Source organism: Ruegeria sp. YTSA135, from assembly GCF_059610165.1.
The window spans coordinates 57,102-114,772 of sequence record NZ_JBXWNC010000014.1 but is presented as its reverse complement, the minus strand read 5'-3'; the positions used below and the strand labels follow the sequence as shown (position 1 = coordinate 114,772).

General features: G+C 56.6%; 48 protein-coding genes, 1 pseudogene and 1 riboswitch (1 of these 50 only partly in view). Of the genes and pseudogenes, 27 read left to right on the top strand and 22 right to left on the bottom strand.

What is annotated here, in order from left to right:
* Positions 1 to 153: 153 nt before the first annotated feature.
* The 7 genes from AC2FIT_RS17205 to AC2FIT_RS17175 form a co-directional block, all read right to left on the bottom strand.
* Complete coding sequence (locus AC2FIT_RS17205) at positions 154 to 2,367, bottom strand: NADP-dependent isocitrate dehydrogenase (RefSeq protein WP_496831257.1); 2,214 nt, start codon at positions 2,365 to 2,367, stop codon at positions 154 to 156.
* A 221-nt stretch (positions 2,368 to 2,588) separates the two neighbouring features.
* Complete coding sequence (locus AC2FIT_RS17200; RefSeq protein WP_496831256.1) at positions 2,589 to 3,620, bottom strand: trans-3-hydroxy-L-proline dehydratase; 1,032 nt, start codon at positions 3,618 to 3,620, stop codon at positions 2,589 to 2,591.
* Between the two features lie 8 nt (positions 3,621 to 3,628).
* A complete protein-coding gene (locus AC2FIT_RS17195; protein WP_496831255.1) occupies positions 3,629 to 4,867 on the bottom strand; it encodes an NAD(P)/FAD-dependent oxidoreductase in 1,239 nt (412 codons plus the stop codon).
* Positions 4,864 to 5,796 carry a 4-hydroxyproline epimerase gene (locus tag AC2FIT_RS17190; RefSeq protein WP_496831254.1) on the bottom strand — a complete coding sequence of 311 codons (933 nt, stop codon included), beginning with the start codon at positions 5,794 to 5,796 and terminating at the stop codon, positions 4,864 to 4,866. The genes AC2FIT_RS17195 and AC2FIT_RS17190 overlap by 4 nt, the downstream gene beginning before the upstream one ends.
* Positions 5,787 to 6,746: a dihydrodipicolinate synthase family protein gene (locus tag AC2FIT_RS17185; protein WP_496831253.1), complete on the bottom strand. Its 960-nt coding sequence runs from the start codon at positions 6,744 to 6,746 to the stop codon at positions 5,787 to 5,789. The genes AC2FIT_RS17190 and AC2FIT_RS17185 overlap by 10 nt, the downstream gene beginning before the upstream one ends.
* Positions 6,747 to 6,903: 157 nt before the next feature.
* The gene (locus AC2FIT_RS17180; protein ID WP_496831252.1) at positions 6,904 to 7,962 is read right to left on the bottom strand and encodes an ABC transporter ATP-binding protein; all 1,059 of its coding nucleotides are present in this window, start codon (positions 7,960 to 7,962) and stop codon (positions 6,904 to 6,906) included.
* Positions 7,959 to 8,765, bottom strand: coding sequence for an IclR family transcriptional regulator (locus tag AC2FIT_RS17175; protein ID WP_496831251.1), 807 nt, complete (start codon positions 8,763 to 8,765; stop codon positions 7,959 to 7,961). The genes AC2FIT_RS17180 and AC2FIT_RS17175 overlap by 4 nt, the downstream gene beginning before the upstream one ends.
* A 139-nt stretch (positions 8,766 to 8,904) precedes the next feature.
* Between AC2FIT_RS17175 and AC2FIT_RS17170 the strand changes: the two genes are divergently transcribed.
* The 10 genes from AC2FIT_RS17170 to AC2FIT_RS17125 all read left to right on the top strand — a co-directional run bounded on the left by AC2FIT_RS17170 (position 8,905) and on the right by AC2FIT_RS17125 (position 20,172).
* A complete protein-coding gene (locus AC2FIT_RS17170) occupies positions 8,905 to 10,164 on the top strand; it encodes an ABC transporter substrate-binding protein (RefSeq protein ID WP_496831250.1) in 1,260 nt (419 codons plus the stop codon).
* A gap of 96 nt (positions 10,165 to 10,260) precedes the next feature.
* Complete coding sequence (locus AC2FIT_RS17165) at positions 10,261 to 11,184, top strand: carbohydrate ABC transporter permease (protein WP_496831249.1); 924 nt, start codon at positions 10,261 to 10,263, stop codon at positions 11,182 to 11,184.
* Between the two features lies 1 nt (position 11,185).
* Positions 11,186 to 12,034, top strand: a complete 849-nt coding sequence (locus tag AC2FIT_RS17160; protein WP_496831248.1) for a carbohydrate ABC transporter permease — start codon at positions 11,186 to 11,188, stop codon at positions 12,032 to 12,034.
* A 22-nt stretch (positions 12,035 to 12,056) separates the two neighbouring features.
* On the top strand, positions 12,057 to 13,397 hold the full coding sequence (locus AC2FIT_RS17155) for an alpha-glucosidase/alpha-galactosidase (protein WP_496831247.1): 1,341 nt from the start codon (positions 12,057 to 12,059) through the stop codon (positions 13,395 to 13,397).
* 25 nt (positions 13,398 to 13,422) lie between these two features.
* A complete protein-coding gene (locus AC2FIT_RS17150) occupies positions 13,423 to 15,132 on the top strand; it encodes an IlvD/Edd family dehydratase (RefSeq protein ID WP_496831246.1) in 1,710 nt (569 codons plus the stop codon).
* Positions 15,132 to 15,899 carry an SDR family NAD(P)-dependent oxidoreductase gene (locus AC2FIT_RS17145; RefSeq protein ID WP_496831245.1) on the top strand — a complete coding sequence of 256 codons (768 nt, stop codon included), beginning with the start codon at positions 15,132 to 15,134 and terminating at the stop codon, positions 15,897 to 15,899. The genes AC2FIT_RS17150 and AC2FIT_RS17145 overlap by 1 nt, the downstream gene beginning before the upstream one ends.
* Positions 15,900 to 15,903: 4 nt before the next feature.
* Positions 15,904 to 16,797 (top strand): 2-dehydro-3-deoxygalactonokinase, encoded by an 894-nt coding sequence (locus AC2FIT_RS17140; RefSeq protein WP_496831244.1) that lies wholly within the window; start codon positions 15,904 to 15,906, stop codon positions 16,795 to 16,797.
* Positions 16,794 to 17,399 (top strand): 2-dehydro-3-deoxy-6-phosphogalactonate aldolase, encoded by a 606-nt coding sequence (locus AC2FIT_RS17135; RefSeq protein ID WP_496831243.1) that lies wholly within the window; start codon positions 16,794 to 16,796, stop codon positions 17,397 to 17,399. The genes AC2FIT_RS17140 and AC2FIT_RS17135 overlap by 4 nt, the downstream gene beginning before the upstream one ends.
* Positions 17,396 to 18,256 carry an SMP-30/gluconolactonase/LRE family protein gene (locus tag AC2FIT_RS17130; protein ID WP_496831242.1) on the top strand — a complete coding sequence of 287 codons (861 nt, stop codon included), beginning with the start codon at positions 17,396 to 17,398 and terminating at the stop codon, positions 18,254 to 18,256. The genes AC2FIT_RS17135 and AC2FIT_RS17130 overlap by 4 nt, the downstream gene beginning before the upstream one ends.
* Positions 18,253 to 20,172 (top strand): beta-galactosidase, encoded by a 1,920-nt coding sequence (locus AC2FIT_RS17125; protein ID WP_496831241.1) that lies wholly within the window; start codon positions 18,253 to 18,255, stop codon positions 20,170 to 20,172. Before AC2FIT_RS17130 ends, AC2FIT_RS17125 begins: the two co-directional genes overlap by 4 nt.
* Before the next feature lie 39 nt (positions 20,173 to 20,211).
* On the opposite strand, the gene AC2FIT_RS17120 is transcribed toward AC2FIT_RS17125, so the two are convergent.
* The 4 genes from AC2FIT_RS17120 to AC2FIT_RS17105 all read right to left on the bottom strand — a co-directional run bounded on the left by AC2FIT_RS17120 (position 20,212) and on the right by AC2FIT_RS17105 (position 24,757).
* Positions 20,212 to 21,471, bottom strand: coding sequence for an ABC transporter permease (locus AC2FIT_RS17120; protein ID WP_496831240.1), 1,260 nt, complete (start codon positions 21,469 to 21,471; stop codon positions 20,212 to 20,214).
* Positions 21,468 to 22,388, bottom strand: a complete 921-nt coding sequence (locus tag AC2FIT_RS17115; RefSeq protein ID WP_496831239.1) for an ABC transporter permease — start codon at positions 22,386 to 22,388, stop codon at positions 21,468 to 21,470. The genes AC2FIT_RS17120 and AC2FIT_RS17115 overlap by 4 nt, the downstream gene beginning before the upstream one ends.
* Before the next feature lie 13 nt (positions 22,389 to 22,401).
* On the bottom strand, positions 22,402 to 23,514 hold the full coding sequence (locus AC2FIT_RS17110; RefSeq protein WP_496831238.1) for an ABC transporter ATP-binding protein: 1,113 nt from the start codon (positions 23,512 to 23,514) through the stop codon (positions 22,402 to 22,404).
* A 118-nt stretch (positions 23,515 to 23,632) separates the two neighbouring features.
* Entirely contained in the window at positions 23,633 to 24,757 is a 1,125-nt protein-coding gene (locus tag AC2FIT_RS17105) for an extracellular solute-binding protein (protein WP_496831237.1), read from the bottom strand.
* 398 nt (positions 24,758 to 25,155) lie between these two features.
* On the opposite strand from AC2FIT_RS17105, the gene AC2FIT_RS17100 reads away from it, so the two are divergent.
* The 5 genes from AC2FIT_RS17100 to AC2FIT_RS17080 all read left to right on the top strand — a co-directional run bounded on the left by AC2FIT_RS17100 (position 25,156) and on the right by AC2FIT_RS17080 (position 29,652).
* The gene (locus AC2FIT_RS17100) at positions 25,156 to 27,144 is read left to right on the top strand and encodes a family 1 glycosylhydrolase (protein ID WP_496831236.1); all 1,989 of its coding nucleotides are present in this window, start codon (positions 25,156 to 25,158) and stop codon (positions 27,142 to 27,144) included.
* Positions 27,145 to 27,183: 39 nt separating this feature from the next.
* Positions 27,184 to 28,110: a carbohydrate kinase family protein gene (locus tag AC2FIT_RS17095; RefSeq protein WP_496831276.1), complete on the top strand. Its 927-nt coding sequence runs from the start codon at positions 27,184 to 27,186 to the stop codon at positions 28,108 to 28,110.
* Between the two features lie 16 nt (positions 28,111 to 28,126).
* Complete coding sequence (locus tag AC2FIT_RS17090) at positions 28,127 to 28,798, top strand: D-lyxose/D-mannose family sugar isomerase (protein ID WP_496831235.1); 672 nt, start codon at positions 28,127 to 28,129, stop codon at positions 28,796 to 28,798.
* A 113-nt stretch (positions 28,799 to 28,911) separates the two neighbouring features.
* Entirely contained in the window at positions 28,912 to 29,175 is a 264-nt protein-coding gene (locus AC2FIT_RS17085) for a hypothetical protein (RefSeq protein WP_496831234.1), read from the top strand.
* A 3-nt stretch (positions 29,176 to 29,178) separates the two neighbouring features.
* The gene (locus AC2FIT_RS17080) at positions 29,179 to 29,652 is read left to right on the top strand and encodes a phage holin family protein (protein ID WP_496831275.1); all 474 of its coding nucleotides are present in this window, start codon (positions 29,179 to 29,181) and stop codon (positions 29,650 to 29,652) included.
* Between the two features lie 3 nt (positions 29,653 to 29,655).
* On the opposite strand, the gene AC2FIT_RS17075 is transcribed toward AC2FIT_RS17080, so the two are convergent.
* The 5 genes from AC2FIT_RS17075 to AC2FIT_RS17055 all read right to left on the bottom strand — a co-directional run bounded on the left by AC2FIT_RS17075 (position 29,656) and on the right by AC2FIT_RS17055 (position 36,555).
* Positions 29,656 to 30,828: an acetate/propionate family kinase gene (locus tag AC2FIT_RS17075; protein WP_496831233.1), complete on the bottom strand. Its 1,173-nt coding sequence runs from the start codon at positions 30,826 to 30,828 to the stop codon at positions 29,656 to 29,658.
* The gene (locus tag AC2FIT_RS17070; protein ID WP_496831232.1) at positions 30,821 to 32,215 is read right to left on the bottom strand and encodes a bifunctional enoyl-CoA hydratase/phosphate acetyltransferase; all 1,395 of its coding nucleotides are present in this window, start codon (positions 32,213 to 32,215) and stop codon (positions 30,821 to 30,823) included. The genes AC2FIT_RS17075 and AC2FIT_RS17070 overlap by 8 nt, the downstream gene beginning before the upstream one ends.
* Positions 32,212 to 34,635 (bottom strand): DUF3141 domain-containing protein, encoded by a 2,424-nt coding sequence (locus tag AC2FIT_RS17065; protein ID WP_496831231.1) that lies wholly within the window; start codon positions 34,633 to 34,635, stop codon positions 32,212 to 32,214. The genes AC2FIT_RS17070 and AC2FIT_RS17065 overlap by 4 nt, the downstream gene beginning before the upstream one ends.
* A gap of 11 nt (positions 34,636 to 34,646) precedes the next feature.
* The gene (gene fabI, locus AC2FIT_RS17060) at positions 34,647 to 35,411 is read right to left on the bottom strand and encodes an enoyl-ACP reductase FabI (protein ID WP_496831230.1); all 765 of its coding nucleotides are present in this window, start codon (positions 35,409 to 35,411) and stop codon (positions 34,647 to 34,649) included.
* Between the two features lie 214 nt (positions 35,412 to 35,625).
* Entirely contained in the window at positions 35,626 to 36,555 is a 930-nt protein-coding gene (locus AC2FIT_RS17055; RefSeq protein ID WP_496831229.1) for a GlxA family transcriptional regulator, read from the bottom strand.
* Positions 36,556 to 36,651: 96 nt separating this feature from the next.
* Here AC2FIT_RS17055 and AC2FIT_RS17050 point away from each other — a divergent pair, with 96 nt between their 5' ends.
* The 3 genes from AC2FIT_RS17050 to AC2FIT_RS17040 are packed head-to-tail and all read left to right on the top strand — an operon-like array spanning position 36,652 to position 40,613.
* Positions 36,652 to 37,812 carry an acyl-CoA dehydrogenase family protein gene (locus tag AC2FIT_RS17050; RefSeq protein ID WP_496831228.1) on the top strand — a complete coding sequence of 387 codons (1,161 nt, stop codon included), beginning with the start codon at positions 36,652 to 36,654 and terminating at the stop codon, positions 37,810 to 37,812.
* A 2-nt stretch (positions 37,813 to 37,814) separates the two neighbouring features.
* Positions 37,815 to 39,830 (top strand): acetate--CoA ligase family protein, encoded by a 2,016-nt coding sequence (locus AC2FIT_RS17045; RefSeq protein WP_496831227.1) that lies wholly within the window; start codon positions 37,815 to 37,817, stop codon positions 39,828 to 39,830.
* A 3-nt stretch (positions 39,831 to 39,833) separates the two neighbouring features.
* Positions 39,834 to 40,613 carry a carnitinyl-CoA dehydratase gene (locus tag AC2FIT_RS17040; protein ID WP_496831226.1) on the top strand — a complete coding sequence of 260 codons (780 nt, stop codon included), beginning with the start codon at positions 39,834 to 39,836 and terminating at the stop codon, positions 40,611 to 40,613.
* Positions 40,614 to 40,617: 4 nt separating this feature from the next.
* On the opposite strand, the gene AC2FIT_RS17035 is transcribed toward AC2FIT_RS17040, so the two are convergent.
* From AC2FIT_RS17035 to AC2FIT_RS17020, 4 genes are all read right to left on the bottom strand, one after another.
* Positions 40,618 to 41,859 carry an acyl-CoA dehydrogenase family protein gene (locus AC2FIT_RS17035; RefSeq protein ID WP_496831225.1) on the bottom strand — a complete coding sequence of 414 codons (1,242 nt, stop codon included), beginning with the start codon at positions 41,857 to 41,859 and terminating at the stop codon, positions 40,618 to 40,620.
* Positions 41,860 to 42,062: 203 nt separating this feature from the next.
* A complete protein-coding gene (trhA, locus tag AC2FIT_RS17030; protein ID WP_496831224.1) occupies positions 42,063 to 42,731 on the bottom strand; it encodes a PAQR family membrane homeostasis protein TrhA in 669 nt (222 codons plus the stop codon).
* A 245-nt stretch (positions 42,732 to 42,976) separates the two neighbouring features.
* Positions 42,977 to 43,942 (bottom strand): pyridoxamine 5'-phosphate oxidase family protein, encoded by a 966-nt coding sequence (locus AC2FIT_RS17025; protein WP_496831223.1) that lies wholly within the window; start codon positions 43,940 to 43,942, stop codon positions 42,977 to 42,979.
* 67 nt (positions 43,943 to 44,009) lie between these two features.
* Positions 44,010 to 44,633, bottom strand: coding sequence for a glutathione S-transferase family protein (locus AC2FIT_RS17020; protein ID WP_496831222.1), 624 nt, complete (start codon positions 44,631 to 44,633; stop codon positions 44,010 to 44,012).
* 125 nt (positions 44,634 to 44,758) lie between these two features.
* Here AC2FIT_RS17020 and AC2FIT_RS17015 point away from each other — a divergent pair, with 125 nt between their 5' ends.
* The 3 genes from AC2FIT_RS17015 (at position 44,759) to AC2FIT_RS17005 (ending at position 48,409) form a co-directional block, all read left to right on the top strand.
* The gene (locus AC2FIT_RS17015; RefSeq protein WP_496831221.1) at positions 44,759 to 45,646 is read left to right on the top strand and encodes a LysR family transcriptional regulator; all 888 of its coding nucleotides are present in this window, start codon (positions 44,759 to 44,761) and stop codon (positions 45,644 to 45,646) included.
* A 138-nt stretch (positions 45,647 to 45,784) separates the two neighbouring features.
* Positions 45,785 to 45,988, top strand: a riboswitch (cobalamin riboswitch).
* Between the two features lie 82 nt (positions 45,989 to 46,070).
* Positions 46,071 to 47,324, top strand: coding sequence for an aromatic ring-hydroxylating oxygenase subunit alpha (locus AC2FIT_RS17010; RefSeq protein WP_496831220.1), 1,254 nt, complete (start codon positions 46,071 to 46,073; stop codon positions 47,322 to 47,324).
* A gap of 5 nt (positions 47,325 to 47,329) precedes the next feature.
* Entirely contained in the window at positions 47,330 to 48,409 is a 1,080-nt protein-coding gene (locus tag AC2FIT_RS17005; protein ID WP_496831219.1) for an FAD-binding oxidoreductase, read from the top strand.
* A 219-nt stretch (positions 48,410 to 48,628) separates the two neighbouring features.
* Here the strand turns inward: AC2FIT_RS17005 and dld are convergent, their stop codons facing one another.
* The gene (gene dld, locus AC2FIT_RS17000) at positions 48,629 to 50,326 is read right to left on the bottom strand and encodes a D-lactate dehydrogenase (RefSeq protein WP_496831218.1); all 1,698 of its coding nucleotides are present in this window, start codon (positions 50,324 to 50,326) and stop codon (positions 48,629 to 48,631) included.
* Positions 50,327 to 50,344: 18 nt separating this feature from the next.
* A complete protein-coding gene (locus tag AC2FIT_RS16995) occupies positions 50,345 to 51,496 on the bottom strand; it encodes an alpha-hydroxy acid oxidase (RefSeq protein WP_496831217.1) in 1,152 nt (383 codons plus the stop codon).
* 371 nt (positions 51,497 to 51,867) lie between these two features.
* On the opposite strand from AC2FIT_RS16995, the gene AC2FIT_RS16990 reads away from it, so the two are divergent.
* The 6 genes and pseudogenes from AC2FIT_RS16990 to AC2FIT_RS16965 all read left to right on the top strand — a co-directional run.
* Positions 51,868 to 53,280, top strand: coding sequence for a GMC oxidoreductase (locus AC2FIT_RS16990; RefSeq protein WP_496831216.1), 1,413 nt, complete (start codon positions 51,868 to 51,870; stop codon positions 53,278 to 53,280).
* Complete coding sequence (locus tag AC2FIT_RS16985) at positions 53,277 to 53,732, top strand: hypothetical protein (RefSeq protein WP_496831215.1); 456 nt, start codon at positions 53,277 to 53,279, stop codon at positions 53,730 to 53,732. Before AC2FIT_RS16990 ends, AC2FIT_RS16985 begins: the two co-directional genes overlap by 4 nt.
* Before the next feature lie 880 nt (positions 53,733 to 54,612).
* Complete coding sequence (locus tag AC2FIT_RS16980) at positions 54,613 to 54,969, top strand: DUF4158 domain-containing protein (RefSeq protein ID WP_496831214.1); 357 nt, start codon at positions 54,613 to 54,615, stop codon at positions 54,967 to 54,969.
* Positions 54,890 to 56,257, top strand: a complete 1,368-nt coding sequence (locus tag AC2FIT_RS16975; protein WP_496831213.1) for a Tn3 family transposase — start codon at positions 54,890 to 54,892, stop codon at positions 56,255 to 56,257. The genes AC2FIT_RS16980 and AC2FIT_RS16975 overlap by 80 nt, the downstream gene beginning before the upstream one ends.
* Before the next feature lie 3 nt (positions 56,258 to 56,260).
* Positions 56,261 to 57,492 (top strand): annotated as a pseudogene (locus AC2FIT_RS16970) (Tn3 family transposase).
* A 130-nt stretch (positions 57,493 to 57,622) separates the two neighbouring features.
* A protein-coding gene (locus tag AC2FIT_RS16965; RefSeq protein ID WP_496831212.1) for a recombinase family protein crosses the window boundary here: on the top strand, positions 57,623 to 57,671 show its 5' end (the start). 518 nt of this gene lie beyond the right edge of the window; 49 of the gene's 567 nt are visible here — the first part of the coding sequence; it begins with the start codon at positions 57,623 to 57,625; the stop codon falls past the right edge of the window.

Genomic DNA, 57,671 nt, shown 5'->3' with positions numbered 1-57,671 from the left:
TACTCGGAACATATCCATTCAGAGGTCTGAAATCCGCTTTACCGGTGAGATTCTACCTCTCGCCTTAAATGGGGGCCGACTTTGCAGGTCGGCCTCCATTTATTCAACGCACTAATTTACAGCAAAAAAGCCACCTCACGTGGCTGTAGACTTTTAGCCGATGATGGCGTTCAGGGTCGCGCTGGGACGCATCACCGCAGCGGTCTTGGCTGGGTCGGTGTGATAGTACCCACCAAGATCAGCGGGTACGCCTTGTGCGGCAGCCAATTCGCCCAGGATCTGCTGTTCTTTTTCAGCTAACACTCTAGCAATCGGCGCAAACTCAGCTGCCAATTCAGCATCCTCGGACTGCGCCGCCAACGCTTCGGCCCAGTAACGCGCGAACCAGTAGTGGCTGTCGCGGTTGTCAGGCTGACCTACCTTCCGGCTGGGCGATTTATTGTTGTCCAGAATGCCCTGCGTTGCCGCTTCGGCCGCGGCCCCCAGAACACCTGCTTTGGCGTTTCCGGCGCTGTCGGCCAGGAAGTTCAGCGATTCACCCAAAGCGCAGAACTCACCCATCGAGTCCCAGCGCAGGTGGTTTTCTTCAACCAATTGCTGCACGTGTTTCGGCGCCGAGCCGCCCGCACCGGTTTCGAACAGACCGCCACCCTGCATCAGCTTTACGATCGACAGCATCTTGGCCGAAGTGCCCAGTTCCAGGATCGGGAACAGATCGGTCAGATAGTCCCGCAGCACGTTGCCGGTGATGGCAATCGAATCCTTGCCAGCGGTGATGGTCTCCAGCGACTGACGCGTGGCCTCGCGAGGGGCCATAATCAGGAACTTGTCAACCACGCCAGCGGCCTCAAGCGCCGGTTTGACGTATTTGATCAGTTCAGCATCGTGGGCGCGGTTCGCGTCCAGCCAGAAGATCGCTTCGGAACCGGTCAGGCGCTGACGGTCCATCGCCAACTGAATCCAGTTCTCAATCGGTGCCTTTTTGACGGTGCAGGCACGCCAGATATCGCCTTTTTCAACAGCATGTTCGTGCAACGTCTCACCGTTCGCAAGAACGATGCGGATGGCACCATCAGCTGGTGCTTCGAACGTGGTGGGGTGGCTGCCGTATTCCTCGGCCTTCTGGGCCATAAGGCCAACATTGGCCACTGCTCCGGCGGTGGCCGGATTCAGCGCGCCATTGGCTTTGAAGAAATTGATGGCCTCATCGTAAACCGGGGCGTAGCAGCGGTCAGGGATCACGCAGTTCGTGTCACCCTTTGCACCGGTCTCGTCCCAGCCCTTGCCGCCCGCGCGGATTACGGCGGGCATCGAGGCGTCGATGATCACATCGGACGGTACGTGCAGGTTGGTGATCCCTTTGTCGCTGTCGACCATGTACATGGATGGGCGGTCACCTTTCAGCGCATCAATGGCCGCTACGATCTCAGCGTTGTCTTTGACGCGCTCCAGCAGGTCACCCAGACCCGAGTTCGGATTCACACCCAGCGCGCTCAATTCACTGCCAAATTTCCCGAACACAGGGGCAAGCCACGCTTTTACAGCATAGCCAAAGATGATCGGGTCCGACACTTTCATCATGGTCGCCTTCATATGAAGCGAGAACATGGTGCCGTCTTTCTTGGTGTCTTCAATCGCATCCGCAAGGAACGAGGACAGCGCCTTGACCGACATGAAGGTCGCGTCAGCCACGGTACCTTCGTCCAGTGGCCAGCCATCTTTCAGAACTGTGACGCTGCCGTCTTTGCCAACAAATTCGATCTTGGCGTCACCTGCCTGGGCAGCGGTGATTGTAGCGGATTTCTCGTTAGCGTAGAAATCGTTGTCGGACATGGATGACACTTTGGTCTTGCTGTCAGCGGCCCACTCACCCATCGAATGCGGGTTCTTCTGTGCGTAGTTCTTGACCGCCTTTGCCGCGCGGCGGTCACTGTTGCCTTCGCGCAGAACCGGGTTCACAGCCGAACCCTTGATGGTGTCATACCGTGCGCGGATCGCTTTTTCTTCGTCGGTCGAGGGCTCTTCGGGGTAGTTCGGGATATCGTAGCCCTGCGCTTGCAGTTCTTCGATCGCTGCCACCAACTGCGGGACCGAGGCCGAGATATTCGGCAGTTTAATCACGTTTGCCTCTGGCGTCTTTACCAGTTCACCCAATGCGGCCAGATCGTCGGTGATGCGCTGTTGGTCAGTCAGGTTCTCGGGGAAGGTTGCGATGATGCGGCCTGCCAGCGAGATATCTTTGGTTCCAACGCTGACACCAGCCGCCGAGGCGAACTTGCGAATGATGGGCAGGAACGAGGCGCTCGCCAGCTCAGGCGCTTCGTCTACAATGGTATACAATATATCGAAGTTCGATTTTTCTGCCATATTCTTTTACCTTTTTTAAGCCTTTCGGGGCGTGCGATCCAAGAGTGTGCCACGTCTGTGTGGCCTGAAACGGGGCGCGTGTATCTTACCGCCCCAATGGTGACTCTGATTTGACAGGGCCCCCCATAGAACAGGTTGGCCTTCGGATCAATCGTCTAGTGGGGGCGCAAATTGACACGGGAAGGGGTAAACCGCCAATTCACCCTATGATTTTGCGTTATTCAGCGACCGGCACCCCAGGTGTCACTTAACCTGTACCCCTCAGGCCAGGGATCGTCCGGGTCCATCATGTGTTGGTGTATGCCGGTAATCCAACCACGGCCGCTGATCTCGGGGATGATAGCCGGGCGGCCCGCAACACTGGTTTTATCGATGATCTGGCCGGTGAAGCGCGAACCGATAATCGAGACCGCCTCGAAGGTTTGACCAACTTTCATCTGACCCTTCGCCGCCATCAGGGCCATACGTGCCGAAACCGCAGTACCGGTCGGCGACCGATCAACCTTGCCCGGCTGGATGGCGACAGCGGATGTCCCGGTGAACCCGGTTTCGGTGGCCTTTACCGGGCCACAAAAAGCGCAAAAAGAGATATGCGTCCAATCCGGGTTTTCGGGATGGAAAAACCCAAGCTGTTCATTCGCGGCATCTGTGATCGCCACACCCATGCGCGCAATATCCCGCGCCTCGTCCTCGACAATCTGAGCGCCAAGCGCGGCTACATCGACCACCACGAAACTATCACCGCCATAAGCTGTATCGACAGTCAGAGTACCCAGGCCCTGAACCTCCAAGGGAACCGATATCTTGTCGGCGAAACTGGGCAGGTTTTGTACATATATCCGCTCGGCCTTGCCGCTCCGGCAGTCGGCGCGGACCCTTACCAAACCGCCCGGCGCTTCGAGCGTCAAACAGGTTTTCGGCTCTTGCATCGGGATGATCCCGCCATCCAGCAAGACTGTAGCCACACAGATCGCGTTCGATCCGGACATGGGCGGCGTGTCCTCAGGCTCCATAATGATAAAACCCGCGTCTGCATCGGGGTGTTTAGGTGGCACCAGCAGGTTCACATGCCGAAACACGCCACCGCGGGGTTCATTCAGAACAAAATTGCGCAGGGTCTGATCTTGCGCAATGAAGGCGCGCTGCTGCCAAAGCGTGTCTCCGGGCGGTGGAAGCACGCCACCCACGATGACATCCCCGACCTCGCCTTCTGCATGCGCTGATATCACGTGGATGGTTTTGCTGCTGCGCATATCGTGTCCTAAAACCGGGTGGCCGAAAACGAGGTAAGAGAAATCTGTGGCGGCTGCCCATCAATGATAGCTCCGACAAGCTCGGCCGTGCCTGCGGATTGGGTCAGACCAAGGTGGCCATGCCCAAAGGCATAGATGACGTCCGGCGTTTGCTTCGCAGGGCCAATCACCGGCAAGCAATCCGGCAATGAGGGGCGAAATCCCATCCATTGCGTGCCACCACCTGTCTTCAAACCGGGCAGGAATTGTTCAGCCTTCCTAAGCAAGGCATCAGCCCGGCGATAGTTTGGGGGCAGTGAAAGCCCGCCCAATTCAACCGCGCCGCCGATCCGCACACCGCCATTGATCCGAGTGACAACAAACCCATGGTTCGGAAATGTCAGGTGCAGGCGCAGGTCAAACGCACCTTGAGGAAGCGTAGTGTTATAGCCACGCTCAGTCTCAAGCGGGATGTGATCACCAAGTGTATTGGCAAGGTGATGCGACCACGCGCCAGCGCATACAACGACCTTTTTCGCGGCAGCCTCTTTGGTCGCCATCCCGATCCGCACACCCTCCTCGACAGGGGACAGCATACGAACCTCACCGCGTTCGATTCGCCCACCCCGGCTCTGGAAAACTTTCGCCAAATGCTCGACCCATTTTTTGGGATCAACGACATTCATCCAGTTCGGCGTGAACCCTGCATGCGTAAAACGCGGGTTGAGGCCGGGCTGTATTTCGGCAATCGCCTCGCGGCTTACCAGCAAGTCAAAGTAAATTCCGTGCCGGCGCCGCAACTCCCATGTGGGCAGGCTGGCGCGGTATTCTGCTTCGCCTTCATACAGTTGCATCTGACCGTCACGCTGAAGCATCCCTTCTGCGTCGATATCGGTGATCAAGCGGGCCAATGCCAAGGCAGAATGCGTCATCATGCTGGCTTGTGCACCCAGAAGGGTCTGATACTTCGCCGGACGGCTGGCTTGCCAGAAACGAAACAACCACGGCGCGATCTTCAACGCATAGGCAGGCGGGATGGAAAGTGGCCCCAGCGGATCAAACAACCATTTCGGAGCCTTTCGCATAATGCCGGGGGTCGCCAATGGCTCAATCTCGGAAAACGCAAAGGCACCGGCATTTCCCGCCGACGCCTGAGCTGCAACGCCATCCCAATCCAAAACCAGAACAGAGTGACCCCGACGTTGCAATTCCAGCGCGGTTGTGATGCCAATCACGCCAGCACCAATCACAACGACCTGTTGTGTCATAGCTCGATGCCCGCCCTGAAAGGATCGTTATCATCAAAAACCAGTGTCGCTTCGGACATGATATGGGCTTGTCCGGTGATTGAGGGGATGACACCTTGGTTCGGGCCGGGTTGGTATGACAGGCGATAGGTACTGCCGATGACACTTTGCTGAGTGATTTCCTCGCCGGGTTCCAACGCTCTGTCAGCGGCCAGACATGCCAGGCGTGCCGAACTGCCGGTGCCACAGGGTGAACGGTCGTAATTGTCATCCGGGCAAAGCACGAAGTTTCGGCTGTGGACTTCAGGATTTGGCGAGGCGTCCTGAAAGATCACGTGGTCGATTGGTTCACCTTGCTCTCCCCTTACGCCGCAGGTGATCGAGGCTTCACGGATCGCAATCGTCATCTCGGTCAGTTGCCGAATATTGGCGGTTTCGACCGGTATCGGGCTTGGGTCGATGATGAAGAACCAGTTTCCACCATAGGCCACATCGCCAGTCACCGCGCCATAGCCCGGTACGTCCAATGTCACGTCACGATGAACCCGGCGGCTTTCGATATTCGTGACCGTGACGGTATGCGCATCGTGCAACTCAACCGTCACAACGCCCGCAGGCGTTTCGATTTTATGACGACCAGGGGAAATTCTGCCTTGATACGCCAGCGTAACAGTCAGACCAATGGTGCCGTGTCCGCACATGCCCAGCACAGCATCCACATCGAAAAAGATCACTCCTGTCACACAGGTAAGATCGACCGGCTCAACCAGCAGCGCACCAACCATTGCCGGCTGCCCACGAGGCTCCAGCATGACCGACCGATAAAACCCCTTGTGTTCAGTGGCCAGTTTCCTTGCACGATCCGCCAACGGACCTTTGCCCAGATCAGGTGCGCCACTCAGGATGACCCGCGTCGGCTCACCCCCGGTATGACTGTCGATCACATGCATTCCGCAATCACTCCGCCTTGTTTGGACCAGTTGGCGAACCACGTGCGGAACAGGTCGTATTGCTGTTCGCAATAGTTTCGTTGCGCATAGGTTAATTCATCCGTTTCATTGAAGTGCAGCCGATATTCCTGCTCTCCGTTCAGCACCAGAAGATGTTTGTAGTACAGCACCAGATCCGGGCCTTCATCAAAGCTTGACAGCACATGGATCGCCTCGGTCAGCTCTTGTGCGCGCTGGCGGGCTTCGGGATCACCTTGCGCCGCCTTTCTGGACAGCGCGGCCAGCAGCAAAGCCTCACGCGGAAGGGCCGTACCGATGCCGGTGATTGACCCGGTCGCGCCGCAATTGACGATGCCGTGGTAAACCTCGGTATCCACACCGACCATCAGGGTTACATCAGCGTCTTGGCTGGTGATGGTCTCAGCCGCATAACGCAGATCGTCCCTGCCCCCGAATTCTTTGAAACCGATCAGGTTGGAGTGTTCGGCCCGCAAAGCAAAGAACAGATCAGCGCGCGTGGCAAAACCGTAATACGGGCTGTTATAGATAATCGCAGGAACATCTGGGGCGGCAGAGAGGATCGCCTTGAAATGGTTCTTTTGCGCGACTTCAGAGCTGCCCCGCGACAAAACCCTTGGAATAACCATCAGCCCAACAGCACCTACCGCCTGCGCATGCGCCGCATGGGCCACCGCGGATTTTGTGTTGATGGCCCCTGTCCCGACCACGACGGGCAGCCCGGCTTCGACCAGACGCGCGACCCCTTCCATTCGCTGATCGTCGGTCAACAAAGGCCAATCACCCATCGAACCGCAATAGACCACTGCCGACATGCCCGCGTCGATCATCTGTTTTCCCTTGCTGACCAACGCATCGAAATCTGGTGTCCGGTCATCCTTGCAAGGGGTCATCAACGCAGGCATGGTGCCGGTGAATATATTGGTCGACATCAGAACTTTCCCTCCAAAAAGCAGCGCGGGTATGGGCAGAAAGATTCCGTCTGACCCACTATGCCGGATGTTGGATAGAAAATTCCCAAAGGTCTATGCCCAAAAAACGCACCGACCCGTTAGATCGGCGCGCAAGTTCTGGTTCATTGTCTTTGAGTTACCGGAACCGCAGACCGCTTTCAGGATCAAACAGCATCACGCGCTCAGGGCGAAGCTGAACCCCAATCCGGTCCCCTTGACGGCTGCGTTGATCGTCGCGCTCTTCAATGACCAGCTTGTCGCCGTTCGGAGCTAAAAGATAGGAATAGCTTACGCCACCAAGCGCCTCGGTCAGATCGACCGTGCAGGCCTCACCCGTGCGATCAATTTCGATATGTTCTGGACGGATGCCCAAGGTCACTTTCGTCATGCCTGCAGGCACATTGGCCGTTACCACCAGCGGCTCCCCAAGCGCCGGGTGCGAGACCTTACCGTCGGCATAATCACACTCCAGAAAGTTCATCGCCGGAGAGCCGATGAACCCGGCCACGAACCGGTTGTCAGGGTCGCGATACAAGTCCATCGGCGCGCCGACCTGTTCGATCCGGCCATCGCGCAGGACTACGATCTTATCGGCCATGGTCATCGCCTCGACCTGATCATGGGTCACATAGATCATCGTCGCACCGATCTCATTGTGCAGACGGGCGATTTCCACCCGCATTTCAACCCGCAGCTCGGCATCGAGATTTGAAAGGGGTTCGTCGAACAGAAACACCTCGGGTCCGCGGACAATCGCGCGCCCGATGGCAACGCGCTGCCGTTGACCACCGGACAGGGCTTTGGGTTTGCGCTTGAGATACGGGTCCAGCTTCAGGATATTCGAGGCTTGCTGAACCTTCTCATTGATCTCGGATTTAGCAACGCCGTTCATACGCAGACCAAAGCCCATATTCTCGGCCACTGTCATGTGCGGGTACAAAGCGTAGGTCTGAAAGACCATCGCAACCCCGCGTTTTGCGGGGTCCAAATGGGTCACTTCGCGCGCGCCAATATGAATCTGCCCTTCGGTGGTCTCTTCCAGTCCGGCGATCATACGCAGCAAGGTGGATTTGCCGCACCCGGATGGCCCAACGAAAACACAGAATTCGCCATCCTTGATTTCCAGATCAATGCCGTGGATGACCTGCGTCTCTCCATACCGCTTGATCGCCTGGTTCAAAGTCACACCCGTCATGTCGCTTGCATCCTGTTTGTATTGACGTTCGGCCGGGTTTCGGGGAACCGCCAAGCCTGTGCTTCGGCTCCGATCTGTTCGGCCACATGGCGAACACGAGGAACCCAGGTTTCCAGTTGTTTGAAATCCATCCGCTCGGTCGAGCCTGTTACCGAAATTGCGCCCAGCATCCGCCCGCCTGACGTCAAAATAGGGCACGCGATGCAGATGATGCCGGGCTCATGCTCCTCATCGTCGATAGCATAGCCGCGGCTGCGGATCAGATCGAGATCGGCACGCAGCGCCGCCTCGGAGGTCAGCGTTTTTTGCGTAAACCGATGATAGCTTTGTTGCGACACCGCGCGGGCCAGTGCCACCTCTTCCAGATATGCCAGCATCGCTTTGCCCACACCGGTACAGTAGGCCGGGCCAACCTTGCCTGCCTGCGAATACATCTCGACCGGTTGTGCGGCATTGCGCTTGTCGACATATAAAACCTGGCTGGAATCAAGCTGCGCCAGATGCACCGTTTCCCCGGTCTCTCGGCTAAGAGCATCCAGAAACGGCCGCGCAATAGGCGCCAGCGAGTTTTGTGTCCAAGCCGCATGCGCCAGCCGGACCAATCGCAATCCCGGCGTATAGGTCTGGCGATCCGGGTCGTATGCCAGCATTCCCTGATTAGTCAGAGATTGCAGAAATCTGTACAAAGTTGCCTTGGGAAAATCACTGCTTTCCAACAGCTCAGCGAACCGCACGGGGCGCGCAAAGGCCGCCACTTGCTCCAGCACATCACATGCTTTTCCAATTGTTCCGTCACCAGCCACGGGTGCCTGTTCTCCTCCCCTCAACACATCGCGTTCGTCACGAAGGTCTTGACAAGACTAACCGAGTTGATGTGTAGTTTTCAATATATAAAACATGGTTTCAATAAATGGAACCAAAGGGAATCTAAGGGAGGACACCATGCATTCCTTGTTCAAGCGCACAGCGGCCGCGCTGGCGGCCAGTGTGGCACTGGCTGCACCTGTTGCAGCCGAACTGACCGGCGAGCTGCGAATCTTCCTCGACACATCGAACCCGGCGCCGCGCGCGACGATGGAAGCGATGATCGAGCGGTTCGCGGAACAACATCCGGGGCTGGAGATCGAAACCACGGTCATCGACCGCGAAGCTTACAAGACGCAGATTCGAAACTTCCTGACAGCAGACACACCGGATGTCGCCACATGGTATGCGGCCAATCGCATGAAACCCTATGTCGAGGCTGGTCTGTTCGAGGACGTGTCTGACCTGTGGGCCGAGCCTGAAATCGCCGCCAACCTGGCCTCTACCAAGGGCGCACTGACGATCGACGGCAAGCAGTGGGGTGTGCCCTATACCTATTACCAGTGGGGTGTCTATTACCGCAAAGACATCTTTGACGAACTGGGCTTGACCGAACCCACAACCTGGGAAGAGGAACTGGCAAACTGCCAGAAAATCGTGGAGTCAGGCCGCGCTTGCTACACCATCGGCACCAAGTTCCTGTGGACCGCCGGTGGCTGGTTCGACTACCTCAACATGCGCACCAACGGGTTCGAGTTCCACAACCAACTCGCAAACGGTGAGGTCAGCTGGGAAGATGATCGGGTCAAACAGACCTTCGCCAACTGGAAACAGTTGATCGAAATGGGCGCATTCATCGACAACCACCAGACCTATAGCTGGCAAGAAGCCCTGCCCTTTATGGTCAACGGCGATGCCACCGCGTATCTTATGGGTAACTTCGCCGTGGCGCCCCTGCGCGAGGCTGGTTTGACCAACGATCAACTGGATTTCTACCAGTTTGTTTCGATCAATCCTGATGTTGAGCTGGCCGAAGACGCGCCGACCGACACGTTCCACATCCCAGCCAACGCATCGAACAAAGACGCCGCGCGCGAATTCTTGCGTTTCGTTGTCTCGGCAGACGAACAGACCGAGATCAACAATGGCGCAAACCTTGGCCAATTGCCCGTGAACGCGCAGTCTGCGGTTGATGATGACAAGTTCCTGCAACAGGGATTTGCGATGTTGTCGTCCAACAGCCCCGGCGGGGTCGCCCAGTTCTGGGATCGCGACGCACCGGCCGAAATGGCCAAAGTGTCGATGGAAGGCTTCCAGGAGTTCATGGTCAAGCCTGACAACCTGGACCGTATTCTGGCAAAACTGGAACGCGCCCGCGAACGTATCTACGAAAACTGATCTGGTCAGGCCGGGAAAAAGCCCGGCCTGCACCTTGTCAAGCGTAAGGCGGGTGCAGCCCGCCTTACTCCTTATACCAAATCCCCGAGTATCCGCATGTCTGTCGTCGAAGTCTCAGATCAGGAAAGCTGGTTTCACAAGAATCAACAGCGCATCGCACCGTGGCTGTTTCTGGCCCCCGGTCTGCTGTTCTTCATGGTCTATGTGATCATTCCGGTGTTTCAGTCATTTAACCTGTCTCTCTACGAATGGGATGGGCTTGGCGCGGCCGAATATGTCGGGTTTCGAAACTACGAAGACCTCTACTGGGAATGGGTTGACCGGGATGCCTTTTACACGTCCCTAAAGAACAACCTGATTTGGTTGCTTTTGTATCTGGCGGCTATTCCGGCGGGTCTTTTCATTGCCCTCTTCCTCAACCAGACAGTCTGGGGTATTCGGCTTTACAAATCACTGTTTTTCTTTCCATTCGTTATTTCCCAAGTCGTCGTGGGCCTTGTCTTTACCTGGTTTTATGATCCGACCTTTGGCCTGCTGAATGAATTTCTTGGCCTTTTCGGCCTCGGTCCGCTGAACGTGCTGGGCGATGAACGGTTCGTGACCTACGGCATCATCTTTGCCGGTCTGTGGCCGCAGACAGCCTACTGCATGATCCTCTACCTCACCGGCCTGAACGCCGTGGACCCCGAACAGATTGAGGCCGGGCGTCTGGACGGCGCAAAGGGGTTTCGTATGCTGTGGCATATCATCTTGCCCCAACTTCGCCCCGCCACCTTCATCGCCTTTGTCGTCACCATCATCGGTGCGCTGCGTTCTTTTGACCTGATTTCTATCATGACACAGGGCGGTCCTTTCGGTTCGTCCCGCGTGCTGGCCTACTATATGTTCGAGGTCGCCCTGTCTGAATACGGTTTCCGCATGGGCTATGGCGCGGCCATCGCCGTGGTGCTTTTCCTCATCATGCTGTGCTTCATCGCCTATTTCCTGTGGTCAATGTACCGCGAAGAAAGGGGGCACTGAGATGTTTCCCAAACCCATCGAAAAACAACCCCGCGCGGCACAGATCACGTATCAGGCGATGCTGCCTCTGGCGCTGCTTCTGTGGCTTGGACCGCTGCTTGCGGTGGCTCTTTTCTCGGTCAAGCCTGCCGCAGACTTCACCAATGCGAACTATTGGGGGATGCCGTCCAGCTTCGAGGGCGCGTTCAATTATGGGCAGGTCTTTTTCAATTCGGATATGCCGCGCTACCTCCTGAATTCGTTCATGATCACCATCCCAACGGTGATCGGCGCTGTTGCACTCAGTTGCATGACCGGCTTCGCTCTGGGGATCTACAGGTTCAAATCGAACATTTGGATTTTCTTCATGTTCGTGGCGGGCAATTTCGTACCCTTCCAGATTCTGATGGTCCCGGTGCGCGACCTGACCTTGCAACTGGGGCTTTACAACACCAAAACCGGGTTGGTTCTGTTCCACATCGCCTTCCAGACCGGATTCTGTACGCTGTTCATGCGCAATTTTATCCGCGCCCTTCCGTTTGAACTGATTGAGGCGGCGCGCGTTGAAGGCATCAGCGAATGGCGCATCTTCTGGTACGTGGTTCTGCCGCTGATGAAACCCGCCATTGCGGCGCTGAGCGTGCTGATCTTCACCTTCATCTGGAACGACTATTTCTGGGCTGTCGTGTTGACCCAAGGGGCCGAAAGCCAACCTGTCACTGCGGGGATCACCAGTTTCAACGCGCAGTTCAGAGCCGCCTATCAGTTGATGAGCGCGGGCTCTATCGTCGCGGCCCTTCCGCCGGTGGCAATGTTCTTTCTGATGCAGAAACACTTTATCGCGGGCCTGACACTTGGAGCTGTGAAATGACGTCAAACCATAGGCTTGCAACATGACAAAAATCACCTTTATTGGTGCCGGTTCCACAATTTTCATGCAGAACATCGTGGGCGATGCTCTGCTGACACCAGCGCTGTGCGACAGCCATTTTGCGCTGATGGACATTGACCCCGAGCGTCTGGCCGAAAGCGAAGCGGTTGCCCGCGCCATGATCCGCTCGGTCGGTTCGGGTGCGTCTGTTTCGACCCATACAGATCGACGCGCCGCTTTGGATGGGTCAGATTTCGTTATCACCGCGTTCCAGATCGGCGGATATGAGCCGTGTACTGTGACCGACTTTGAGATTCCAAAACAATACGGCCTGCGTCAGACCATCGCCGACACGCTTGGCGTCGGCGGCATCATGCGCGGGCTGCGCACGGTTCCGGTGTTGTGGGACGTGGCACGGGACATGATGCAGCTTTGCCCGAACGCGACCCTGCTGCAATACGTGAACCCGATGGCCATAAACACATGGGCGCTGGCCGAGCAATTCCCGGCGCTGAAACAGGTCGGTCTATGCCACTCGGTACAGAATACGGTCGAAGAACTGGCGCATGACCTTGACCTGCCGAAAGACGAAATCCGCTACAAGGTCGCGGGCGTCAATCATGTCGCCTTTTTCCTGCGGCTGGAACATAAGGGCCGCAACCTTTATCCCGCATTGCAACAGGGATACGGCAGCGGTCAACTTCCCAAGCCTCCGCTACTGATGCCACGTTGCCCGAACAATGTTCGGTACGAGGTGATGGATCACCTGGGCTATTTCTGCACCGAAAGTTCCGAGCATTTGGCCGAATATGTGCCGTGGTTCATCAAAGATGGGCGAGAAGACCTGATCAAGCAGTTTTCCATCCCGCTGGATGAATACCCCACTCGATGCGTGGAACAGGTTGCAAATTGGAAAGAACAGGCCAAGACCCTGACGGATGGCCGCAACATCGAGGTAATCCGCAGTCACGAATTCGCTGCCGATCTGATGAACGCCATAGTCACTAATACGCCTTACGTGGCCTATGGAAACCTGCCCAACACCGGCCAGATACCGCAACTGCCCTTGGGGGCCGCCGTTGAAACCCCCTGTCTGGTCGACGGCAACGGCGTGCAGCCTTCGATCGTTACCGATATTCCACCGCAACTGATCGCACTGATGCGGAGCCAGATCAATGTGCAAGAGCTTACCGTGCGCGCATTGGTCGACCAGAACCCAGAACACATCTATCACGCCGCCATGATGGACCCGCACACAGCCGCCGAATTAGACCTGCGCCAAATCCGCAGCCTTGTCGATGACCTGTTAATCGCGCATGCCGACTGGCTTCCGGATTGGTGCAAACCTGCAAAAGCCGCCTGAACCAAAGACTAGAAGGCTGACAAAAATGACAAAGAAACGCCGCTCGCAACACTGGTATGGAAAACTCGACAAAGACGGGTTCATCCACCGGTCCTGGATGAAGAATCAGGGCTTTCCCGATCACGCCTTTGACGGGCGCCCGATCATTGGCATCTGCAATACATGGTCCGAGCTGACACCCTGCAACTCGGGCCTGCGCGATCTGGCCGAGGGCGTGAAGCGCGGCGTTTGGGAGGCAGGCGGTTTCCCGGTTGAGTTTCCGGTCATGTCTCTGGGCGAAACCCAGATGAAGCCCACTGCCATGCTGTTCCGCAACCTTCTGGCGATGGATGTTGAGGAGTCGATCCGCGCCTACGGCATCGACGGCGTTGTTCTTTTGGGCGGCTGTGACAAAACCACGCCGGGGCAGTTGATGGGCGCAGCCTCAGTCGATCTGCCTTCGATCGTTGTCAGTTCCGGCCCTATGCTGAACGGCAAGTATCGCGGCAAGGATATCGGGTCGGGCACAGATGTCTGGAAATTCTCCGAAGCTGTCCGCGCCGGAGAAATGACGCTGCAAGACTTCATGAACGCCGAATCCGGCATGTCGCGCAGTGCAGGTGTTTGCATGACCATGGGCACCGCATCGACCATGGCCTCACTGGTCGAGGCGATGGGGATGAGCCTGCCCACCAACGCCGCGCTTCCGGCAGTTGACGCCCGCCGTATGGCTCTGGCGCATCTGACCGGGAAGCGGATCGTTGAAATGGTGGATGAAAACCTGAAGCCGTCGGATATTTTGACCAAAGAAGCGTTCGAAAATGCCATTCTCACCAATGCCGCCGTGGGTGGATCAACCAACGCCGTTGTTCATTTGCTGGCTTTGGCCGGTCGCGTAGGTGTTGATCTGTCACTCAAGGATTTTGAGATCGGGTCGGAAATACCCCTGCTTGTAAACTGCATGCCTTCGGGCAAATACCTGATGGAAGATTTCTGCTACGCGGGTGGTGTGCCCGTGGTTCTGAATGAGCTGAAAACCTTCCTTCGCCCTGCCAAGACCGTTCTGAACAAAGATATTTCGGCCCATTACGAGGGCGCCGAATGCTTCAACCGCGACGTGATCCACCCCTTCGATGATCCGGTGAAACCTGCTGCGGGCCTGCGCGTCTTGCGCGGAAATCTCGCACCCAATGGCGCCATCGTAAAGCCCTCGGCCGCGACGGACGCGCTGTTGGAAACCGAGGCAGACGCTTATGTCTTTGAAAACATCGAAGACCTGAAAGCCAACATAGACCGGGATGATCTGCCAGTGACGGCAGACACTATTCTGGTGCTCAAGGGCTGCGGGCCCAAGGGCTATCCCGGCATGCCAGAAGTTGGCAATATGCCAATTCCCGCAAAGCTCGTGAAAGAGGGTGTGCGCGACATGATCCGAGTTTCGGATGCGCGTATGTCCGGCACAGCCTTTGGCACTGTAATCCTTCATGTCAGCCCCGAGGCGCAGGCCGGGGGAACGCTGGCGCTGGTCAAAACCGGCGACCGCATCCGGGTGTCCGCCAGCAAGGGTGAGTTGGAACTGCTCGTTGATGAGGCAGAACTGGCTACCCGCCGCGCAGCGTGGCAACCGGACGACCCGCACTATGCCCGCGGTTACGCAAAACTTTATATCGACCACGTCCTGCAGGCGGATCAGGGCGCCGACCTTGATTTTCTTGTCGGCAAAGACACCCGCCTTGTGACCAGAGAGAGCCACTGATGGATCAACCAGCAACTTTCCACGATTTGAACGGCGCGTCTGTCTTTATTACTGGCGGCGGCTCTGGCGTTGGTGCAGCGTTGACGGACGGATTTCTGGCCCAAGGTGCCAACGTGGCCTTCATCGGTCGCTCGGACGCCAGCGGATTTGTCGCGGAAATGCGTGACAAACACGGTCGCGCACCGTTGTTCATGCAGGCCGATATGACAGATACCGCATTGCTGCACGCCACGATGCAAAAAGCCTCGGAGGCGCATGGTCCCTTGAACGTACTGATCAACAATGCAGCTAACGACCAACGCCACTCGCTTGAGGAAACCACGCCCGAGTTTTGGGACTGGATGATTGAGGTCAACCTCAAGGCTTATTTCTTTGCCTGTCAGGAAGCGGCGCGCCAGATGCAAGGGGAAGGCGGGGCCATCGTCAATTTCAGCTCAATCAGCTACATGATGGGCAATGCTGGCTATCCAATCTACACGACCTCGAACGCCGGTATTACCGGGATGACCCGATCCCTTGCGCGTGAGCTTGGGCCGAAGAACATACGTGTGAACGCGCTGGCCCCGGGGTGGGTTCTGACCCAGAAACAGTTGGATATGTGGGCTACTCCCGAAGACCTCGCGGCCCATATGAACCGCCAATGCCTTAAGGAACACCTGACGCCCGAAGATATGATCGCGCCGACCCTGTTCCTGGCCTCCAATGCCAGCCGTGCAATGACCGGACAATGCATGGCGGTTGACGGCGGCGTTGTCGTAACGGGGTAGAGACATGAATTCTGAATGGATCGCTGTCGATTGGGGAACGTCGCATCTTCGTGTCTGGGCGATGCGGGGCGATACCGTGGTTGATCAGGCTCAGTCTGACAAAGGCATGGCCCGCGTCGACAGAGATGAGTTTCAGGCCGCCTTGTTGGAACTGATCGAAGGCTGGTTGGGGGCTGAACCCGTAGATGTGATCGCATGTGGAATGGTGGGCGCGCGGCAAGGTTGGGTCGAGGCACCATATTCGGCGGTTCCCTGCGCCCCCACGCCCGTCGCCCCGTTTCGCGTTCACAACACTGACGCGCGCATTCGCGCCTTTGTCGTGCCCGGTTTGAAGCAGACCTCTCCACCAGATGTCATGCGAGGCGAAGAAACCCAGATCGCGGGATTTCTGGCCGGTCGCCCAAACTGGGACGGCGTGGTTTGCCTGCCGGGAACCCATAGTAAGTGGGTTCAAGTCAGCGCCGGAGAAGTCGTCAGTTTCCGTACCTTCATGACCGGAGAGATGTTCAACCTTCTCAGTGGCCAATCGGTGCTGAAACACTCGGTTGGCACTGGTTGGGACGATGCAGCCTTTGTCGATGCCACGACTGACACGTTGTCAAAACCGGAACAGCTGGCGGCACGGCTGTTTGGCTTGCGCGCTGCCGATCTGCTGCAGGGACAAGATGGTAGTATCGCCCGGGCGCAGCTTTCGGGTTTTCTGATTGGCGCTGAACTGGCTGCAACCCGACCCTACTGGTTGGGCCAGCAACTGGCGATCATTGGGACTGCCGGGCTGTCTGGAATTTACGCCAAGGCCTTAGAAACCCAAGGCGCGTTCGTGGAAACCGCAGACAGCACTGAATGCACATTGGCCGGCCTTCTACTGGCCCGCAATCTGACGAGGCAAACCGTATGAACCGTCCCATCATTGCCATCCTGCGGGGTTTAACACCGTCGGCTGCATTGGCAACCGGGCAAGCCCTGATCGACGCCGGGATCGACAAGATCGAAGTCCCGCTGAACTCGCCCGATCCGCTGGACTCCATCGGTCGTCTGGCGGAGGAATTCGGCGACCGTGCTTTGATTGGCGCAGGCACCGTTCTGACGCCAGGGCAAGTGGACGAAGTCGTCGGGGTTGGCGGCAAACTGATCGTATCGCCAAATTGCGACCCCGAGGTGATTTCACACACTCACAGGCTGGGCTTGGAAAGCTGGCCCGGCATCTTCACACCGACCGAGGCTTTCGCCGCCCTCAAGGCTGGAGCTTCCGGGCTGAAACTGTTTCCCGGCGCGCTGGCCGGTCCGGCAGGTCTGTCGGCACTGCGCCCAGTGTTGCCCAAGGGTACGCTTGTATATGCTGTGGGCGGCGCAGGGCCTGAAAACTTTGATAAGTGGATCGCAGCCAGCGCAGATGGGTTCGGCATCGGATCGGCCCTCTACAAACCCGGCATGACGGTATCTGAGGTCGCGGCCAAGGCGGCACAGATCGTCGCCGCGTATGATGAGGCCGCAGGATGAGCACCATCTTCGACAACCGCCCTTGCGAGTTGGGCGAAGGCCCTTTGTGGCATCCCGAAGGCCAACAGCTTTTCTGGTTCGATATCATCGGCAAAACTCTGATGACGCAAAAGAGCGGCGAACCACGCGGCTGGCAGTTTGACGAACATGTCTCAGCCGCTGGGTGGGTCGACCGGGAAACGCTGCTGATAGCTTCTGAAACGGGTTTGTGGCGTTTCAGCCTCAAGACTGGTCAAAAAGACCTAGTCGCGTCTCTTGAGGCGAACAACCCGATTACCCGCTCGAACGACGGACGCGCTGACCCCTGGGGGGGGTTCTGGATCGGGACGATGGGCAAAGCGGCGGAGCCCCACGCCGGTGCGATCTATCGGTATTGGCGGGGCGAATTGCGGCGGGTGGTGCCGAACGTCACGATCCCGAATGCGATCTGCTTTGCGCCGGACCGCTCCTGTGCTTACTACGCCGATACACTGACAAAACAAGTCATGCGCCGATCTCTGAACCGGGAAACCGGCTGGCCCGAAGAAGACGGATCGGTGTTTCTGGATTTTCGGGTCGATGGCCTGAACCCCGACGGTGCCGTGGTCGATGCCGAAGGGAACATTTGGATCGCGCAATGGGGTGCAAGCCGCGTAGCGACCTATACACCGTTCGGAAAGTTCATAAGCGCCAATACATTCGATGCCACGCATACTTCGTGCCCTGCCTTCGGCGGTGACGATTTGACCATGCTTTTCTGCACGTCGGCCCGCGAAGGTCTGAACGCTGAAACACTTGCACAACAACCTACCAACGGCATGACCTTTTCCGCCTCTGACGCAGGTAAAGGGCTGCCCGAATACAGAGTCCTTTTATGAAACCTGAACTTGGCGTTTGCTACTATCCCGAACACTGGCCCGAAGAGATGTGGGCCAAAGACGCCGCCCGAATGGTTGAATCCGGGCTGACCTGGGTGCGGATCGGCGAGTTCGCCTGGAGCCGGATGGAACCCACACCCGGCGATTTGCGCTTTGACTGGCTGGACCGCGCGATTGAGGTATTGGGATTCGCCGGGCTCAAGGTTGTTCTTGGGACACCCACGGCGACCCCGCCACGATGGATGCTTAAGAAACACCCCGATATGCTGGCCGTTGACGCACAGGGACAGCCGCGCAAATTCGGCTCGCGCAGGCATTACTGTTTTAGCCATCAGGGCTGTATCCAAGAATGCACCCGGATCGCCCGGATCATGGGTGAGCGTTATGGCCGCAATCCGCATGTGGCGGCTTGGCAGATCGACAACGAATATGGCTGCCACGACACAACGATCAGCTACAGCCAAGCCGCCCTGCGCGCGTTTCAATATTGGCTGGAGGACCACTACGGCTCGGTCGACGCATTGAACACGGCTTGGGGCAACGTGTTTTGGTCGATGGAATACGGCAGCTTCGATCAGATCGACCTGCCCAACCTGACTGTGACAGAACCAAACCCAGCGCATGTCCTGGCGTTCCGCCGGTTCAGCTCGGATCAGGTGGCGGTCTTTAACAAAGCGCAGGTTGACATACTGCGGCCCCTGACGGACGCGCCGATTTTGCACAACTATATGGGTCGGATACTGGATTTCGACCATTTCAAAGTGGGCAAAGACTTGGATATTGCCACTTGGGACAGTTATCCGATCGGGTTTCTTTCAGACCGGCTTGAGGCGGACGAGGCGCATAAAACTGCGTTCCTGCAACAGGGCGATCCGGACATGCAGGCCTTTCACCACGACCTCTACCGCGCCGTGGGGCGCGGCCGCTGGTGGGTGATGGAACAACAACCCGGCCCGGTAAACTGGGCGCCGTTCAATCCCGCCCCCCGTCCCGGTATGGTGCGCCTTTGGTCGCTTGAGGCCGTCGCGCACGGGGCCGAGGTGGTCAGCTATTTCCGTTGGCGGCAGGCACCATTTGCGCAAGAACAAATGCATGCGGGACTTTTGACGCCGAATGACAAACCCGCCCCCGCCTTGTCCGAAGTGCGGCAGACAGCCGATGATCTGGCACAATTGGGTCCGGTCACGCAGACCCGGGCCGACGTGGCCATTCTGTTCGATTACGCATCGGATTGGGCGTGGCAGACACAACCACAGGGGGCTGGGTTCAACTATTTCCGGCTGGTTTTCTCAGCCTATCGCGCGTTGCGGCGGGCGGGTCTTTCAGTGGACTTCCTATCCGCACAAGACACCCCGGAACCCGGATACAAGCTTATCCTTGCTCCGGGGCTCGCGACGCTGGACAGCGACTTGGAAAACCGCCTTATACAGGACTGCGATCTGGCAATTCTTGGCCCTCGCAGTGGGGCGATTACACGAGACTTCCAAATCCCAAAGGCAGGACGCCCGGGTCTGTCAGGGCTGAATTGCGACGTCGATCTTGTCGAAACCCTGCCCCCAAACGTGCATCGAACTGTCGACGGAGGTGGTGCTGCCCAGCATTGGATTGATCGATTGTCCGGCACTGCGCCTGATTTGTTGACATTTACCAATGGCACACCGGTATTAAAAGGGACCGATCGGCTTTGGTATCTTGCAGGTTTTCCTGATGACCAGCTGTGGGATCGGGTCGTCGAGATGGCTGCAGCCAAGGTCAAATTGGACATCCACCCCCTGCCCGAAGGGTTGCGGCGGCGCGAGACGGATCAGTATATATTCTTGACGAACTACACCGCCGCTCCAATCAATTGGAACAACCACGAAATTGCGCCCTGTGATGTAGTTATCCTGAAAAAGAACGCGCCCCAGAAAGGTTAGATTTCCGGGCACGCATCTTTTGAGTTTCGACCGGTTCCGTCAGTCATTTTGCAGGCTGTTCGGATCAAAGGCACCGCCGAACCCGCCGTTGCTGGATGGCGGAGTGTCGGACTCCGGTTCTGTTTCCTCACTGTCGCCGCCCAAGGCGTTTGGAGCGAATACATTGCCAAAACCGCTGTTGTTGGACGGCCTTGGCGCGGATTGCGCGCCACCCTGCTCGGCCTCTTCCGCCTCGCGTTGTTTGCGCTGTTCCTCGCGCTGCTCACGCAGTTCCTGAATACGCTGCTCTGCCTCAAGCCGCTTTTGCTCGCGGACATTGGCGACGCATTGAGCCGGGTCATAGGCGGTCGCAGTGCCGACAACCGTGATCGTTGCAACGGCGAAGATAACAACCAATATCGCGGCCGCATTGCCGGCAAAAAAGCTAGGAAGCTTGATTTTGCCTGCCAGTTCCTCAACCGTCGCGTTCTTACGTGCTGCTGCAACCAGTTCCTGACGCTTCAGTTTGGCCTCGTTCAACAGGGCAAAGAACACAGTCAATGCCACGATGATAAAGGCCAGTGCCGAGATCGAAGGTGTGATGCCATAGCGCACCTTTTGCGCAAGTTCGATGGTCAGCGTTGGGTACTCGCCAAATGTAAAGGTGGTTGTGTTGTAGTTCTCGAACGAAGCGAGGAATGCCAGAACCGCTGCCGAAGCAATAGCGGGCCGCATAAACGGTAGCAGGATTTTCCGGAATGCCTGCGCATGGGTCGCGCCAAGGTCAAGCGCTGCTTCGGTCAGCGCCACGTCATAGCGTTGCAGACGCGCCACCAAAACCAGCATGCAATAACTGGCGATAAAGGTAGATTGGCCAATCACCGTCAGGAATACGCCGTTCGACAACACACTGTCTGCGCCCAGCCCCAACATGCGGTTGATCCGATCCCAAAACACTAGTGTCGAGATACCAAGAACCACGCCAGGTATCAGGATCGGCGCGATGATAACCGTGTAATATGTGGCCCGCAGTTTGGGCCAGATCTGCGTCAGCGTCAGCGCCCCCGCCAGCCCCATCGCCACTGACAGAACCACCGTCCCGGCACCAATGATCAACGAGTTTTTGATACCATTCAGGATGCGCTGGTCCCGAAACAATTCATCAAACCACTGGAAAGTCAGGCACTCCCACGGCGTCATCCTTGGAAAGGCCGATGAGTTGAATGCCGTAACCGACATGATCACAAGCGGGCCTAGCAGGTACAGGAAAAAGATGACCAGGTAGGCCCAGATGCTGACACGAAGGAAGGACCCGCTCATTTACCGATATCCCCCATGTTCACCTTGAACAGGCGCATCACGGCCAGAACGAACAGGATGCAAGTCACCAGAAGAACAATCGCGTAGGCAGCGCCTTGCGGCCAGTCATTGTTATCATTGAACTGTTGATAGATCAGCTGTGTGAACCACAACGACGAGGGCCCGCCCAAAATCTGCGGTGCGGCCAGCGCTCCGGCGCTGAGCATGAACACCATTGTACAGCCTGAACTGATCCCCGGCTTGGCATACGGAATGACCACCCGCCAGTGAATCCGCCACCATGGGGCGCCCAGGTCCCGCGCGGCCTCAATCTGGTTATGATCCAGGCTTTCGATCACGTTGTAGATCGGGAAGATCATCAGCAGGATATACGCGTATCCCAGACCCGCGTAGAGCGCGATATCGTTACGGATAAAGTCGAACGGCGTATCAAAAACGCCCAACCCGACAAACAGGGTATTCAACACGCCGGTCTCGCCAAAGATGATCCGCAGCGCGAAGGCGCGCAGGATTTCGTTGATCCAATAGGGGATGATCAGCATGATCGCGAAGATGCGGATATGGCTGCCCTTGGATTGCCCAAGGTAGTAGGCTATTGGATAGCAAATGATCAGGTTGAAGATCGTCACGCAGATCGCTGCAATCAAGGTGCGGAAAAAGACCCTGAGATCAACGGCGTTATAATCCTGACTGCCGCCTTCGGGGCCATAGATCAGGTATTTATAGTTCTCCAACGTATAGACATCTTTTGGCCCGCCTATCTCTGGCGGTGGAAGGTTGGGACGGAACGAGAAGTCCAGCATCGACAGTTGTGGCAATATGATCAGACCGATGGTCCAGAACAGGACCAGACCCAGGATCGCCAGCCCCATGCCGGTGCCGTTGCGATTGAAAAACTCTTTCAGAAATTTGGGCATCCGTCAGTCCCTCTTATTCCGCGGCCAGCTCACCCGCTGGAACCAGAACCGCATTTTGGGTTTCGTATTCCAGCGTGATGCTTTGCCCGGTATGGTCCTGGAATGACTGACCAAGGTTCGGAATTGACACCTTTATTTCCTTACCACCCTCACCTTGGGTGAAGATGTTGAAGACGTTTCCTTCGAACTCTTCGTGTTTGACGCGCGCCGTTACATAGTGATCTCCGGTCGCGCCGTCAGGGGCGATTGCCAATGCTTCAGGGCGGATGAACAGCATCGCATCGTCGCCCTCTTTCATCTTGCCTTGATTGGCTGTCGAAATTCGCGCCACCAAATCGCCCGAGCGGTTGGTCGCGATCATCGCCTCGGTGCCCATAACCTGCTTGATCTTGCCCCGAAACACATTGTTTTCGCCCACGAACGATGCCGCAAAGGCCGTATTAGGGTCATTGTAGATGGTTTTTCCTGTCGCGATCTGATCAATCACCCCGTCCCGCATGACGGCAATATTGTCCGACATGGTCAACGCCTCACCCTGGTCATGGGTGATGTAGATAAAGGTGATGCCAACGCGCTGTTGTATTTCGCGTAGTTCAGTCCGCATATGCTGGCGCAGCTTGAGATCCAGCGCTGAAAGCGGTTCGTCCAGCAACAGCACATCGGGTTCTGCACATAAGGCACGGGCAATGGCCACGCGCTGACGTTGCCCGCCCGAAAGCTCACTGGGTAGCTTGTCGCCCTGCCCCGGCAGCGCGATCATGTCCAACAGCTCATCCGCGCGTTTGCGGCGTTGCGCGGCACTGGCCCCCTTGATCTCCATCGAGAAAGTAATGTTTTCCCAAACTTTCATCAGCGGGAACAACGCGAGATTCTGGAAGATCAGTGCAGTCGGCCGCTTGTTGGGCCCGATGCCCTGCATGTCTTTGCCACCGATCAGAACCCGACCCTCACTTGGAGTCAGAAAGCCGGAAACAGCGCGTAGGATAGTCGTCTTGCCGCACCCCGAGGGTCCAAGAAACGAAAAGAAATCGCCGCCGTTAATGTTCACATTCGCATCCCTCACGGCGACGAAATCGCCGAAACGAATCCACAGGTTTTCCAGATCTACACCGACCCCTGCACTCATATTTGGTATCTCCGTCTGGCGCGATGACTGACCGCACCGAAATGGTATCCGTCACGCCGTAAAGACGTGCAGGTTAAATGCCCCCCGCGCCGCGGCGGAGGGCATCGTTGCAAAGCGATCAGGCGCTTTTGAATTTGTTGACGAACTCAGTCCGGGTTTCAGCATACCAAGGTGCTTCTGCCGGCCACGGGTTGAGGTTGGCCAGTGAGTCGCCCGGATACGCTTCGGCAAAGTTCTTTTTGTAGGTGTCGCCAGAATACTGGTCAGCCCCCAGAACAGGCGAGTTGTAGCCGTGGCTATCAATCGCCACGCCAGCAGGTTTCGCCTGATACGCGAAGTCAATGAAGGCATAGACTTGATCGATATTTGTAGCACCGGTTGGCATCGCCATACCGTCGACCCACGCCATCGCGCCCTCAATCGGCGCCTGGTAGTGTACCGGCTCGCCAGCGGATTTAAGGGCCAGTGGCGGTCCGTCCCATGTTTGGCCAACGACAACGCCTTCGTTCAGCAATCCGTTTTTCTGGGTGTCAGCATCGTTCCAGATCAACTTGATCCGGTCCTTGCGCGCAACACACCAGTCGGTGATCTGGCTCCAGACCTTGCGCATGGTTTCTTCATCGCCATACGCGGCCCAGACAGAACCCGGCTCCATCTCACCCGAGCGCTCCATGTAAAGTCCTGCGCCCAGCATCATCGAGTGTGCACGGCCCATGGTTTTTCCGGCGTTTTCTTCAGACCAGACGTCACCATAAGACGGTGCATCACCTGCCGGCAGCCACAGGTCGGTCCGATAAGCTATGCCTTCGGTGCCCCAGATATGCGGCAGCCAGTGCACGCCGCCATCGGCAAAGTTCCAGGCATCCGTACCAATCGCGGCCATCGCCGGGTTTACCAGATCAATCGGAACTTTGCTCATGTCGAACGGCTGAAGAAGTTCCAGTGGCTCCCATTGGAGCGAGCGGTTGTTGGTGGGCGAGACGATGTCAAAACCCTGACCGCCTGTGGCCTTCATCTTGTTGATGATTTCTTCGTTCGACCCAATGCCGGTGTAGTTCACCTTGATCCCAGTTAGGGTTTCGAACTCTTCGATGAAAGAAGGTGGCAGGTAATCCGACCACATCAGGATGTTGATCTCACCCGAGGAGGCCAACGCAGATTTACTGTAAAGTGGCGCGGCCAAAGCAGCTGCACCAGCCCCTTTTAAAACCGAGCGTCTGGAAATAGTTTTCCGATAAGTCATTTTTACATCTCCCGTGATTTGGACTCTGTTGAATTTTTTGATTGTTTGCACGCTAGAGCTTTGTGCCCGCCCTGTCAGCGCAAAAGTGACAGTTGTCAGTTTCGATAGGTCCAGTTTGTTGCCGCACCCGTCAAAACCTGTGCAAATTCAGTGCTCCGCTAGGCGGCGGTCAACGGGATTAAACCTGTGCAGCCAAACCCATGCAGATTAAATTTGGAAAACCTCGAGTGCGCCCGATGCTAAGGTTTCTTTCCGTCCGCGTTTTCTTGCGAAATACTTTTCCTGGCAAAAAAGCCGCTGAAAACGTCACTCAACTCGCAAATGATATCGCTAACGGCTAGAATGCTGCAACCTGACCTGCTAAGTGGCAGATCGACCGGTCCAAACAGGTTCTGACGATGAAATACAACCGTTCTGATTTCCCTTCGGATTTCCTTTTTGGTGTCGCATCCTCTGGCGAACAGGATTTCGAACTGGTGCAACGTACCGGGTTTGACTGTTGTTCGTTCCAGATTGACTGGACCCGTGTCCTACCCGACGGGCGCGGCGCGCTGAACGAGGCCGGGCTGGACGTGTACGACCGCCTGGCCAACACGCTGCTGGCGCATGGTATTCGCCCTTGCGCCACGCTCCATAACGGGGAACTGCCAGCGGCGTTGATGGATGAGGGCGGGTGGCGTAACCGCGATATCGCCGCCTGGTTCGGCGACTACATCGAAGTGGTCATGGGTCGTATTGGTGATCGCGTATTCAGCGCCGCGCCCATCACCTTCTCGGCATATGTTACCGTCTCGCTGAATGGCGAGAGCCATGCGCCCGGTCAACAAGACATCCGTGCCGCCACCCGCACGATGCACCACATGATGCTGGCACATGGCAATGCCATCAACGCGATGCGTGGACTTGGCATGACCAATCTTGGGGCTGAAATCGGCAGTCCAATCAATGACAATCAGCCGTTGTGGGATTGCATATTCAAAAAGGCCTATCCAGATACCTTGCTAAAGCGTTTAGAGCCCCACCTGCCCGTCGGGTGGCAAGACGACTTGGGCATAATTGGTGCCGCGCTAGACTGGTGCGCGCTAGGCTACACCATGCAAGATCAGATCAACCCAGCCGATCTGGACCGTATCCAACAAGACTATACTCGTGATCTGCCGATCTACGTTTTTGATAATCGCACAGCCAACTCATTGCACCTGCAGCATGACGCTTGGGCTCGCGACATTGACCTTCACCTGACGGCAGTGCACGACGCATTGGAGAAGGGTGTTCCGATCAAGGGATACTTTGCACGCCCCGTGTCCGACATTGACAAAGCTGGGCCTCATAGCTTTGCTCCAATGCTGAAAACCGTTCTGGCCGGTGGCGCTGTGTCATTGCCTTTGGCGCAGCCTGTTGGCGCTATGCGTGCGCATTGGAACCTTGTGGCCGATATCGGCGGCACCAATACGCGGCTGGGTGTGGTTTCGGACGGCAAGGTGACAGACCTGCGCAAATACCCGACAGGAACTCTGCCCGAGTTGCTAGAGGCCTTTCAGACCCTACGCGATGAGATTGGCACCGATCCGCGCGCCGTCGTTGCCGCAGGTGCTGGGCCGGTAAAAGACGGGACGATCAGCCTGACGAATGCAAAGCTCGACCTGTCCGAGGGTGATATTGGCAAGGCCACAGGGGCACAACATACTTTTGTGATCAATGACTTCACCGCTGCCGCGTGGTCTGTGGCAGAGATCACCGGCGATGATGTCGAGGTCTTGCAAGGTGCCCCGACCCCACCCCAAGGCACCCGTTTGGTTGTGGGTCCGGGCACCGGTCTTGGCGTTGGCGCGCTAGTATTTTCTGAAGGCCGCTACCACACCGCGTCTGGCGAAGGTGGCCATGTCGGATTGGCGCCGCGTCATGAAGATGAGGTCGAAATTTTCCGCGCCGCCCGTCACATCGCTCCTGATTGTTTTTTTGACGACACATTGGTGCTTGAGGCAGAGATGTTCCTCAGCGGTACGGGTCTTCCGATCCTGTACAGGGCTACCGGTATCGCCGCAGGACATGCGGAAACACCAATGCGCAGCGCCAAGGACATTTTGCACGATGCCCGCATGCAGGCCGATCCAATCGCCGAAAAGGCGGCTTATATTTTCACAACCCATCTGGGCGCCTTGATGGGAGATCTTGCGGTGGCCTTGATGCCGATAGGTGGCGTCTTCCTTGTGGGCGGTGTTGCCGAAAAGAACCGTTGGTTGTTCTCGGATACGTTCTGCGACGCGTTTAATGCGGGTGGTCGTTTCACAGACTTGCGGCGGTCGATGAACTTATACGTATCGGAACAGGATGAATTTGGCATTGTTGGCGCTAACAACTTCTGCAAAAGTGCGCTTGCACGCTAGAATGACCCCATGCACCAAATTCAGCAGAAAGGACCCGGCATGATCCTGTGCTGCGGCGAAGCCCTGATTGATATGATCGCCACGCCGACCGTTTCGGGCGGTGACGGCTTCGTGCCCCATTCCGGCGGCGCCGTTTTCAACACGGCCATCGCACTGGGGCGTTTGGGGTCTTCGGTCAGCTTATTGACCGGCCTTTCTTCGGATATGTTCGGGGACCAACTGGCGCGCGCGCTGAAAGACAGCCATGTTGATACGAGCCACGTGATCCGATCGGATCGGCCTACCACACTGGCTTTTGTGCAATTAAAGGACGGGCACGCCACCTACAGCTTCATGGACGAGAACTCGGCCGGGCGCATGCTGACACCCGAGGATATGCCCGTCCAACTGCCCGCCATATCGGCCTTGTATTTCGGCGGGATCAGCCTGGCGTGCGAGCCCTGCGCCGATGCCTATGCCGCGTTGATGAACCGGCATGCGGCGGATCGGGCCGTTATGATAGACCCAAATATCCGGCCGGATTTCATCAAGGACCAAACCCGTTATCGCAGCCGCCTGAATCGCATGATTGCTCAGACCGACATCGTCAAGGTCTCGGACGAAGATCTGGACTGGATCATTCCCGGCCCGGAAGCCACGGACGAGAAAGTGCCGCTGTTGTTGCAAGCCGGTCCAGCCGTGGTCATCGTGACGCGTGGCGGTGACGGCGCATCCGGCTATCTGGCGGACGGGTCCACGACCTCGGTCCCGGTTCAACCCGTCGAAGTCGTCGATACCGTGGGTGCCGGTGACACATTCAACGCCGGGGTCCTTGCCGAACTTGATCGCAGCGGCCATCTGACTAAGACCGCCTTGCGGTCTCTTCCGGCGGAAACGTTGCGCGCCGCGCTTTCCAAGGGCGCAGCCGTCGCCGCCATCACAGTATCCCGCGCCGGGGCGAACCCGCCCTGGGCACACGAGCTTTGACCCCTGAGAGAGTCCAATGAAACGTTCTGAAATCAACGCCATCAAATCCGAGGCCGAGGCCTTTATCCGCTCGTTCGGTGCTGTCCTGCCACCCTTTGCGAACTGGTCCCCCGACCAGATGCGCAGCGACAAGGCCGCAGGCATTCGTGACCGTGGCCTTGGATGGGACATTACCGATTATGGGCAAGGTCGCTTTGACGAACTGGGCCTGTTCCTTTTCACCTTGCGCAATGGCGATGTGAGCGATCTGAACAGTGGCCGGGGTATGCTCTATGCTGAAAAGCTGCTGGTGTCGCGGGACAAACAATTGTCCCCGATGCATCGCCATATCGTAAAGGCCGAGGACATCATCAACCGTGGCGGCGGTGATCTGGTAATGGAGATTTATGCCTCAGACGCTGATGGTGGAGTCGACCGCGACACTCCCGTTATCTTGCCCAGCGATGGTTGTCCGGTGACGATCAAACCCGGGGAATTGCTGCGTCTGAAGCCGGGTGAAAGTGTCACCCTCATGCCCGGCATTTGGCATGCGTTCTGGGCAGAACAGGGCGATTGCCTGATCGGTGAGGTCTCAACCGTGAATGATGATCGCACCGACAACGTATTTGAAGATCCCATCCCGCGGTTCGCGACAATCGAAGAGGACGTCGCGCCCGATTTCCTTCTGGTGGCCGACTATTTCAGCTAAGGCGTTAAGCTTCTTTTCTTAAATCAGAAAAACGCATTATCATGGTTCTCGACAACAGGCTGGGGTCTATGCCCTCGCCCTGAGGGCACACTTGATGTGAGAGGACCGGTTGGATGGTAACGAAAGCCGAACTAGAAGCCGAGGTTGCCGACCTGCGCCGACAACTGGCTGAGCAGACCGCAGCCGCCAAGCAAGCGGCTGCGCCAGAGACGCACGACTCGATGGCCGACAAGATAGCCGAAAATATCGACGACTGGGCCGGGCAACTAGAAGAAGCGCTGAATGAACTGGAAGACCTGCCGCAAAAGAGGCCAATCCTGTTTGCCGTTGGTATTTTCGCGATTGGCTATCTGCTGGGCCGGTCCGGTAGGAGATGAACCATAAGCCGCATTTCCCGTAGTATCTCGATCATTCTGCGCGCCGAACGGCTGATAGCCCAACGTCACATCGCCGTGGCCGCACGGCGGGCCGGGTTCTTTGCCGCGGCAGGGCTGGCTGTCGGCCTGGCTGTTATCATGCTCAACGTGGCCGGTTTCTTCTGGCTGTCAGCGAGCTTGTCCAAGCCGTTAGCAGCTTTGATAATAGCCGGGGTAAACCTGTTGCTTGCCTTGATATTGGCCCTGTTGGCCAACATGCAAGACGCTCAGGCAGATACGACAGCGGCGGTCGAATTGCGTGATATGGCATTGCAAGACATCGAAACAGAGATCAAAGACACCCTTTCTGACGCCCGCAACACCGTAACGGGTATCCGGCGCGATCCACTTGGTATTCTGACCCCGGATGTCATCAGTACCGTGTTGGGAATACTGATCAAGTTCGCCAAGCGCAAAAAAGACAAACCCGATCCCTAACGTTTATTTCACCATTCGCGCAGCCGCGCGGGCGATCACCATCTCTTCATTTGTGGGAATCCTAAGAATACGGACCCGGCTTAAATCTGTCGAAAGCACTGTGCCGTTATCCGCGTTCCTGTTCGGGTCGATTTCAATTCCGATCCAGCGCATCCCTTCGCACACTCTGCGACGAATCTGGGCTGCATTTTCACCAATTCCGCCCGTGAAAACCAACGCATCCAAACCTTCCAACGCAGCGGACAAAGCCCCAAGTTCACGGCGAATGCGGAATACGTAATAGTCGATGGCCCTGCGCGCCTCGGGCGTTTCAGCAGCAAGCAATGTACGCATGTCCGACGAAAGCCCTGACAGACCAAGCAATCCGGACTTGCGGTAAAGGGTATCGGCGATTTCGTCCGCGCTCATGCCTTCTTGCTGCATCATGTAGAGGACAACGCCCGGGTCCAGTTGGCCGCTGCGCGTGCCCATCGGCAGCCCGTCGAGCGCGGAAAAGCCCATGGTCGAGGCGACAGCGCGCCCACGCGACACCGCGCACATGGAGGCACCATTGCCCAGATGAGCGATGACCACGCGACCATCGTAGAGGCTTGGGGCAATCTCTTTCAGTTTTTGCGTGATGTAATCGTAGCTTAGGCCGTGAAACCCATACCGACGCACACCCTTTTCATAATAGCTTAGCGGCAGGGCAAAAGTATCGTTTACCCATGGATGGGTCCGGTGGAACGCAGTGTCAAAACACGCCACCTGCGCTGTCCCGGGAAACGCATCGATGGCAGCACCTATACCGGCAAGGCTGAAGGGTTGATGCAGCGGCGCAAAGGGAATGAAACCTGCCAAAGTATCCATAACCTTCTGATCAACCAGAACAGGTTCGGAATAGACCGCCCCGCCATGCACGACCCTGTGGCCTACGGCGCGGATGTTGATGTTCGGCAGTTCTTCGCGCGCCATCTCAAGAAACGTACGGATTGCTTCATCATGACTTTGAGTTTTGGCAAGTGGCTGATTGATTGACTGCCCACCTGTGGATTTCGCCAATAGGCGCGGCGCATCACCCAGACGTTCGATCTGGCCATGCCAGCGCACGCGGGGGTGGTTGTTTTCAACCAGTTCATACAACCCAAATTTCAGCGAAGAGGATCCGGCATTTAGAGCCAGAACATGGTCAACCATGTATTTTGCCCTTGTTCGCCTGCGCATGCAGGGCGGCCACCGCGCAGGAGGCCAGCCGCGAAGCATCGTCGTCTGCCCGTGACGTCAGGATAATCGGTGCAGCGGCGCCGACGACGATCCCCGCCGCCTCGGCATGTGACATATAGGTAAGCTGTTTCGCCACCATGTTCCCCGCTTCGATATTCGGAGCCACAAGGATATCCGCCGAACCAGCGACCTGAGACGTGATGCCCTTTGTGCGTGCTGCGTTCAGGTCGACCGCATTGTCCATGGCAAGCGGCCCATCGACCAGCCCACCGGTGATCTGCCCCCGCTCGGCCATTTTTGAAAGCAGCGCCGCATCCACTGACGATGGCATACGCGGGTTGATTGTCTCGACCGCCGACAGCACTCCGACTTTGGGCGTTTCAATTCCAAGGGATTGCGCCAGACAGATTGCATTTTGCACGATATCGGCCTTTGTCTCAAGGTCGGGGGCGATGTTAACGGCGGCATCAGTCACCATGATGGGCCGTGAATACCCCGGAACGTCCATAACAAACACATGCGATAAGCGGCGACTTGTCCGCAGACCCCTTTCGCGGCGCAGAACCGCGTGCAGCAAGACATCCGTGTGCAAATGACCCTTCATCAAGGTTTCCGCCCGGCCTTCTACCACGAGGTCCACCGCCTTATGCGCAGCGACTTCGTGGCTTGTGGCTTCGATCACTTCGATTCCCGACAGGTCAGCCTCCAGCGCTGCTGCGGCGGCGGCAATCTTTTCAGGATCGCCCAGGAGGATCGGCGTGATGATACCTTTGGAATAGCCCAGCAAGGCACCGCCCAGTGCATTCGGTTCTTCCGGTGCAACCACGGCAGTTGGCATGGGCTCCAGTGGCTCAGCCTTAGCTATCAACGCATCAAAATGCCGATGGCGCTGGACGATAAGGCCCGGAACCTCGACCGAGTCGAAAGCCATGTGCTTGGCCGGGGGCGTCACCTGCACCTCACCGCTGAGGATCAGGGCGTTATCACTCTCGCGGCGCACATCGGCAGCGCAGCGCAGATCGCCGTCAGCAAGCTTTTCAACCACGGTGACAACTGCGGTCAACTCGTCACCAGCGATCACAGGAACATGAAAGGACAGGTTCACCCGGCGGGTCTGCGTTCCCGCACCCGGCAAGATATTGCCCAGAACCGCAGCGATCAGACCAGCGGGCCAAAGCGCGGGCGCGACCGCCTCGGGGCGGCCATCGCCATCACCGTCATAGCTAGCAAGGTGCAAGGGGTTATGATTGCCAGACGCTGATGCAAACGCATATAGATCGTCGATTGTGCAAAGTCGCGTCAGCTGCGCTGTTTCCCCGACCTCTACCTGCGCGAAAGTGCGGTTTTCCCTAATCTTCATTTTGACTTGGCCTTGTTTTCAGTCATGTCCTCGCATTCCTGCGGGTCGGATGCAGGTTTGGCCGGAGTGTCGGATTTCTGCTGGCCCTCAGCAAGATCGAGTTTTTTGTAAAGCGCATGCGCCATCTCGACAAGCTTGTCTGAAGGGTTTGGGATATCGCCCAGGATACGCTTGAGCAGATCAACCGCCTGTTGCCTGTCCGATGTCGACGGCAAAAGATCGGTTAGCGTATCCATCGCGCCCTGCTCGTCTAGGGTAACAATCACAGTCTGTTCGCGCAGCATGTACTGACGCTGCTGCACCGTCAGATCCTTGAACGGGGCCTCATTTTTGAACACATGCGCCCAGCGGTGCAGAATTTCAGATTTGAAACTCTTGTTGCTTTTGGCCAACAGAACCAAAAGACGTATGACAGCCTCGGCCAGCCCACCTTGTCTCATATGGGCCAATGCGGCTTCAACCTCGGGTAACACTTTTAACGTTTCGGGATCGGACAAGGTACGCAGCGCGGCATTTTTCTTTCCGAACCACGCAGCCAACGGACCACCCCATAAAGAGAAGAACAGGCATTCGCACCAGGCATCCCGCAGATCGCGGTTCAGGTCCATCATCTGCTCAATCCAATCGGCTGTCTGCTTTTCAAGGACAAGGAATGGGTTATCCGGGCTGACTGGCACACGCTTATCCTGCACAGCCTGCGCAAACGGCTCAACGCCCTTCAACGCTGGGTTTGACGATGACATCACCGCCCGCTGTACCCTCAGGGGATGCAGGTTTCGCAGGACATTTGCCCCAACCGGAGAAGACGTAGACCGAACAAAGGGACGTCCGAAGGTTTCATAGATGTTCGCCTGAACCTCGGACATATGCGCCACAGCGGCAAAGCTTGCCTCGTCATGCTGGCCGTCATCCAATGCGGCCAGATCATCCATGGTCCGCTCATGGAACCGAACCTCGAACCGCTTATCCTGGCCTTCGCCTTCGATGTTTTCGATCACCATCTCATACAGTCCCGGAGCCATCGCTTCGACCGTTTCCAGGGTCGAGGCCAGTTCGGTATGCTCTTTGCGCGCCACTTTGGACGACACGAAAATACCCAGGTGGCCGACCTCGTCATGCAGCATGTAGATGATCCGCTGACCGCGTATCCGGATTTCCTCTTCATCCGCATAGGTCGCAGCGATCCAGTTCAGCGCTTGTTGCGGCGGGGTGATATTGTCGCCCTGGCTGGCAAAAACGAAGATAGGTCCTTTGACCGCCTTGATGTCGATAGGCACACCCGGTTCCAGCTGCGCCGTGTTCTTGACCAAACGATTTCCGACAAACAACTGTTCAACGATCCAGTGGATTTCAGCCTCGTTCAAAAGAAAATAACCGCCCCACCAACGTTCAAAGTCAATGAAATGTTGCCGACCCTCGTCTGGTTCGCGGTAAAGATCGAAGTACTTCCCAAAATAGTTCCGGCCAGGGTTCAGCTGTTCGAAATTCATCACCAGGTTGGCACCGTCGAATTGACCCCCGCCGACGTCTGACCAGAACATCGGCTGCCACGTTCCACCCAGCACACCTGCGATATAACGCATCGGGTTGTCGCCCACTTCGCCCGACCAGGGGGCGATCGGCGCTCCGTTCAGGATCAGCGGTCCGGTCAGATCAGGATTGCAGGCCGCCATCAACAAGGTTGCCCATCCACCCTGACAATTGCCTGTCACAACAGGCTGAGGGCTGTCGGGATGGCGCGCCCGGACGGTGCGGACAAACCCGGCCTCGGCATGCATCACATCAGCAAGTGTCTGGCCCGGAACCGGATCACGCCCGAAGCTAACAAAATAGACAGGGTGCCCCTTGGACAAGGCGACCCCAACCTGACTGTCGTATTTAAAGCCGCCGATACCCCCGCCATGCCCCGCCCGCGGGTCGATGATGATGTAAGGACGGCGCGTGTTATCAACCTCAACCCCATCGGGGGGCAGAATGCGCAGCAACCGATAGTTACAAGGTCGTTTCAGGGTCCTGCTATCAACAATGGCCTCATAGTCGTAGACAAGGACCGGAGGGCAGCCCTCGGCCTCGTGCTCCAAAAACACGTCACCACGCTCGCGCAGCGCGTCCATAGTAAGCACAACACGCTGTGCGGCATCGTTCAGGTATGCTGCCCAATCATCCAAAACGGAAGCCGAGCTTGCAATACGGTGTGAGACATCGTGAAAGCCTTCCATCAGGTCCCATGACCGCGCGGCATGGGTTTCGGCAATCCTTGCCGATTGCAACTGGGCCGATTGGGCCAAAAGGTTCCATTGGATGCTCGACCGATCCGTTAGACGGGCCGCGATATCAGCCGTTCGGTCCGTTACTTCGGTCGCACTTTCAGCCATTTCAGAGCCAAGTTTAAACGAGGTCTTCTGTGCATTGGAAATCATGAGCCTCTCCTCTACCCGACGATGTTGTAACCGCCGTCAATCAGGTGAATGCCGCCGGTGACATTGAACGCCTCGGGGCTGGCTAGGAATGCAGCGTAAGCCCCGACATCCTCGATCGTCGCCAGATGATGGGTCGGTGCCCGCGCGGCGGCATCGTCCAGGAGAGCGTCAAAGTCGGATAAACCCGACGCAGCCCGTGTCAGGAGCGGTCCGGGTGACAGCGCGTGAACGGATATTCCTTTGGCCCCCAACTCACTTGCGGCATAGCGTACCGACGCTTCCAATGCCGCCTTCACCGGACCCATTATGTTGTAGTTTTCAATGACGCGGGATGCCCCAAGAAACGACACAGTCATGCACGTACCGCCCTGCCCCATCAACGGTTCTGCCAATCGGATCATCCGCAGGAAGGAATGCACCGAGATATCCATGGCCAGCGCAAACCCCTTAGGTGACGTGTCGATGACACGGCCATGCAGATCGTCGCGCGGGGCAAATGCGATTGAATGCACCAGCGTATCCAGCCGACCCCAACGAAGGGTGATCTCGTCGAACAGGGCCTTTGCCTGATCTTGGTCACGCACGTCTAACGGCATTACAATCGGCGCGCCGATTTGGTCTGCCAGCACCCGCACATGCGGCTCGGCCTTTTCGTTCAGATAGGTCAACGCGACCTCGTCCCCCTGAGCGTGCAATGCGCGCGCAATTCCCCACGCGATGGACTGGTCGTTGGCGACGCCCAAGACGACAGCTTTCTTGCCTTCCAGCCTGAACATTCCACCCGTCCCCTGCAGTATTCTGCGCCGCAGCATAGCTTGTTTCACAATGATACTCAATTTTATTGCTGCAACGCCGCATAGCAGCGAAATGTAACATGTAAATTTGGACAGATGGTCTAACGACAATTAGCGTCGGTTTATTACAGACGGGCACGTTTACTATGTTAGATTCGTGACCCAGCCCTCCGATCCAGCCTAAAACCTTCGCCGACTACATCGCGTTTGGCAGGCAGTTGCGGAATGCGGTCGGAGTTAGGCCAAACTCCGCCTTGAAGGCCCGCGTCATTGCGCTGGCATTCTCGTACCCGCAGCGGCCTGCGATTTCCGCAATGGATTGCTCGGTCTCTTCTGTCAGCTTTCGCGCAAGGTTCAATCGCAACCGCCGGTACAAGGCTTGCGGCGTGGTGCGTAGCTCGGCCCGAACCCGCATCTCGATCCGTTTTTGAGAACAGCCGATTTTTCGGGCGAGGCTTGTAATCGACAAAGGCGTCTCAAGGTTGTTCTGCATAACCGCCAGCGCGCGGTTCACCAGGGTGTCTTCGGATTTCAATGGAAGAACATACCGGTCCGCGGCGTTGCGGCTCATCAGCAGATGCGCGACTTCCATCGGCAGCAGCGGGCCATGGTCCCGGCGTATCAGGGCCAAGGCCAGATCAAAAGCCGCCATCGCGCCCGTACAGGTCAAGCGGTTGCCGTCGATGACAAAACGTTCCTGCACGGAATCAACCGATGGAAAGGCTTCTTCAAACCGCATCAGTTCATCCCAATGGATTGTCGCGCGGTGATCATCAAGAAGGCCCGCGCGCGCCAGCAGCCAGCTTCCTGTGTCCAGCCCGGCCAATTGCGTATGGCGCCGGGCAGCCGAAAGCAACGCCCGAACAGTTTCCCGCGTGTCCAGCGCCAAGTAACCGTAGGAGGGCATAACAACCAGCACATCACCACTCTGATCGCGCAAGGCCCCATGCGGTGAAACTTCCAATCCGCTCGAACTTTGGACCGGACCACCGTCCAAAGAACAGTAATGCCACGAATACAATCTCTGCCGCGACAATGTGTTTGCGGCCCGCAGCGGTTCAACCAAGTTTGCAAGGCAATGGTTCGAGAAGCCGTCAAAAAGCAAGATGTTGTAGCAGCAATTCATTTTTTCTAACTCTGCACGGATATCGACCAATACTGCATGTCGTTAGCCTGAGCTTTGACGTTTCATTCGTCAACCACGAACTCAGGAAGATGCGCCATGCAGTTTGGTCTGTCAGAAGAACAGGAAATGATCGTTTCGACGGTCCGTAGTTTCGTCGAAAATGAAATCTACCCCCACGAAAACGCTGTTGAGCGCAGCGGACAGGTTCCGCATGAACTGGGGGAACAGATCAAGCAGAAGTGTATCGATCTAGGGTTTTATGCCTGCAATTTCCCCGAAGAGGTCGGGGGGGCGGGGCTTTCCCATCTGGATTTTACGTTGGTCGAACGTGAATTGGGGCGCGGATCTATGGCGCTGACCCATTTTTTTGGTCGCCCCCAGAACATCCTGATGGCCTGCAACGACGAGCAGCGGGAACGCTACCTTCTGCCCGCGGTGCGGGGTGAGAAGATGGACGCCCTGGCCATGACCGAACCGGATGCAGGATCGGATGTGCGCGGCATGAAATGTCAGGCCGTGCGCGATGGCGGCGACTGGGTCGTAAACGGCTCCAAGCACTTTATCTCGGGCGCCGAGCACGCAGACTTCTTTATCGTCTTCATCGCAACCGGCGTAGACGAAACTCCGAAAGGTCCGAAAAAGCGGATCACAACCTTTCTGGTGGATCGCGGTACGCCGGGGTTCGAAGTGCACGAAGGCTATAACTCGGTCAGCCACAAGGGCTACAAGAATTACATCCTTTATTTTGACAATTGCCGCCTGCTCGATGCGCAGGTCCTGGGCGAGGTCGATGGCGGCTTTGCGGTGATGAACGAATGGCTTTACGCCACGCGCCTGACAGTTGCGGCCTTTTCGGTCGGGCGCGCGCGCCGCTGCTTTAACTATGCGCTAAACTATGCTGCCGAGCGCAAGCAATTCGGCCAGCCGATTGGCAAGTTTCAAGGCGTCGGGTTCCAAATTGCCGACATGATTACCGAGATTGACGCGGCTGATTGGCTGACGCTGTCCGCGGCATGGCGTTTGGATCAGAAACTGCCTGCAAACCGTGAAATCGCCTCGGCCAAGCTTTATGCCTCAGAGATGTTGGCACGGGTGACAGATACGACGCTGCAAATCTTCGGCGGCATGGGTTTAATGGATGACTTCCCGATCGAACGGTTCTGGCGTGATGCGCGAGTTGAACGCATATGGGATGGGACCAGCGAAATTCAGCGCCATATCATTAGCCGTGATCTTCTGCGTCCGCTGGGCGCCTGAACATGAGCAAAGACTTAACCCGGCTGCTGCGCCCAAAATCGATCGCTGTAATCGGCGGCGGGGCATGGTGTCAGCAGGTCATCTTACAAGCTGAACGATTGGGATATGCCGGTCAAATCTGGCCGGTTCATCCCAAGGCACCTGATATCGTGGGTCACGAGGTGTTCACCCGTCTCGTAGACCTGCCCGAAGCCCCAGATGCCGTGTTCATCGGAATCAACCGGCACGCCACGATCGATGCGGTTCAGGCACTGTCAGCCATGGGCGCAGGCGGGGCCGTCTGTTTCGCCTCGGGCTTTTCCGAGGCGGTGGCCGAAGACACCACAAGCGGTGACCTGCAGGATCAGCTGATTGCCGCCGCAGGAGAGATGCCCATTCTCGGCCCGAACTGCTATGGTTTTATCAACGCTCTGGATGGGGCGCTGTTGTGGCCGGATCAGCATGGCGCAACACGGGTGTACAAGGGCGTTGCGATCCTGACCCAAAGCTCGAACATCTCAATCAATCTGACCATGCAGAAACGCGCCCTGCCCATAGCTTATATGGTCGCCTGCGGAAACATGGCACAGACCAGCCAGGCTGAGATCGCATCAGCTCTGATCGACGACCCGCGCGTGACGGCCGTTGGTGTCCATATCGAGGGTTTCAAAAATATCCGCGAATGGGAAGCACTGGCTAACAAGGCGTATCTTAAAGGTGTTCCACTGGTCGCCCTCAAGGTCGGCACGTCAGAGCAGGCAAAATCCGCGACCGTCTCACATACTGCGTCGCTGGCAGGTAGCGATGCCGGGGCGCAGGCATTGTTGGAGCGGCTGGGAATACCGCGTTTGAAGTCCCTGCCCGACTTTTTGGAAACGTTGAAACTGCTGCATTGCTACGGCCCTCTGCCAGGTGGCAACATTGCCTCGATCAGTTGCTCCGGGGGTGAGGCCAGCCTGATTGCGGATATGGCTGTCGGCACCGGCCTGACGTTTCCAAACCTGAACAAAGATCAACGAACCCAACTGCGCGCAGCACTTGGGCCAATGGTAGCGTTGAATAACCCACTGGACTACCACACTTATATCTGGCGTGACGACGGTGCAATGGCGCAGGCGTGGGCCGGAATGACGGGCGACAACGTTGATCTGACCGTATCTATTGTCGACTATCCCACCACCGACCCTTCGGATTGGGTTTGCACAACGCGGGCTGCCCTTAATGTACACGCCAGCACGGGCGCGCGATTTGCTATTGCCTCCACATTGCCTGAACTCCTGCCCGAAGACATCGCGCAGGAGTTAATGGCCGGGGGCGTCGTTCCCTTGATGGGATTGCGCGAGGCCCTGTCCGCGATCCGCGCTGCCAGCCAGATTTCTGCTCCGGTAGACGACCCCGTTTGCCTTCCGGGCAGGGCCGAGGCATCCACCACTCTGACCGAGGGCGAGGCAAAGCAGGCACTGGCCGCGTTTGGGTTATCAGTCCCGCGCAGCCATACGGTGCGCGACGCGGCAGCCGCACGAACCGCTGCGCAAAAGATGACAGCGCCTTTTGCTATCAAGGGCGTCGGGCTTGCCCACAAATCCGAGCATGGCGCGGTTCGCTTGGGAATCTCTGCCCAGGCTGTCACGGATGTGGTCGCTGATATCGGAACGGATGAGGTTCTGATCGAAGAAATGGTCACCAGCATCGTGGCCGAAGTTCTGGTAGGAATTGTCCACGACCCGGCGCACGGATTTGTCTTAACCCTTGGGGCGGGCGGTGTCCTGACTGAGGTGCTGCGCGATACCGTGTCTTTGTTGGTTCCCAGCTCGGCGAACGCAATCCGGACGGCCCTGACAAAGTTGAACATTGCGCCTGTTCTGACGGGCTATCGCGGTCAACCCGCGGCTGATATGGATGCGATCGTTGCTGCAGTACAGGCCATTCAAGCTTATGTCATTGAAAATTCCGACACGCTTGCCGAGCTTGAAATTAACCCGCTTCTTTGCACGCCGGACAGGGCCGTCGCAGTGGATGCACTAATTAGAAAGGCCTGAGAAATGAACCCGATCAAAACCCGGCGTGACGGCGCCATTCTAGAGGTCACGCTGGATCGACCAAAAGCCAATGCCATTGATCTGGCGACCAGCCGCATCATGGGAGATGTCTTTGCCGAGTTCCGCGATGACCCGGAACTGCGCGTTGCCATCCTGACCGGTGCGGGTGACAAATTCTTCTGCCCTGGTTGGGATCTGAAAGCCGCCGCCGATGGCGATGCGGTCGATGGTGATTACGGCGTTGGCGGATTCGGCGGTTTGCAGGAACTGCGCGACCTGAACAAACCGGTTATTGCGGCCGTCAATGGTATCGCTTGCGGCGGTGGTCTTGAACTGGCGTTGTCTGCTGACATGATCCTTGCCGCAGAGCACGCCACCTTTGCCCTGCCTGAAATCCGTTCAGGCACGGTTGCAGACGCGGCCAGCGTCAAACTGCCCAAGCGCATCCCCTATCACATCGCAATGGAGCTGCTGCTGACCGGGCGCTGGTTCGACGCTGAGGAAGCCAATCGGTGGGGGCTGGTGAACGAAATCATCGCCGCTGATCAACTGATCGACCGCGCGTGGGAGGTGGCCCGCCTTTTGGCCTCGGGTCCCCCACTGGTCTACGCGGCGATCAAGGAAATCGTCCGCGATGCCGAGGATGCCAAGTTCCAAGACACCATGAATCGCATTACCAAACGGCAGTTGCGCACGGTCGATGCCCTGTATGCCAGCGAAGACCAGATGGAAGGGGCGCGCGCCTTTGCGGAAAAGCGCGACCCGGTCTGGAAAGGTAAATAACCGATCAGCGTTGCGGCGGTGTTAGCCACTGTGCTGACATTCCATAGTTGGTGCTTTTCAGTTCTTGTTTCGCAATGGCTTGCAAGTGCACCTCGTCCGGCCCGTCCGCATAGCGCAGCGCCCGTGCCCAGGTATAGCTATCGGCCAGTGGCGTATCGGGTGTCATCCCCATGGCGCCAAATACCTGCATCGCGCGGTCAGTGACGGTCGCGTGCACATTGGGTGCGACAACCTTGATCAGCGAAATCTCACGCCGCGCCGCTTTGGCGCCCACCTGATCTATTTTCCAGGCGGCCTGCAATGTCAGCAAACGGGCCTGTTCGATCTCAAGCCGCGATTTCGCGATCCATTCGCGGATCACGCCCTGTTCCGAGAGTTTCTTGCCAAAGGCCGTCCGCTCTTGCGCGCGTTCAACCATAAGCGACAGCGCCATTTCCGCCGCCCCGATCGAACGCATACAGTGATGAATGCGGCCCGGACCAAGCCGCGCCTGCGCCAGGGCAAAGCCGCTGCCTTCTTTGTCCAACAGATTCCCGGCGGGTACGCGTACGTCCTTGAACAACAGCTCGGCGTGACCTTCGGGGTCATGCATGTTCAGGATTGTCGGGTTGCGGATAATCTCAAGACCGGGCGTGTCCCGTGGAACAATCACCATGCTTTGTTGCTTGTGACGGTCGGCGCTGGGATCAGTCTTGCCCATCACAATGAACATCTTGGTATTCGGATGGCAGGCATTGGTGATAAACCACTTGCGGCCATTGATAACGTACTCATCCCCCTCGCGCCGGATCGAGGTCGTGATATTGGTCGCGTCCGAGCTGGCCACATCAGGTTCCGTCATCGCAAAAGACGACCGCATTTCACCATTCAGCAAAGGAACCAACCAATCTGCGCGCTGCTCGGGCGTTGCGAACATATGCAACAATTCCATGTTGCCAGTATCCGGCGCGTTGCAGTTGAATACTTCCGAAGACCAGCTGACCTGACCCATCAGCTCGGCCAAGGGCGCGTATTCAAGGTTGGTCAGACGCGTGCCGGGCTCATCATCGCGCAGCGACGGCAAGAATAGATTCCACAACCCCTCGGACCGCGCCAAAGCCTTCAGTTCCTCCATAAAGGAAACAGGGAAGATACCTTCTTTGATCTGTTCTTTGTGGTCGCGGATGCGCGGATAGATATGCGCTTCCATAAAACCTTTTAGCTGGTCGCGGATTTCCACGGCGCGCGGTGATGGGGCAAAATCCATGACGGTCCCTTTTCAGACTGGTGCAACAAGACGTTAGCTTGCCGGTACCCTAGCCGCGTCCCCTTTAATGTGAAATCGACTTATGCAATCTCAGACTAAAAAATTACATGGGATCACTGTGTCCGGAAAAATCCTTTGAGTTCCTAGGTTTTATTTCCGCAGTTTTTGAATGGCAGAGCCAACCGGGTACTCCAAATTGCTTTTCAGGAAATCGTGTATGGCACCCAGACGATCCGAACAAAGATCGCAAGAAAGAACAGCACGCTACCCGTCAAAACGAACACATGCCAAATGGTGTTATGAAACGGCAGCCGCTCCAGCAAGTAGAACCCAACGCCCGCTGTATACACAACACCACCCGCAACGATCAACCAGATTACCGTGGGTGAAAGCTCGGCCAGCATGGTTTGCCCGGCCCAGACAATCGCCCATCCCATCATCAGGTACAGAAACAAGCCAAACCACCGGAAACGGCTTGGGTCGATCAGCTTTAACACCGAACCGATCGTTGCCGAAGACCACAAACCGACCAACAGCCCCGGAGTTTGCCCTGCTGATAGCAGAACAAACGGCGTGTAGGTGCCGGCAATCTTCACGTAGATGCCTGAGTGATCAAGGCGCCGCAACACATCAGACCACCGATCGCTTTCCACCATGTTATAAAGCGCCGAAAACGTCAGCATCATAACTAGCGTCGCGCCATATATCGAGACGCCCAAAACAGCCTCGGGCTCGGTCCTGAGAAAGGCGGTGATCGTGATTAGAACTGGCACTGCCATAAGCGCCAACGCCACGCCTAATATGTGCACAACCCCGTCGCTGACGCGTTCTGCGCGGGTATAGGCCGGACGGATATCTGTGAAACGCCACATACTTTAAAAGTAGGCCCGGAAACCGACGCGGGCAAGTTCAACGCGGGTGAATACAGGAAATCGGGTTTTTTACCTGCTTGGTCAAACCTGACTGTCTGAACCAGTTTCTTTTTCCAGAGCAGTTCACAGATGCGGTCCCCGATTGCCGAGGTCATCGAAGTCAGCGTGCGAATTGCCGGGATAGACATACTTGAAACGCCCTATCCGCAGGCGTGACATAGCTGGATCGTTCGGCCAAAAGCCGTCTAGATCGCCTTCCAGCTATCCCCCATCAGGCTGTAGGGTGAAAACTCAAGGAACTCCGCCCGGAACGGCAGCGCGTCATAGATGCGCAGTCCGTGGTCCAGATGAAACCGCCAGCCCCTGTTTGCACCCTTGAAATCCGCGATATCGGGGTGACCATCGGCCAAAACCTCTACAGTGCCGGTTAGCATCAGTGCATCTCCGGTCTGATAGTCCGGAAACAGCAGACCTGCCTTCGGGTTCAACAGAAAGTTGCCCAGCGTATTGAAAAAATTGTTGCCGGCAAAATCTGGCACCAGCAGGCTGTTGCCCTCAACTTTGACAAACCCAACCCGTCCGCCCCGGTGCGAGACATCAACGCCTGCCTGATCCGGCGTGTTTGCGTGACTTGCGACGTAGAACGCATTGCTCTCTGCGATCGCGTCCCGCGCCCGTGCATCCAATTCAACGAAGCGGTCGTTTGCAGGACGGTCTATGACGGCCCTTGGATCGCGGAGGAACGAAACGTCATGCGTCTGGATATATTTGGGACAATTGCCGAAGGACTGCACCACATCCAGCGAAAACCCATGATCCCCAACCGTACCCACGGTTGCGGTGGCTCGGTTGCGACGACGAGTGGACAGCTCAATCCCAAGAACACCGATCGGGGCTCCGTCCTGTAATGCGGGGTTGAGCGGGTCGTCCGCCAAGGGTCGCGCATCAATGTCCAGACTTCGGTCATGTGGCGTCTGTATGAACCCCGGACGGCCCGAGATCATTGACGCCCACGGCCAGCCATCGGCGTCGACGCTGCCCAAGACCAGAAAGGGAAGCTTGCCAAAGAATTCTCGATGCTGGTCGGGCATGAACGGACGAATGAACTTGCGACCGAATTCCTCGATCCTATCCCGCCTACCAACACGAGATTGCATCTCACGCTCGCCAGCATGAAAGGGAGATTTCATTTCAGTGGCTTGATCGTTCATGGCAGACCTCGTGTGTTGTGGGATCGAAGGCCAGTCGCGGGTGCGACTGGCCAATTGCATAGCAGGATTAGGCTGCGTTCAAGCCAACTGCGGTGCTTGGCATGGGGACAAATCCATCCAGCGCCTCGACATTGGCCAGAAGGCGACGCACATTCGCATAAGGCTCAAGCGAGATGCCACCCTCGGGCGCGTGTGCTGTGTAGCTGTAGATTGCAATATCCGCGATGGTTGGCGCATCGCCGACCAGCCAGTCGCGGCCCTCCAAGTGGTCATCCAGCTTTTTCAGAACATTAGCCGCAGTGGCATGGGTAAACTCCATGTTCAAAGGTGCGTTGAACACGTTGATCAGACGCGCGGCGGCAGGGCCGAACGCAATCTCACCCGCTGCGAGGGTCAGGAATTTCTGCACCTCGGCTTCACCGACAGGATCAGAAGGCAGGTAGGAAGGCGCATACTTCCGGGCCAGATAGACCAAAATGGCGTTGCTGTCGCTTACAACCACGTCGCCGTCTTGCAATACGGGCACCTGACCCGCCGGGTTGAGCGTCAAGAACGGCTCGCGCTTGTGCTCACCACCCGCAAGATCCACGTCGATAACGTCGTGTTTAATCCCGGCAAGGTTGGCGAACAGACGGACCCGGTGCGAGTGACCGGATAGAGGGAAGCTGTGAATTTGGATCGTTTCGGACATCTGGAAACTCTTTCTCTGATTGAGGGTTTGGGCTGTTGATCAGCATCTGTGCCCCAGACATAGTTTGCTTTCACTTGGGCGATAATATATCAATTTGGTGAATTACTATGAACGTGGCGTAGACAATGGATACGATTCAGGGCATGCGAGCTTTTGCGGCAGTGGCAGCACATTCGTCATTTACAGAAGCCGCAAAACAGATCGGTATAAGCACTAAATTGACCAGCAAATATGTTGGCCAGTTGGAGGATCGTTTGAATGCGCAGCTTTTCAACCGAACCACCCGCAGTGTCACCTTGACCGACACCGGGCGATCCTATTACGAACGCTGTCTGCCCCTGCTGGAGCAGTTCGATGAATTAGAACGCCTTGTCCAGCAACGCCAGACAGAATTGGCGGGGCGCATACGGATTACTGCGCCGACAGGCTTTGGCTCGGCCGAATTGATCCATCTGTTAAAACCCTTCCAGACCGAGCATCCAAAGGTCTCGATCGAGCTGCACCTGTCAGATCATCATGTTTCGATGGTTGAGGAAGGCTTCGATCTGGCCATTCGGTTCGGCGTTTTGAAGGATTCGAACCTTGTCGCACGCAAGCTCACGGACATGCGGATTGTGTGCTGCGTGTCACCCGAATACCTGGCGCAGCACGGGACACCAAAAGAACCGGCAGCACTGGCAACCCATAATTGCCTGCTTCAGACCACCGGCAGCTTTTCTGACCACTGGGCGTTCAAAGCAAAAGGTCGAGAATACACGGTTCCGGTTACGGGCAATTTCCGCGCAAACTCACCGCGTGCGGTTGCACATATGGCTGCGGATGGGCTGGGGATCGGGCGGATTCCGCTTTATACGGGGCAGTCCTTTTTGGACACAGGAAAACTGCAACTTCTGTTCGAAGAGCAAGAGGCTTTATCGTTGGGCCTTTACGCGGCCTACCCGCAAAACCGCCACCTGACCGCACGTATTCGTGCGTTGATCGACCACCTTGCGGCGCAGTTTCGCGGGGTTTGAAAACGGCGTTTCGATTGCAGACCTTCGCATCGGTACACAATTCGAACCGCAGGCAGACATTTTCACCAAGCAGTACACCGGCGTGTCTGTTTCAGAGCGGAAAATGTCGCAAGTATTTCAGCGCTGGATTGGGCTTGAAATAACTTACGGCCACGAGGTGCCGACATTTGATTCTCAGGTGGCGGAGAATTGGGAAGCCGGTGCAAATCCGGCACTGCCCCCGCAACGGTAACGAAGGTCAGGCTCAGCAATCAACCACTGGGGGGAGGATCCCGGGAAGGTGCTGAGACCGGGCGCAAGCCCCTTCCAAGTCCGGAAACCAGCCTCGCTGATATGTCAAACTGCGGGTGGCGGTGGGGGCACGGGTTTCGGACGCGATCCTCACGCGCCTCCGGACTGGTCCCTCTTGTCATCTGCCCAAGCAATGCCGCGGGGCGCGGCAGGAGAGCCAGAAGTGAACAGAATTCAAAGCCTGTTGGCGCGTCGAAATCCGGCTTATGCCCTGGAACAGGCATTCTACACCGACCCGGAGATTTTTCAGACCGACCTTGAAACAATCCACTACCGCGATTGGCTATTTGCCATTCCGGCATGTGAATTGGCCAAAGCAGGCGACTATGTCACCTATAACATCGGTGCCTATCGCGTGATCATCGTGCGCGGTGCAGACAATCAAATCCGGGCGTTTCATAACACCTGCCGTCATCGCGGATCGGTGATCTGCAAAGCGTCCAAGGGCCATGCGCCCAAGCTGGTCTGCCCCTACCACCAGTGGACTTATGAACTTGACGGCTCTTTGCTGTGGGCGCGGGACATGGGTGCTGATTTCGACCCCAAGCAGCACGGGTTAAAGGCAGTGCACTGCCGCGAGCTGGCCGGTCTGGTCTATATTTGTCTGGCAGAGGACGCGCCGGACTTTGATACGTTCGCCAATATCGCAGGGGCCTATCTAGAGCCACATGACCTGGGCAATGCCAAGGTCGCTTTCGAAAGCTCTATAATCGAGAACGGGAACTGGAAGCTGGTTTGGGAGAACAATCGTGAGTGTTACCACTGCGGAGGGAACCATCCCGCGCTGTGCCGCACTTTCCCCGATGATCCGACCGTAACCGGCATCGAAGGGGGCGCTCTGCCAGCACATTTGCGAACCCATTTCGACCGCTGCGAAGCCGCAGGGCTGCCGTCACAATTTTACCTGCACGAGGATGGGCAGTACCGTCTGGCCCGAATGCCCCTGAAGGAAGGGGCCCAGAGTTACACGATGGATGGCAAATCCGCCGTGCGCCGCTGGTTGGGCCAATCACCCTTTGCTGATGCGGGATCGTTGTTGAAATTCCATTATCCGACCACGTGGAACCATTTTCTGGCGGACCATTCCATCGTTTTCCGCGTGACACCAATCAGCCCCACGGAAACCGAAGTCACGACGAAATGGCTTGTCCATAAGGATGCCGTCGAAGGCGTGGACTATGACCTGAAACGCCTGACCGAAGTTTGGGAAGCGACCAATGATGAAGACCGCCAGGTGGTTGAGGATAACCAGCAGGGCATCAACAGCCCGGCCTATGTACCCGGACCCTATTCTGCGATACAGGAATCCGGCGTTTTACAGTTTGTCGATTGGTATTGCGCAACTCTGACGCGCCGATTGATCCCTGACGCTTTAGCTGCGGAGTGACGGTTATGGACGTTGTGACCTCGGCAACAGCCGTCTGGCAGGACAGTGAAAGTTTGGAATGCGTCTCGGTCGTGCCCGAAATGCCAAATACTGCCAGCTTTACATTTCGGGCCCCTTCTGGCGCCCTGTTCAGCTACGAGCCCGGACAATTCCTGACGCTGGAAATTCCGGCACCGGGTCAACCGGGCGGCGTTGTGCATCGCACCTATACAATCTCATCGTCGCCTTCACGGCCCAGATCGATCACGATTACGGCCAAGGCGCAGTCCAATAGCATCGGCACGCGCTGGATGCTTGACAACCTGCAACCAGGCATGCGGATCAAAGCCATTGGCCCGGCAGGTTTGTTCACGAATGCCAAGAGTTCCTCTGGCAAATACCTGTTCATCTCGGCCGGTTCAGGCATCACACCCTTGATGTCGATGACAACCTGTATGTGGGATGAAGGGCGCACGCTGGACGTTGTGTTCATCAATTGTGCCAAACGGCCGTCTGAAATCATCTTTCGCCAGCGGTTAGAGCAAATGGCCAGCCGGACGCATGGGCTGAACTTGAAATTTGTAGTCGAGGAACCCGACCCGTACCGCCCCTGGACCGGATATCAAGGCCAGTTTAACCAGCTGATGCTGGGCCTGATGGCACCGGATTATCTGGACCGCGAGGTTTACTGCTGCGGCCCGGAGCCCTTTATGCAAGCTGTGCGCGATGCGCTTGCCGGTCTGGGCTATGACATGGAAAACTACCACCAAGAAAGTTTCGGCGCACCTGTTGAGACTAAAGCACAGCAACCGGAACTGGATGATGTTGTTCCCGACGACGACACCAGTGCCGAAATTCTTTTCGCAAGCTCAGGCGTCACGGCGAAGGTGGCCGAAACCGATACGGTTCTGGCGGCTGCACGGTCTGTTGGTCTGAATATCCCATCAGGCTGTACGTTCGGTGTTTGTGGAACTTGCAAGGTCAAGAAGATCAAGGGTGACGTCCACATGGTCCACAATGGTGGCATTTCAGAAGACGATATTGAGGCCGGGTATATCTTGGCCTGCTGCTCGAACCCGATCGGAAAGGTCGAAGTCGAAGTCTGACAAACAATAGTGGCGCGGGCGTCTTGCGACGCCTTCGCCAATTGGCGTTGCCCGAACTGTGCATACCGCCTGAGAGCGGGATCGCCCGCAACACGACAGCCTGCGCCTGCATTCCCAAGCCGAAGCCGGTGCGCGGGTTTCAAACACTGCTGCGTTCATCGCCCATGTTACGGATGCACTGCGAACAGCTTGACGTGCGTCCAAATCACGCGAAAACGCTTACGCAGCGTTTTCTTCGCCGTAATTGCGCGCCTTGGACATTTTACCGATACCCGGGTTGAGCGAATTGGTCGGATCGCAGCGTTTGTAATGTGCGGCCAGATCGGGCTTGGCCTCGTAGAGGTGGCCAACATTGTGTTCTGCCGGGTATTCCGCACCGCGTTCTTCCAGAATTTTTAGCATCGCAGCCTTTATCTTTTTGGGATCACATCCCTTTTTGACGATATAATCCTGATGCATCACATGGCACATCAGGTGGCCGTAATAGACTTTGCCCAAAAGCTGATCTGTGATCTCGGCGGGCAGAGTTTCGAACCAGTCACGGTCATTGCGGCGAAGCGCGATATCCAGCGCCAGGATCTCTTCGACCTCAGCCGCATGAACATGACCATACCGCACGGCGGCACCAGCGGCGGCAAACCGATGCAATCCAGCGATCTTGGCTTCGCGCGGCGTGCAGGTGACGAACTCCGCACCGCGGTTTTCGAAGAAGTCGGGCAGAAACCCAGCTGCCTCTTCGATACCGCCATCGTGCATTTTCAGGATGAGGTGGTGTTCGTACTTGTCACGAAACTCATGCAGGAATTTCGGCAGATGTTCGGGCCATAGACGCGAGGCAATCTGCATGAACTTATCCGTGAACCCTCTGGTCAACGCAAACTTGTTCAGGCGCGAATCCACCTCGCCCTTCAATGCAAAAAACATCGGAAGCCTGTCGGTTCCCAGCTTATCGATCATCACCAGTGTGTCCTTGCCGTATTTCGCGGCAATGTCGAAGCACTCGCGGTGCACATATTCGGCCGAAACCGGTAGTGTCTCAAATTTTTTCAGGATGTGACGCCGCAGTTCCGTCAGGTCAGCGGGATCGTTTGTTCCGATGTAGAAAACCTGCTCGCGGTCATAGGTCGGGAATGTGTCAAGCCGGACCGCGAAAACCGCTAGCTTTCCCGCGCAGCCAGACACCTCGTACAACAGGCGACCATCGTTGTTAAAGCGCGACGGAGTATCCGCATCGACATCTCGCAAGATCGTCGTGTAATCCGGATCCGAGGCATTGCGCCCCTCGGGCGTGGGGGCGTTCTTGTCGAAATCCCCAGCTTCAAGCCGCGTCAGGATTTCCTCGGGAGAGTTGCCCAGATCCAGACCCAGATGGTTCACCAGCGTCAGTTCGCCATCAGCGGTGATCTTGGCAAAAAGGGACAGCTCGGTATAGCTGGGGCCGCGTTCACATAGCGAGCCGCCCGAGTTGTTGCAAACCCCGCCCAGAATCGAAGCGCCGATGCTGGAAGAACCGATCACGGAATGGGGCGTCCGCCCCAACGGGCGCAGCTGCTTTTCCAGCTCAAACAACGACGCGCCCGGAAAACTAAGCACCTGCTGCCCGCCTTGCAAAAGGTGCAAAGCATTCATTCGGCTCACGTTGATTAAAACAACGTCGCGGTCATAACTTCCTTTGGGTGTGGACCCTTCTGTCAGGCCGGTATTCGAGGCTTGCATGATGACGATCTTGTCGGCCGTGACACAGGCCTGCAGCACCTTCCACTGTTCCAGCAGGCTACCGGGTTGAACGACACACAGCGCCTGACCCTCGCCCGAGCGAAAGCCGCGTCGAAACCTCTCAGTCGCGCGCTCTCCGGTCAGGACGTGGCGCGATCCGACGATCGAGCGAAAGAGTTTGATCAATGCGTCATTGGTCATTTCGGCTCTTGCCTCTGACTAGGTTGTTCGAAAGCGGATATTCTCGCGGCTCAGTTGGTCGACGCTAGTGACGCCCATAAGTTTCATGTCGCGTTCAATCTCGGCATGCATCAGACCCAAGGCCCGCTCTACCCCCGCCTGTCCTGCCGCAGCCAAAGGATAAAGATAGTGCCGCCCAACGCCAACTGCTTTAGCCCCCAACGACAGCGCTTTCAGAACATGGGTTCCGCGTTGCACACCGCTGTCCATCATCACGTCCAGCTTGTCACCAACCGCGTCCACGATCTCGGACAGTTGATCAAAAGGCGTGCGAGACCCGTCAAGCTGACGGCCACCGTGGTTTGACAGGATAATACCGGTGCACCCAATCTCGGCTGCACGCTTGGCATCTTGGACAGTCATGATGCCCTTCAGGCAGAACTGTCCATCCCAATCGCGCACCATCTGGGCCACGTCTTGCCAGTTCATCGACGGGTCCAGCATATCGGTAAAATACCCACCAATCGAACTGGCGCCACCGCCCATATCCACATGCTCTTCCAACTGCGGCAGGCGGAATTTTTCGTGGGTGACATAGTTGATCCCCCACATCGGCTTGATCGCAAACTGGATCATGCCACCCAATGTCAGGCGGAACGGGATAGAGAAGCCGGTGCGCAGGTCACGCTCGCGATTGCCGCCGGTGATGCTGTCGACGGTCAGCATCATGACCTCGACGCCCGCCTCTTTGGCACGCTGCATCATGGCCGCGTTCAAACCGCGATCCTTGTGGAAATAGAATTGATAGACCTGCGGGTTCTTGTGTTTCTGCCGAAGTTCTTCAAGCGAGACTGTACCCAACGAGGAAACGCCGAACATGGTGCCGTATTTCTCAGCCGCTGCTGCAACGGCGCGCTCGCCCTTATGGTGGAACAAACGCTGCAAAGCGGTGGGGGAGCAATAGACCGGCATATCCAGTTTCTGCCCCATCACGGTAACGGACATGTCCACATCCGACACCCCGCGCAAGACCGAAGGCAACAGATCGCAGCGTTCAAACGCGATGGTGTTTTCGCGGTATGTCACCTCATCATCCGCGCCACCGTCGATATAGTTGAAAATTGGCCCCGGCAGCCGCTGCTTGGCCAGTCGCCGAAAGTCGTGGAAGTTATGGCATTGGCTCAGACGCATATTTCACGCTCCGTAACAGGCGACCCAAGGCAGCCGACTGGCAAGGAATGGCAAGAGAAGGGCCAACGCCAAACCGACCAACTGCGGCACCACCAAGGGTATGACGCGTTTTTGCACACGCATCAACTTGATCCGGGGCTGGCAGAGGCATTTCACCAATAATAACACAAGGCGAACTGGCCGCGCTTGAGATTTGATCCGTTGCTGTAAAAGTCTGAGACAACAATCTGCGCGGCGTCTGTCAATTGTCTCGTAAAAACTCGACATATCAGTGTGATTTGACAAACCACAGTCGCAGGGTAGGCTGGAGTCACGAAGACCGTTGTACGATTGATTTTGTTTTGCGCCTCTTCAGAGGCTTGGGTGTATAGATGAATCGCATTGAACTTGCGGAGGTCGCGTCCCGCGAATGGGATGTGGTCGTTGTCGGTAGCAGTTTTGCTGCAATGTTTTTTGCACATGCTTTGCCGCTGGATTTGGACGTCCTTATCATTGAAAAAGGTGCGTTTCGTTCGCACGAAGCGCAGCTTCGGGATGGCTGGGGTGCCAGGGAAACAATCGCGCAACGCAACACTTCGGGTTCTGAAAAAAAATGGCTGAGTTTTTCAGTCTTCGGCGGAAATTCCAACTATTGGCATGGTGACACGCCGCGATTTCACCCAGATGATTTCCAGATGAATTCACTGTTTGGCGTCGGGATGGACTGGCCATTCGGTTACGATGATCTTAGCCCTTATTATGAGCGGGCCGAAACTTTGATGGAGGTTGCTGGCGGCAAGTCAAACCACATTATACCGCGCGCCAATCCGCTTCCTTATCCGCCGCATCCAATGTCCCGTTCCGACAAGGTTCTGCGGGATTACAGCCCGTCGTGGGTTCCGCTGCCGACCGCGCGCGCGAATGGTGGAACGCGGCCAAATTGTTGCGCGAACGGCGTATGCCGTATTTGCCCGGCAGGCGCAAAGTTCACGATCCTGAACGGTTTTGATCAGCTTGCACATCCGCGGGCCAGCTACGTGTTGGAAACCGAGCTCCGAGAGCTGCTGGTCGAAGGGGGGCGGGCAACGTATGGCATCCTGCGCGGCCCAAACGAGGAAGAGATCAAAGTCAAAAGCAGTCTATTCGCGCTGGGGGCCAATGCCATCTTCAACACTGCCATTCTGCTACGCTCCGGTGTGACGTCACCGGCGCTGGGGCGGTATCTGCATGAGGAAGCCTCACAGAGGGTGGTTGTCGATACGGCCACGATCAAGAACTACTTTGGCGGCACCTCTGAAACCAGCCACGGATATCATTTCTATCACGACACCGACCGATCGGAAGCCGCCGCTGTGCTGATCGAAAGCACGAACGCGATGCCCGACATTCGCGAAGAAGTCGGGAAATGGACCAACAGGTTGGTGCTGACTCTTGCAGCCGAGGATTTGCCTCTTGCCGAAAACAAGGTTCTTCTTGAAAATGACGTTCCGGTCGTCGAATGGACGGGCCACCATCCTTATGCATACAAGGGATTGCAGCGCGCGTTGGAGGGTCTGCCGGGCATCATTCCGGACACCCTCGACGGTATGACAGTCAGCGGCATCTTGCCCAGCCAGGCCCATATCCAGGGCACGCACCGCATCAGTACCGATCCTGCAGAAGGGGTCGTGGATGAATATCTAAGGCTGCACGAGGTTCCGAACGTCTTCGCTTTGGGCGCCGGGGCGTTTCCGACCTGCTCACCGGCGAATCCGTCCCTGACTCTGTCTGCATTATCCTTACGCGCGGCGGAGGTAGTACGATGATGATTTCAAGACGTGGCGCATTACTTGGAGGTGTATGTCTGGCAACCGTGATCGGCGGTCTTCGGTTTGCCCTGCAACCGGGCGCGATCAACGCCCACGCGCAGCAGGTCATCGCGCGCGTTTATGGCCCAGAAATCGCCGAGAAGCCTGCAACTGAGGAGTTCACAAGCGCCTATGAGAGCTTTTTGATCAACAAGGGTATGCCTGGTCACGTCGCCAATGCAATCTTCAACCTGAAGGGGGGAAATCTTCCCTACGTTGATGACGAAAGGGCGAAACTGGATAGTAGTATTGTTGTCAAATTTGCGACCTCAACCAATGTCGTGCTTTCAACTGAGACCGGATCTGACCTGGAGTTTTTCGGAATTTTCCACCCGGTCATTAATAGCTGCATCAATCAATTGTCACACAATGGACTGGCCTGGGCAGAACCGATCGCACAGTCCGGGTAAGCTCCTCCAGATTGCGGGATGCTCGGTCAAGGCACGGGAACTGTCACAAATTCTAGTCCAATGACCTTTCTGGCTGTAATGTGTGGGTGGGGCAATCGGTATTGACCAGTTTGAAGTTAATCTCTGGCTTTTCTCAGGTGTGCAGACTCCAGACGATGGTATCCCGTTCGGGTCAAGTCAGAGCGAGAGTCGACCAGGGCTGGCCCAAGGGTCTACGCCCAGATTGACCCGCAGGAGCAGAAGATAGCTAATCCACTCCAAAACCTGCATAAAATTTGAGGAGTAGGTTAGTAAAAGCGCTACCCGCTTTCCGACCAGAATACCGAAGATCTGTTCGCTGAGAGGGGCGCCACTGATCGGCGCGGTCAGATGATTGAGTTTTAACTGATTGCCATGCATGACGCGAAGGCGGCCAAGGCCATTACTACGCAGGGCTGTCGAGAAGGTTCGACAGTATCCGACACATCGACAAGAAATGGTGGAACAATCAGACTGCAAGCGAATATGCACCGTTGAAAGGACTACCGAGTATCCTCAGAGTTTTCGTTCCCCAAACTCCGCCGAATAAACTCCGCATGTCCTTGGGGCCATCCGCACAGTCAAGAACTACCTTATCCGCAAGATGGAAACAGACGTTCAGGAAGAGATCGAGCTTACGTACAAAATGTTCGCTCTGGCCGCATGAAACCTATGAGATCGGAAACCACGCGACCAGAACGCGTTCATGTAATTGTCCGGATTAGTCAAAGCTTGGCTTATTGGCCCAACCGCCCCGAGCGTGCACAGATACGCCTTATGAGGAACAATGGCAGAACAAGAGAACACTTGACGGTTTTCTGGTTCCTCGGGAAGTTCGCCGTTTTGGTCAAGGAGTATTCAGATGGATCGCGAAGAGCTGAATGTCTGGAGCCTGTCGTATGGCGAGCTAGATTTCGTTCAGGGATATCGTCACGCGATGCGCGCAGGGTTGGCGCTTCAGCTGGTTCATTTTCGAAGTCGCGGGTATTTTCCAGATACGCTCAATGAAATTGCAGACGACCGGGTTCAGTATGTTGAAGAACAGCTGGGCACCAATGTTCGTCCATACGATCTGAAATCAGACGCTGCCCGTCGTCACCGCCTTGATATCTTACGCCATCTTGGGTTTCGACGGGCGAATGAGCGGGATCGCGGAACTCCAAGCTGTGCTTGTCGAGGAGAGTGCCAGATCAGGCCCAACCATCGACCCTCTCATTGATTTTGGTTTCAGGTGGGCGTTGCAGAACGCGATATTCCTGCCCTCGCGGAAGATTGTGGAGCGCTCGGTCCGTTCTGCGCTGCATGCATTCCAAGAGCACTTTCTGGCAGAGGTCTCGGGCAAGGTTACGAAGAAGACAAGCGCAGCATTGGAAGAATGCCTTGCCCAACCACGAGCCGTGCATGGTTTTCTTCGGCTGAAAGATGATGTTGGAGCCGCGACTCTGGACAACGTTTTGGAAGCCGCAGACCGACTGGCCTTTATACAGGGCCTTGATCTTCCATTTGGTGTAATTGAGAATGCCGACCCGCCCTGGCTCAGACACTTTGCGCGCCGTGTCGAAGGCGAAACGGCCTATGAAATGCGCCGTCATGCCCATCAGAAACGGGTTGGGCTACTGGCCCTGTATATAATGTCTCGTAAATCGCACCTGATCGGTGCGCTGACGGATCTGTTGATTGATGTAATTCACCGGATCGGGACGAAATCCCGGCGCAAGGTGATCGGCAAGATCGCTGCCGACATTGAAAAAGTGCACGGCAAGGAGCGATTGCTGGTCGATATCACCACTGCGGCGATGATGACCCCAAATGGCAGGGTCTCGGATGTGATCTTCCCTGTTGCGGGCGCTGCTAAACTGAAAGCGATCATTGACGAGCATCGTGCGAAGGGTACGCTGGATGCACGGATTCAGATGGTGATGCGAGGTTTCTGGGCCAGCCATTATCACCGGATGTTACCCTCGCTGTTAACTGTGCTGAATTTTCGCTCGAACAATGAAAGCTGGCGTCCGATTCTTGATGCTCTGTCTTTGATCACTCACCTGAATGAGGAAGGGCGACGCGTCGCTCCGGCGTCATTGGCTCCCGACGGATCCATCCCGCGCAAATGGCGTGACACCGTTTTTGATCACCGGGGTCGGCTGAACGTTATTTCTTATGAAATCTGTATCCTGACACAATTACGAGATCGTATCCGTGCCAAGGAAATCTGGGTTGAGGGCGCGGATCGCTATCGCAATCCGGATGACGACTTGCCAAAGGACTTTTCAGAGAGGCGCGCGGCTTACTGTGCCGGACTGAAGCTCACCCAGGATGCGCGGGAGTTTTCCAACTCAGTTCGCGAGCAACTGGAATTCGAATTGCACGAACTGAATGGGACTTTGCCTTCCAATGACCTGGTCCGGTTTCGATGGTCTGGCGAAAACCGAATTTGTGTCACGTCTTTCGCACCAACGCCCGAACCACGTGGCCTCCTTTCATTGAAGGCAGAAATCGGAAGACGATAACCGATGGCAGGTCTGCTGGATGCATTAAAGGAAACGGCTATTGATACCGAGTTTCTGGATGTATTTGAAACCTCAGCGAGCCGTGAGGCGCTTGCGCGCAAGGTCAGAGACCAGCGTTTGCTTCCGTGTCTGTACGGTCTGGGCACCAATGCCGGATTGAAACGGGTGGCTACTGGGGTGCCTGAGACCAGCTATGATGAACTGCTGCATATCCGTCGCCGCTACATTGATCCGGCCTCGCTTCGGGCTGCGTCGGCAAAAGTCGCGGATGCCACTTTGGCGGTTCGGAACCCGGCCGTATGGGGTGATGCAGGAACTGCATGCGCGGCAGATTCCTCCAAATTCGGGGCCTGGGATCGCAATCTGATGACAGAATGGCACGCCCGATACGGCGGGCGGGGCGTCATGAACTATTGGCATGTCGAGCGCCAAGCGACCTGCATTTACTCTCAACCGAAACGCTGCTCATCTTCCGAAGTGGCGGCTATGATCGAAGGGGTTTTGCGCCATTGCACCGACATGGAAATCCAGCGCCAGTATGTTGATAGCCACGGCCAGAGTGCCATTGGTTTCGCCTTCTGTCACCTTTTAAGCTTCGAACTAGCCCCACGCTTGAAGGCCATTGCCAGGCAGAAACTGGCCTTGCCAAGCGCAGGCATACGAGGACAACTGCCAAATCTCATGCCCATCCTGGCTGGTACCATCGACTGGGCAGAGATCGAAAGACAGTACGATGAAGTGGTCAAATACGCCTCGGCCATGCAGCACGGCACGGCTGATCCGGAAGCGATTCTGCGTCGTTTTGCACGCGCCGATGTGATGCCCCGACTTATAGAGTGCTCGCTGAACTGGGGCGAGCGATCAAGACAATCTTTCTGTGTCGTTATCTTGGATCCGAGGATTTCCGCCGCGAGATTCATGAAGGGCTGCATGTGGTGGAGAACTGGAACAGCGCCAATGGTTTCGTGTTCTTTGGCAAAGACGGCGAGATTTCCAGCAACCGGATTGCCGATCAGGAAATCTCCGCCCATGCCTTGCATCTGCTCCAAGCATCCCTTGTCTATGTAAACACGCGCATGGTGCAATCCGTGTTGCCGGAACCGGGATGGGCAACCCGCCTGTCCGAGCGGGATTACCACGGCCTCACACCACTGATCTATTCCCACATCAACCCGTATGGCCGGTTTGATGTTGACCTGGACAAGCGGATCGACTTCGGAGCAATGGCCGCGTGATCTGTATGTCACATTTGGGTATACCCTCAGGAGACAGGCTGGTGTGACATGCAGGAATGTCACAAATGAGTGGTCAGTCGTTCATTGTTACAGTATCAGAGTGCAAACCACCCTAATGTGACAGAACGCCATGCCCAAGATCGGATATGCCCGCGTCAGCTCGTCAAGCCAGGAACTCG

Bases quoted from the DNA above. Each gene is read 5' to 3' on its own strand.
- AC2FIT_RS17130 (WP_496831242.1), top strand. From the start codon at position 17,396: ATGAGCACCATCTTCGACAACCGCCCTTGCGAGTTGGGCGAAGGCCCT.
- AC2FIT_RS17200 (WP_496831256.1), bottom strand. From the start codon at position 3,620: ATGCGCAGCAGCAAAACCATCCACGTGATATCAGCGCATGCAGAAGGC.
- trhA (WP_496831224.1), bottom strand. From the start codon at position 42,731: ATGTGGCGTTTCACAGATATCCGTCCGGCCTATACCCGCGCAGAACGC.
- AC2FIT_RS17115 (WP_496831239.1), bottom strand. From the start codon at position 22,388: ATGCCCAAATTTCTGAAAGAGTTTTTCAATCGCAACGGCACCGGCATG.
- AC2FIT_RS17165 (WP_496831249.1), top strand. From the start codon at position 10,261: ATGTCTGTCGTCGAAGTCTCAGATCAGGAAAGCTGGTTTCACAAGAAT.
- AC2FIT_RS17110 (WP_496831238.1), bottom strand. From the start codon at position 23,514: ATGAGTGCAGGGGTCGGTGTAGATCTGGAAAACCTGTGGATTCGTTTC.
- AC2FIT_RS17180 (WP_496831252.1), bottom strand. From the start codon at position 7,962: ATGACGGGTGTGACTTTGAACCAGGCGATCAAGCGGTATGGAGAGACG.
- fabI (WP_496831230.1), bottom strand. From the start codon at position 35,411: ATGTTCAGGCTGGAAGGCAAGAAAGCTGTCGTCTTGGGCGTCGCCAAC.
- AC2FIT_RS17075 (WP_496831233.1), bottom strand. From the start codon at position 30,828: ATGGTTGACCATGTTCTGGCTCTAAATGCCGGATCCTCTTCGCTGAAA.
- AC2FIT_RS17045 (WP_496831227.1), top strand. From the start codon at position 37,815: ATGAGCAAAGACTTAACCCGGCTGCTGCGCCCAAAATCGATCGCTGTA.
- AC2FIT_RS16980 (WP_496831214.1), top strand. From the start codon at position 54,613: ATGGATCGCGAAGAGCTGAATGTCTGGAGCCTGTCGTATGGCGAGCTA.
- AC2FIT_RS17185 (WP_496831253.1), bottom strand. From the start codon at position 6,746: ATGTCGACCAATATATTCACCGGCACCATGCCTGCGTTGATGACCCCT.
- AC2FIT_RS17055 (WP_496831229.1), bottom strand. From the start codon at position 36,555: ATGAATTGCTGCTACAACATCTTGCTTTTTGACGGCTTCTCGAACCAT.
- AC2FIT_RS17090 (WP_496831235.1), top strand. From the start codon at position 28,127: ATGAAACGTTCTGAAATCAACGCCATCAAATCCGAGGCCGAGGCCTTT.
- AC2FIT_RS16975 (WP_496831213.1), top strand. From the start codon at position 54,890: ATGAGCGGGATCGCGGAACTCCAAGCTGTGCTTGTCGAGGAGAGTGCC.
- AC2FIT_RS17010 (WP_496831220.1), top strand. From the start codon at position 46,071: ATGCCGCGGGGCGCGGCAGGAGAGCCAGAAGTGAACAGAATTCAAAGC.
- AC2FIT_RS17120 (WP_496831240.1), bottom strand. From the start codon at position 21,471: ATGAGCGGGTCCTTCCTTCGTGTCAGCATCTGGGCCTACCTGGTCATC.
- dld (WP_496831218.1), bottom strand. From the start codon at position 50,326: ATGACCAATGACGCATTGATCAAACTCTTTCGCTCGATCGTCGGATCG.
- AC2FIT_RS17020 (WP_496831222.1), bottom strand. From the start codon at position 44,633: ATGTCCGAAACGATCCAAATTCACAGCTTCCCTCTATCCGGTCACTCG.
- AC2FIT_RS17195 (WP_496831255.1), bottom strand. From the start codon at position 4,867: ATGACACAACAGGTCGTTGTGATTGGTGCTGGCGTGATTGGCATCACA.
- AC2FIT_RS16985 (WP_496831215.1), top strand. From the start codon at position 53,277: ATGATGATTTCAAGACGTGGCGCATTACTTGGAGGTGTATGTCTGGCA.
- AC2FIT_RS17050 (WP_496831228.1), top strand. From the start codon at position 36,652: ATGCAGTTTGGTCTGTCAGAAGAACAGGAAATGATCGTTTCGACGGTC.
- AC2FIT_RS17070 (WP_496831232.1), bottom strand. From the start codon at position 32,215: ATGAAGATTAGGGAAAACCGCACTTTCGCGCAGGTAGAGGTCGGGGAA.
- AC2FIT_RS17125 (WP_496831241.1), top strand. From the start codon at position 18,253: ATGAAACCTGAACTTGGCGTTTGCTACTATCCCGAACACTGGCCCGAA.
- AC2FIT_RS17100 (WP_496831236.1), top strand. From the start codon at position 25,156: ATGAAATACAACCGTTCTGATTTCCCTTCGGATTTCCTTTTTGGTGTC.
- AC2FIT_RS17065 (WP_496831231.1), bottom strand. From the start codon at position 34,635: ATGATTTCCAATGCACAGAAGACCTCGTTTAAACTTGGCTCTGAAATG.
- AC2FIT_RS17155 (WP_496831247.1), top strand. From the start codon at position 12,057: ATGACAAAAATCACCTTTATTGGTGCCGGTTCCACAATTTTCATGCAG.
- AC2FIT_RS17205 (WP_496831257.1), bottom strand. From the start codon at position 2,367: ATGGCAGAAAAATCGAACTTCGATATATTGTATACCATTGTAGACGAA.
- AC2FIT_RS17170 (WP_496831250.1), top strand. From the start codon at position 8,905: ATGCATTCCTTGTTCAAGCGCACAGCGGCCGCGCTGGCGGCCAGTGTG.
- AC2FIT_RS17005 (WP_496831219.1), top strand. From the start codon at position 47,330: ATGGACGTTGTGACCTCGGCAACAGCCGTCTGGCAGGACAGTGAAAGT.
- AC2FIT_RS17190 (WP_496831254.1), bottom strand. From the start codon at position 5,796: ATGCATGTGATCGACAGTCATACCGGGGGTGAGCCGACGCGGGTCATC.
- AC2FIT_RS17040 (WP_496831226.1), top strand. From the start codon at position 39,834: ATGAACCCGATCAAAACCCGGCGTGACGGCGCCATTCTAGAGGTCACG.
- AC2FIT_RS16995 (WP_496831217.1), bottom strand. From the start codon at position 51,496: ATGCGTCTGAGCCAATGCCATAACTTCCACGACTTTCGGCGACTGGCC.
- AC2FIT_RS17085 (WP_496831234.1), top strand. From the start codon at position 28,912: ATGGTAACGAAAGCCGAACTAGAAGCCGAGGTTGCCGACCTGCGCCGA.
- AC2FIT_RS17095 (WP_496831276.1), top strand. From the start codon at position 27,184: ATGATCCTGTGCTGCGGCGAAGCCCTGATTGATATGATCGCCACGCCG.
- AC2FIT_RS17135 (WP_496831243.1), top strand. From the start codon at position 16,794: ATGAACCGTCCCATCATTGCCATCCTGCGGGGTTTAACACCGTCGGCT.
- AC2FIT_RS17160 (WP_496831248.1), top strand. From the start codon at position 11,186: ATGTTTCCCAAACCCATCGAAAAACAACCCCGCGCGGCACAGATCACG.
- AC2FIT_RS17025 (WP_496831223.1), bottom strand. From the start codon at position 43,942: ATGAACGATCAAGCCACTGAAATGAAATCTCCCTTTCATGCTGGCGAG.
- AC2FIT_RS16990 (WP_496831216.1), top strand. From the start codon at position 51,868: ATGAATCGCATTGAACTTGCGGAGGTCGCGTCCCGCGAATGGGATGTG.
- AC2FIT_RS17015 (WP_496831221.1), top strand. From the start codon at position 44,759: ATGGATACGATTCAGGGCATGCGAGCTTTTGCGGCAGTGGCAGCACAT.
- AC2FIT_RS17145 (WP_496831245.1), top strand. From the start codon at position 15,132: ATGGATCAACCAGCAACTTTCCACGATTTGAACGGCGCGTCTGTCTTT.
- AC2FIT_RS17035 (WP_496831225.1), bottom strand. From the start codon at position 41,859: ATGGATTTTGCCCCATCACCGCGCGCCGTGGAAATCCGCGACCAGCTA.
- AC2FIT_RS17150 (WP_496831246.1), top strand. From the start codon at position 13,423: ATGACAAAGAAACGCCGCTCGCAACACTGGTATGGAAAACTCGACAAA.
- AC2FIT_RS17105 (WP_496831237.1), bottom strand. From the start codon at position 24,757: ATGACTTATCGGAAAACTATTTCCAGACGCTCGGTTTTAAAAGGGGCT.
- AC2FIT_RS17140 (WP_496831244.1), top strand. From the start codon at position 15,904: ATGAATTCTGAATGGATCGCTGTCGATTGGGGAACGTCGCATCTTCGT.